This window comes from Arthrobacter cheniae, from assembly GCF_003602275.1.
Lineage (GTDB): Bacteria > Actinomycetota > Actinomycetes > Actinomycetales > Micrococcaceae > Arthrobacter_D > Arthrobacter_D cheniae.
In genome coordinates, this window is the sequence record NZ_QZVT01000002.1 from 400,037 (window position 1) to 457,707 (window position 57,671).

The 57,671-nt window shown below is 67.7% G+C and carries 53 protein-coding genes and 1 tRNA gene (2 of these 54 running past the window's edge); 18 read left to right on the plus strand and 36 right to left on the minus strand.

Annotation, left to right across the window (positions count from 1 at the left end):
* A protein-coding gene (locus D6T63_RS05135; protein ID WP_268878005.1) for a nicotinate phosphoribosyltransferase crosses the window boundary here: on the plus strand, positions 1-1,070 show its 3' portion. 244 nt of this gene lie to the left of the window's left edge; 1,070 of the gene's 1,314 nt are visible here — the last part of the coding sequence; its start codon lies beyond the left edge, outside the window; its stop codon occupies positions 1,068-1,070.
* Entirely contained in the window at positions 1,067-1,690 is a 624-nt protein-coding gene (locus tag D6T63_RS05140; protein ID WP_120147936.1) for an isochorismatase family protein, read from the plus strand. The genes D6T63_RS05135 and D6T63_RS05140 overlap by 4 nt, the downstream gene beginning before the upstream one ends.
* Positions 1,691-1,755: 65 nt before the next feature.
* Here the strand turns inward: D6T63_RS05140 and D6T63_RS05145 are convergent, their stop codons facing one another.
* From D6T63_RS05145 to D6T63_RS05155, 3 genes are all read right to left on the minus strand, one after another.
* Complete coding sequence (locus D6T63_RS05145; protein ID WP_120147937.1) at positions 1,756-3,534, minus strand: DEAD/DEAH box helicase; 1,779 nt, start codon at positions 3,532-3,534, stop codon at positions 1,756-1,758.
* Entirely contained in the window at positions 3,531-4,988 is a 1,458-nt protein-coding gene (locus D6T63_RS05150; RefSeq protein WP_182976875.1) for an MFS transporter, read from the minus strand. The genes D6T63_RS05145 and D6T63_RS05150 overlap by 4 nt, the downstream gene beginning before the upstream one ends.
* Positions 4,989-5,259: 271 nt before the next feature.
* Positions 5,260-5,562, minus strand: a complete 303-nt coding sequence (locus tag D6T63_RS05155) for a DUF3039 domain-containing protein (RefSeq protein WP_120147939.1) — start codon at positions 5,560-5,562, stop codon at positions 5,260-5,262.
* Between the two features lie 211 nt (positions 5,563-5,773).
* Here D6T63_RS05155 and D6T63_RS05160 point away from each other — a divergent pair, with 211 nt between their 5' ends.
* A complete protein-coding gene (locus D6T63_RS05160; RefSeq protein WP_120147940.1) occupies positions 5,774-7,150 on the plus strand; it encodes an HNH endonuclease in 1,377 nt (458 codons plus the stop codon).
* A gap of 147 nt (positions 7,151-7,297) precedes the next feature.
* Here the strand turns inward: D6T63_RS05160 and D6T63_RS05165 are convergent, their stop codons facing one another.
* The 7 genes from D6T63_RS05165 to D6T63_RS05195 form a co-directional block, all read right to left on the minus strand.
* Positions 7,298-7,789 (minus strand): PKD domain-containing protein, encoded by a 492-nt coding sequence (locus D6T63_RS05165; RefSeq protein ID WP_120147941.1) that lies wholly within the window; start codon positions 7,787-7,789, stop codon positions 7,298-7,300.
* Between the two features lie 482 nt (positions 7,790-8,271).
* Positions 8,272-8,700 carry a DUF6318 family protein gene (locus D6T63_RS19715; RefSeq protein ID WP_120147942.1) on the minus strand — a complete coding sequence of 143 codons (429 nt, stop codon included), beginning with the start codon at positions 8,698-8,700 and terminating at the stop codon, positions 8,272-8,274.
* Between the two features lie 485 nt (positions 8,701-9,185).
* Positions 9,186-10,751 (minus strand): transporter, encoded by a 1,566-nt coding sequence (locus D6T63_RS05175; protein WP_120147943.1) that lies wholly within the window; start codon positions 10,749-10,751, stop codon positions 9,186-9,188.
* A complete protein-coding gene (locus tag D6T63_RS05180) occupies positions 10,733-11,542 on the minus strand; it encodes an ABC transporter ATP-binding protein (RefSeq protein ID WP_235830562.1) in 810 nt (269 codons plus the stop codon). Before D6T63_RS05180 ends, D6T63_RS05175 begins: the two co-directional genes overlap by 19 nt.
* A 91-nt stretch (positions 11,543-11,633) precedes the next feature.
* The gene (locus D6T63_RS05185) at positions 11,634-12,746 is read right to left on the minus strand and encodes an NADH:flavin oxidoreductase/NADH oxidase (protein WP_120147945.1); all 1,113 of its coding nucleotides are present in this window, start codon (positions 12,744-12,746) and stop codon (positions 11,634-11,636) included.
* Positions 12,747-12,784: 38 nt separating this feature from the next.
* A complete protein-coding gene (locus tag D6T63_RS05190) occupies positions 12,785-13,741 on the minus strand; it encodes a tetratricopeptide repeat protein (RefSeq protein WP_120147946.1) in 957 nt (318 codons plus the stop codon).
* Positions 13,742-13,803: 62 nt separating this feature from the next.
* On the minus strand, positions 13,804-15,576 hold the full coding sequence (locus D6T63_RS05195; RefSeq protein WP_120147947.1) for a hypothetical protein: 1,773 nt from the start codon (positions 15,574-15,576) through the stop codon (positions 13,804-13,806).
* Between the two features lie 279 nt (positions 15,577-15,855).
* Between D6T63_RS05195 and D6T63_RS05200 the strand changes: the two genes are divergently transcribed.
* Positions 15,856-17,172 (plus strand): AI-2E family transporter, encoded by a 1,317-nt coding sequence (locus D6T63_RS05200; protein WP_407923707.1) that lies wholly within the window; start codon positions 15,856-15,858, stop codon positions 17,170-17,172.
* Between the two features lie 31 nt (positions 17,173-17,203).
* Here D6T63_RS05200 and D6T63_RS05205 read toward each other — a convergent pair whose 3' ends face one another.
* From D6T63_RS05205 to D6T63_RS05215, 3 genes are all read right to left on the minus strand, one after another.
* The gene (locus D6T63_RS05205) at positions 17,204-18,001 is read right to left on the minus strand and encodes an alpha/beta hydrolase (protein ID WP_120147948.1); all 798 of its coding nucleotides are present in this window, start codon (positions 17,999-18,001) and stop codon (positions 17,204-17,206) included.
* Positions 18,002-18,063: 62 nt separating this feature from the next.
* Positions 18,064-18,387, minus strand: a complete 324-nt coding sequence (locus D6T63_RS05210; RefSeq protein WP_120148060.1) for a hypothetical protein — start codon at positions 18,385-18,387, stop codon at positions 18,064-18,066.
* Positions 18,388-18,519: 132 nt separating this feature from the next.
* Positions 18,520-19,746, minus strand: coding sequence for a hypothetical protein (locus D6T63_RS05215; RefSeq protein WP_120147949.1), 1,227 nt, complete (start codon positions 19,744-19,746; stop codon positions 18,520-18,522).
* A gap of 383 nt (positions 19,747-20,129) precedes the next feature.
* Between D6T63_RS05215 and nucS the strand changes: the two genes are divergently transcribed.
* Positions 20,130-20,825, plus strand: a complete 696-nt coding sequence (gene nucS, locus D6T63_RS05220; protein WP_120147950.1) for an endonuclease NucS — start codon at positions 20,130-20,132, stop codon at positions 20,823-20,825.
* Positions 20,826-20,877: 52 nt separating this feature from the next.
* Positions 20,878-22,086, plus strand: a complete 1,209-nt coding sequence (locus tag D6T63_RS05225) for an N-acetylglucosamine-6-phosphate deacetylase (protein WP_120147951.1) — start codon at positions 20,878-20,880, stop codon at positions 22,084-22,086.
* A gap of 54 nt (positions 22,087-22,140) precedes the next feature.
* On the opposite strand, the gene D6T63_RS05230 is transcribed toward D6T63_RS05225, so the two are convergent.
* From D6T63_RS05230 to D6T63_RS05290, 13 genes are all read right to left on the minus strand, one after another.
* Positions 22,141-22,572, minus strand: coding sequence for a DUF2550 domain-containing protein (locus D6T63_RS05230; RefSeq protein ID WP_120147952.1), 432 nt, complete (start codon positions 22,570-22,572; stop codon positions 22,141-22,143).
* 10 nt (positions 22,573-22,582) lie between these two features.
* Entirely contained in the window at positions 22,583-22,876 is a 294-nt protein-coding gene (locus D6T63_RS05235; protein ID WP_120147953.1) for a F0F1 ATP synthase subunit epsilon, read from the minus strand.
* Positions 22,877-22,881: 5 nt separating this feature from the next.
* Positions 22,882-24,345, minus strand: a complete 1,464-nt coding sequence (gene atpD, locus D6T63_RS05240; RefSeq protein ID WP_120147954.1) for a F0F1 ATP synthase subunit beta — start codon at positions 24,343-24,345, stop codon at positions 22,882-22,884.
* Between the two features lie 85 nt (positions 24,346-24,430).
* Positions 24,431-25,324 (minus strand): F0F1 ATP synthase subunit gamma, encoded by an 894-nt coding sequence (locus D6T63_RS05245; RefSeq protein ID WP_120147955.1) that lies wholly within the window; start codon positions 25,322-25,324, stop codon positions 24,431-24,433.
* Between the two features lie 90 nt (positions 25,325-25,414).
* Positions 25,415-27,049, minus strand: coding sequence for a F0F1 ATP synthase subunit alpha (atpA, locus tag D6T63_RS05250; protein WP_120147956.1), 1,635 nt, complete (start codon positions 27,047-27,049; stop codon positions 25,415-25,417).
* Positions 27,050-27,145: 96 nt separating this feature from the next.
* Positions 27,146-27,958: a F0F1 ATP synthase subunit delta gene (locus tag D6T63_RS05255; protein ID WP_120147957.1), complete on the minus strand. Its 813-nt coding sequence runs from the start codon at positions 27,956-27,958 to the stop codon at positions 27,146-27,148.
* Entirely contained in the window at positions 27,958-28,509 is a 552-nt protein-coding gene (locus tag D6T63_RS05260; protein ID WP_120147958.1) for a F0F1 ATP synthase subunit B, read from the minus strand. Before D6T63_RS05260 ends, D6T63_RS05255 begins: the two co-directional genes overlap by 1 nt.
* A 50-nt stretch (positions 28,510-28,559) precedes the next feature.
* Positions 28,560-28,775, minus strand: coding sequence for an ATP synthase F0 subunit C (locus D6T63_RS05265; protein WP_019481292.1), 216 nt, complete (start codon positions 28,773-28,775; stop codon positions 28,560-28,562).
* Positions 28,776-28,850: 75 nt separating this feature from the next.
* A complete protein-coding gene (gene atpB, locus D6T63_RS05270; RefSeq protein ID WP_120147959.1) occupies positions 28,851-29,672 on the minus strand; it encodes a F0F1 ATP synthase subunit A in 822 nt (273 codons plus the stop codon).
* An 85-nt stretch (positions 29,673-29,757) separates the two neighbouring features.
* Positions 29,758-30,075 carry a hypothetical protein gene (locus tag D6T63_RS19720; protein ID WP_235830563.1) on the minus strand — a complete coding sequence of 106 codons (318 nt, stop codon included), beginning with the start codon at positions 30,073-30,075 and terminating at the stop codon, positions 29,758-29,760.
* A 1-nt stretch (position 30,076) separates the two neighbouring features.
* The gene (locus D6T63_RS05280; protein ID WP_182976876.1) at positions 30,077-30,601 is read right to left on the minus strand and encodes a hypothetical protein; all 525 of its coding nucleotides are present in this window, start codon (positions 30,599-30,601) and stop codon (positions 30,077-30,079) included.
* 170 nt (positions 30,602-30,771) lie between these two features.
* Complete coding sequence (locus D6T63_RS05285; protein ID WP_120147960.1) at positions 30,772-31,794, minus strand: MraY family glycosyltransferase; 1,023 nt, start codon at positions 31,792-31,794, stop codon at positions 30,772-30,774.
* A complete protein-coding gene (locus D6T63_RS05290; RefSeq protein WP_120147961.1) occupies positions 31,791-33,809 on the minus strand; it encodes a polysaccharide biosynthesis protein in 2,019 nt (672 codons plus the stop codon). The genes D6T63_RS05285 and D6T63_RS05290 overlap by 4 nt, the downstream gene beginning before the upstream one ends.
* 203 nt (positions 33,810-34,012) lie before the next feature.
* Between D6T63_RS05290 and D6T63_RS05295 the strand changes: the two genes are divergently transcribed.
* Both D6T63_RS05295 and D6T63_RS05300 read left to right on the plus strand, forming a co-directional pair.
* Positions 34,013-34,987 (plus strand): glycosyltransferase, encoded by a 975-nt coding sequence (locus D6T63_RS05295; protein WP_182976877.1) that lies wholly within the window; start codon positions 34,013-34,015, stop codon positions 34,985-34,987.
* The gene (locus D6T63_RS05300) at positions 34,984-35,928 is read left to right on the plus strand and encodes an NAD-dependent epimerase/dehydratase family protein (protein ID WP_120147963.1); all 945 of its coding nucleotides are present in this window, start codon (positions 34,984-34,986) and stop codon (positions 35,926-35,928) included. The genes D6T63_RS05295 and D6T63_RS05300 overlap by 4 nt, the downstream gene beginning before the upstream one ends.
* Positions 35,929-35,932: 4 nt before the next feature.
* Here the strand turns inward: D6T63_RS05300 and D6T63_RS05305 are convergent, their stop codons facing one another.
* The 10 genes from D6T63_RS05305 to argS all read right to left on the minus strand — a co-directional run bounded on the left by D6T63_RS05305 (position 35,933) and on the right by argS (position 49,130).
* The gene (locus tag D6T63_RS05305) at positions 35,933-36,715 is read right to left on the minus strand and encodes an L-threonylcarbamoyladenylate synthase (protein ID WP_120147964.1); all 783 of its coding nucleotides are present in this window, start codon (positions 36,713-36,715) and stop codon (positions 35,933-35,935) included.
* 64 nt (positions 36,716-36,779) lie between these two features.
* Positions 36,780-37,703, minus strand: a complete 924-nt coding sequence (locus D6T63_RS05310) for a glycosyltransferase (protein WP_120147965.1) — start codon at positions 37,701-37,703, stop codon at positions 36,780-36,782.
* Positions 37,700-38,581, minus strand: a complete 882-nt coding sequence (gene prmC / locus D6T63_RS05315; RefSeq protein ID WP_120147966.1) for a peptide chain release factor N(5)-glutamine methyltransferase — start codon at positions 38,579-38,581, stop codon at positions 37,700-37,702. The genes D6T63_RS05310 and prmC overlap by 4 nt, the downstream gene beginning before the upstream one ends.
* A 2-nt stretch (positions 38,582-38,583) precedes the next feature.
* A complete protein-coding gene (prfA, locus tag D6T63_RS05320; protein WP_120148061.1) occupies positions 38,584-39,663 on the minus strand; it encodes a peptide chain release factor 1 in 1,080 nt (359 codons plus the stop codon).
* A gap of 231 nt (positions 39,664-39,894) precedes the next feature.
* Positions 39,895-42,132: a transcription termination factor Rho gene (gene rho / locus D6T63_RS05325; protein WP_120147967.1), complete on the minus strand. Its 2,238-nt coding sequence runs from the start codon at positions 42,130-42,132 to the stop codon at positions 39,895-39,897.
* Positions 42,133-42,465: 333 nt separating this feature from the next.
* The gene (gene thrB / locus D6T63_RS05330) at positions 42,466-43,473 is read right to left on the minus strand and encodes a homoserine kinase (RefSeq protein WP_120147968.1); all 1,008 of its coding nucleotides are present in this window, start codon (positions 43,471-43,473) and stop codon (positions 42,466-42,468) included.
* Between the two features lies 1 nt (position 43,474).
* Positions 43,475-44,578 carry a threonine synthase gene (gene thrC, locus D6T63_RS05335; protein ID WP_120147969.1) on the minus strand — a complete coding sequence of 368 codons (1,104 nt, stop codon included), beginning with the start codon at positions 44,576-44,578 and terminating at the stop codon, positions 43,475-43,477.
* Positions 44,579-45,910 carry a homoserine dehydrogenase gene (locus D6T63_RS05340; protein WP_120147970.1) on the minus strand — a complete coding sequence of 444 codons (1,332 nt, stop codon included), beginning with the start codon at positions 45,908-45,910 and terminating at the stop codon, positions 44,579-44,581.
* Positions 45,907-47,478, minus strand: a complete 1,572-nt coding sequence (locus tag D6T63_RS05345; protein ID WP_120147971.1) for a diaminopimelate decarboxylase family protein — start codon at positions 47,476-47,478, stop codon at positions 45,907-45,909. The genes D6T63_RS05340 and D6T63_RS05345 overlap by 4 nt, the downstream gene beginning before the upstream one ends.
* Positions 47,479-47,480: 2 nt before the next feature.
* Complete coding sequence (argS, locus tag D6T63_RS05350; RefSeq protein WP_120147972.1) at positions 47,481-49,130, minus strand: arginine--tRNA ligase; 1,650 nt, start codon at positions 49,128-49,130, stop codon at positions 47,481-47,483.
* Between the two features lie 247 nt (positions 49,131-49,377).
* Between argS and D6T63_RS05355 the strand changes: the two genes are divergently transcribed.
* The 10 genes from D6T63_RS05355 to D6T63_RS05400 all read left to right on the plus strand — a co-directional run.
* Positions 49,378-49,926, plus strand: a complete 549-nt coding sequence (locus tag D6T63_RS05355) for an FMN-binding protein (RefSeq protein WP_235830564.1) — start codon at positions 49,378-49,380, stop codon at positions 49,924-49,926.
* A 12-nt stretch (positions 49,927-49,938) separates the two neighbouring features.
* Entirely contained in the window at positions 49,939-50,799 is an 861-nt protein-coding gene (locus D6T63_RS05360; protein ID WP_120147973.1) for an FAD:protein FMN transferase, read from the plus strand.
* Complete coding sequence (locus D6T63_RS05365; RefSeq protein WP_120147974.1) at positions 50,796-52,307, plus strand: FAD-dependent oxidoreductase; 1,512 nt, start codon at positions 50,796-50,798, stop codon at positions 52,305-52,307. The genes D6T63_RS05360 and D6T63_RS05365 overlap by 4 nt, the downstream gene beginning before the upstream one ends.
* A 92-nt stretch (positions 52,308-52,399) precedes the next feature.
* Positions 52,400-52,475 (plus strand) — tRNA-Arg (locus tag D6T63_RS05370).
* A 116-nt stretch (positions 52,476-52,591) separates the two neighbouring features.
* Positions 52,592-53,329: a DUF4129 domain-containing protein gene (locus D6T63_RS05375; RefSeq protein WP_120147975.1), complete on the plus strand. Its 738-nt coding sequence runs from the start codon at positions 52,592-52,594 to the stop codon at positions 53,327-53,329.
* Complete coding sequence (locus D6T63_RS05380; protein WP_120147976.1) at positions 53,326-53,790, plus strand: hypothetical protein; 465 nt, start codon at positions 53,326-53,328, stop codon at positions 53,788-53,790. Before D6T63_RS05375 ends, D6T63_RS05380 begins: the two co-directional genes overlap by 4 nt.
* The gene (locus tag D6T63_RS05385) at positions 53,787-54,896 is read left to right on the plus strand and encodes an AAA family ATPase (RefSeq protein ID WP_120147977.1); all 1,110 of its coding nucleotides are present in this window, start codon (positions 53,787-53,789) and stop codon (positions 54,894-54,896) included. Before D6T63_RS05380 ends, D6T63_RS05385 begins: the two co-directional genes overlap by 4 nt.
* On the plus strand, positions 54,889-56,232 hold the full coding sequence (locus tag D6T63_RS05390; RefSeq protein ID WP_120147978.1) for a DUF58 domain-containing protein: 1,344 nt from the start codon (positions 54,889-54,891) through the stop codon (positions 56,230-56,232). The genes D6T63_RS05385 and D6T63_RS05390 overlap by 8 nt, the downstream gene beginning before the upstream one ends.
* Positions 56,229-56,765 (plus strand): hypothetical protein, encoded by a 537-nt coding sequence (locus D6T63_RS05395; protein ID WP_120147979.1) that lies wholly within the window; start codon positions 56,229-56,231, stop codon positions 56,763-56,765. The genes D6T63_RS05390 and D6T63_RS05395 overlap by 4 nt, the downstream gene beginning before the upstream one ends.
* Before the next feature lie 122 nt (positions 56,766-56,887).
* Positions 56,888-57,671, plus strand: partial view of a helix-turn-helix transcriptional regulator gene (locus tag D6T63_RS05400; protein WP_120147980.1) — the 5' portion only. The gene runs 209 nt beyond the window's last position; the window shows 784 of its 993 coding nt (coding positions 1-784); the start codon lies at positions 56,888-56,890; its stop codon lies beyond the right edge, outside the window.

Here is a 57,671-nt window from a genome sequence, read left to right on the forward strand (position 1 = left end):
CCCTCGAATGGCTGGCGGGCTTCCGCTTCACGGGCTCCATCTCGGGGTACGCCGAGGGCGAAGCCTACTTCCCCAACTCCCCCATCCTGACGGTCGAGTCGTCCTTCGCAGAGGCGTGCATCCTCGAAACCCTGATCCTGTCGGTCCTGAACCACGACAGCGCCATCGCCTCGGCCGCCTCCCGAATGACCGGCGCTGCGGCCGGGCGGCCGTGCATCGAGATGGGATCCCGTCGCACGCACGAGGAGGCGGCGGTCGCCGCGGCCCGCGCCGCCATCATCGGAGGCTTCGCCAGCACGTCCAACCTCGAGGCCGGTCGCCGGTACGGCCTGCCGACGGTGGGCACCGCAGCCCACTCCTTCACCCTGCTGCACGATTCCGAGCGAGCCGCCTTCGAGGCCCAGGTCGCCTCGCTCGGCCGCGGCACCTCGCTCCTGGTGGACACGTACGACGTCGAACAGGGGGTACGCACCGCCGTGGAGGTGGCGGGTGCTGACCTGGGAGCAGTCCGGCTCGACTCGGGAGATCTCGTCGCCCAGGCGCGCTGGGTGCGCCAGCTCCTCGATGACCTCGGCAACCACACGACAAGGATCGTCGTCACGTCGGACCTCGACGAGTTCGCCATCGGCCTCCTCGCGTCCGCTCCCGTCGACTCCTACGGCGTCGGCACCTCCCTGGTGACCGGCTCCGGAGCACCTACCGCGGGCATGGTCTACAAGCTCGTGAGCAGACAGGACGACGACGGCACCTTCATCTCCGTGGCCAAGGCTGCCAAGAACAAGGCCTCGGTCGGCGGGATCAAGCACGCACTGCGCCGCCTCGACGAGCACGGCACCGCGCAGGTCGAGGTGGTGGGGGTCGGTATCAGTCCCGCCGACGACGGCAACGACCGTCCCCTCATGCAGCAGTTCGTGAAGGAGGGTGTCCTCCTGCCGGGCTGGACCGGACCCGAGGCCGTCACCCGCGCAGCCGAGCGCCACGCACTGTCGATGGCCGAGCTACCCGGAGCAGTCCGCCGCCTGCAGCGCGGCGAACCAGTCATCCCCACCGAATACGAGGAGGCATCATGACGCGCGCACTGGTCATCGTGGACGTGCAGAACGATTTCTGCGAGGGCGGCTCGCTCGCCGTCCAGGGCGGTGCACAGGTCGCGGCCGACATCAGCGACCACATCGACGAGCAGGCAGGTTCGTACGACTACATCGTGGCCACGCAGGACTGGCACATCGACCCGGGTGCGCACTTCTCCGAGACACCGGACTTCATCGACTCGTGGCCCGTCCACTGCGTCGCCGGCACCAAGGGCTCGGACTTCCACCGGGACCTCGACACGGAGAGCATCGACGCCGTGTTCCGCAAGGGTCAGTTCGAGGCGGCCTACTCCGGCTTCGAGGGAGTCAAGGCGCCCGACGACGAGGTGCCCACCGGCGAGCAGAAGCTGGGCGGAGGGTCGGTGGAGAACAGCGAGGACCCGATGACGCTGGACGACTGGCTGCGCGAGCACGAGGTCGACGACGTGGTCATCGCGGGTCTGGCAGCGGACTACTGCGTCCGGTCCACGGCGCTCGATGCGCTGCAGGCCGGCTACTCCGTCACGCTGCTGACGGATCTCACGCGCGGAGTGCATGAAGACAACACCGAGGACGTCCTCGAGGAGCTGGCGGCGGCCGGCGTGGAGCTGGAGCGCTGAATTCCTACCACGGACACGGCCGGGCTGGTTCATTCAGCCCGGCCTGTCGTGTCCCTGGGCCCGTCCTACTTCTTGCCGATGAACCAGTCCTGAAGCTTCTGTAGCCGGCGCTGGAGCTGGTCCTCGTTGGCCTGGGCCACGGCGGGTCCGCCGCACTCGCGCCGCAGCTCCGTATGCACCTGACCGTGCGGCATACCCGTTCGCGCAGCCCACGCAGAGACATTCTTGGCGAGCTGGCCCCGCAGCTCCGTGAGCTGGCGGTGGTCCACGACGAGCGGATCCGCTGCCGGCGCCGCCGAACCCCTCGCCTTCCGGCGGGACTGCTGCTCGTGCTGGCGCTGGCGCAGCAGCTGGCCCACCTGATCGGCGTCGAGCAGTCCCGGGATGCCGAGGAAATCGAGCTCGTCCTCGCTCCCCATCTCGCCGCCGGTACCGAACTCGCCGCCGTCGAACAGGACGCGATCGAAGGATGCCTGCGACTCCAGCGCCTCGAACTTCTGCTTGGTCAGGGAGTCCGACGCCTTGTCCTCGCGGTTCGCCGCTTCCATCAGTCCATCGTCGAGACCGAAGCCCTCGTCGTCCTTCTCGGGCCGGTCGAGCGCGTGGTCGCGTTCGAGCTCGAGCTGGTTGGCCAGCGCCATGAGGATGGGCACTGACGGCAGGAAGATCGACGCCGTCTCCCCGCGCCGTCGGGCACGCACGTAGCGGCCCACGGCCTGCGCGAAATACAGCGGCGTGGCGGTCGAGGTCGCATAGACGCCGACGGCGAGGCGCGGAACGTCCACACCCTCGGAGACCATCCGGACGGCGACCATCCATCGCTTGTCGCTGTCGGAGAACTCCTCGATCTTCGAGGAGGCCTTGGCGTCGTCGGACAGGATGACCGTCGGGGACTCCCCCGTAATCCTCTTCAGCTGGCCGGCGTAGGCGCGGGCATCGTCGTGATCCGTCGCAATGACCAGGCCACCGGCGTCGTGCACGGTGCGGCGCACCTCGGTGAGGCGCTTGTCCGCGGCGGCGAGGACGGCGGGAATCCACTCCCCGGCAGGGTTCAGGGCGGTACGCCAGGCCTGCGCTGTGATGTCCTTGGTCACGGCGGCTTCGCCGAGGGACGCTGCCATCTCCTCGCCTGCACTGGTGCGCCAGCGCATCTGGCCCGAGTAGGCCATGAACATGACCGGACGGACCACGTGGTCACGGAGCGCCTGCCCGTAGCCGTAGGTGTAGTCGGCGCGCGACCGGCGGATGCCGTCCCGGTCCTCGACGTACTCGACGAACGGGATCGCGGCGGTGTCGGAGCGGAAGGGCGTTCCGGTGAGGGCGAGACGCCTGGCTGCGGGCTCGAACGCCTCCCGAATGCCGTCACCCCAGGAAAGGGCGTCCCCACCGTGGTGGATCTCGTCGAGGATGACCAGGGTGCGGGCAGCTTCCGTCTTCGCCCTGTGCAGCATCGGCTTGCTCGCGACCTGCGCATACGTCACAGCCACGCCGATGAAGGCGCCTCCGTGGCGACCGTCGGCGTTCTTGAAGTTCGGGTCGATGGCGAGGCCTACCCGCGCAGCGGCGTCAGCCCACTGGCGCTTAAGGTGGTCGGTCGGGGCGACGATGGTGATCCGGTTGACGATTCCGCGCTCCACGAGCTCGGTCGCGACGCGGAGGGCGAACGTCGTCTTGCCTGCACCAGGGGTTGCGACCGCGAGGAAGTCACTGGGTGATTCGTCGAAGTACTTCTTCAGGGCCTCGCTCTGCCACTGGCGTAGCTTGGGAGCCGTGCCCCAGGCCGCGCGCTCCGGGTATGCGGGGGGCAGGGCTCCGCCGGCACCGAACAGGGTGTCACTACTCACGCCAGGACAGTACCTTCCATTGACTTGCTGGGGGTCGAGCTTGGCCCGGCGTCCGAAGACCCGGCCCCTCTCAGACCCGAAACTATACCTGCTGCCGTGGACACCCACAGAGCCAGCCAGATGGCAACGAACGTGGGGACGTGTCCCGGATTGCCGTCGTCGTGCAGGAGTGCGAACAGCGCTCCGGCGCCGGCCGTTCCGACCACGCCGCCGAGCTGGTCGGAGATCTGCAGGGCCGCGGAATTGCGTCCCTGCTCGCTCTGCGCCGAGAGCTTCAGGACGAGGACCGACGTGCTGGAGAGCGTCATGCCCATGGCGAAGCCGGACAGTCCCCAGACGACGGCGAGCACCCAGAGCGGTGCCTCGAGGGCGGTTGCGAGGGCGAAGAGACCGAGGGACATGGACAGGATGGACGAGCCCGCGACGAGCAGCCATTGGCGGGCGAAGGTCACCCGTGCCTGGACGAACGATCCGGCGCTCCACCCGAGAGCGCCGGCGCTCAGGGTGAGCCCGGCGGTCCCCGGACTCAGGTCGCGGGAGCTCACCAGCATGAGCGGGATGAAGGCTTCGGTACCGAAGAACGCGATGTTCACGAGGCCGCGCGTTGCGATGATGCTCGGTAGACCGCGCGCGAGGACGAGGGTGCCCTTCGGCAGGAGCGCGGGCAATACCAGGAGGACGACGACGACGCCGGCTGCCGCGAGCAGTGTCAGGCCGGTGACGGTACCGGCGTCGGGTTTCTCCGTATCGGCGAGCCGGACGACAGCCCACTGCGCTGCGAAGACACCACCAGCGAGGGCGAACCCGCGCAGCGTGCGTGTCCGGGCCGAGCCAGTCTCGACCGACGCGATGGGTCCGAGCTTGCTGGTCTTCGGCCACACGATGAGAACTGCGGCGAGCACCACCGGAGCCACGCCGAGGAACACCCAGCGCCACCCGAACTGCTCGGTCACGAACCCCGCGACCACCGGCCCGATGAGCGCCGGCAGAACCCACGCCGCCGCGAGCCAGCCGAAGACGACGGGTTGCGCCCGCTGCGGAAAGGAACGGCCGATCACGACGTACACCGCCACGATCATGAACCCCCCGCCGAGCCCCGACACGGCCCGGCCGACTGTCACCAGCCAGAAATCCGGCGCGGCTCCTGCGGCGAGCAGTCCGAGGATCATGAGGGCCATCCCGACCGCGAGGGCCGGGCGGGGCCCCTTGCGGTCGCACCAGGAGCCGGCGACGACCGTGCCGAGCAGGGAGGCAGTCAGGTACATCGAGAACGCGAGGCCGTAGCTCGACTCCCCGGACAGCTCGCGCGCCACGGACGGCATCGCGGTAACCACGGCCATGGCCTCGAAGGCGGCACAGGTGATGATGGCCAGGATGCCGATGGTGAGCGGCCGCAACTCAGGAGACATCGCTCCGACGAGCGTATCGGACGTTCTACGTGTGGCCTTGCTCATGTCACCTGTTCTGCTGAGGGCGGGGCTGGGTGTTTGCGGGGCTGCGGCGTTGCGGACTGCTGAAGCCCCGCGTTGCTGAACCCGCGGCATTACGGACCGCTGAAGCGCCGGTGTTGCGAGCTGTGGCCTTGCCGGAGCCGCGGAAAAGTCGGCGGTGCCGCGCTGCTCCGCCCTTCGACGCGTCGGGCGGTGCGTCTTCTCCTGGTTAGCGCCCGGCCCGACGGCCGCTCGAGCTATCCAAGTCGCTCAGAATCCACCAGGGGGCGGGGTCCTAGTCCTTCGGCTTGTCGTCGCCACCTGGGCGAAGCCCGTTGTAAATTTCCTTGCACTCCGGGCACACAGGAAACTTTTCCGGGTCACGGCCCGGAGTCCATACCTTGCCGCAGAGGGCGATCACCGGTTCGCCGGTGAAGGCGGACTCCATGATCTTTTCCTTGCGAACATAGTGCGAGAAGCGTTCTGCGTCGCCGGGCTCGACCTCCTGACGGAGTTCCTCACGTTCGATGGTCGCCGTCGAGCGGCCAGTACCGGCATCGAGTGGATCGTTTGCGAAGGGATCAGGAGGCATAGTCATGGGCTCAGTCTATCGCTCGAGGCTGCGCTGGTCAGGTGGTGCTTGGAAGCGCTCCGATATGTTCTTCGGCACGACGGATATTGGTCTCTTCCCGGCGACTGATATTCGTCGAAACTCTCTTCCTAGATTTCGGTGATGATTACCTACCGCACAATTGAATGCACGTCGGCTAGTGGCCAGAATTGTCGGTGGCAGGGGAGATAATTGCGGTATGGCTACGAATTCGGAGGACTTGAAGAACCTCGAGCACATAACTGCTCGGATTACTTCCCTGAGCGCCGAAAAAGCACATATCGATGCAGAACTGGCGATCGCCACCGAACATATGCGGGTGCTCTTCGAGCATCGACTCCTGACCCACCTGTCCCAACCCACCACTCGATCCCCTTCGGGCCCTGTCATCAAGCGGCCCAGGACGAACCTCGCGGACACCACGACCGCCACGGAACTCGCCTGCCTGCTCCGGGTCTCCGAACGCACCGCCCACCGCCTCGTGCAACACGCGATGCTCCTGATCAACCATCACCAACCAACCCTCGTCGCCCTGCGTGCAGGAACCATCACGTGGGACCACACCACTGCACTGCTCCACGAATACGCGGGCCTGCCCCACACCACCGCGACACGTATGGAAGAAGCGCTCCTACCCGTCGCCCAGGTGACCACCGTGTCCCGCCTGTCGTACCGGGCCCGTCGCCTGCGCACCCGACTACACCCGACCGCACTTCAAGACCGCGCCCGCAGCGCCACCGAGAACCGGCGCATCGACGTCGAACCAGCCGACGACGCTATGGCCTGGCTTCACGCCTACCTCCCCGCCACCGACGCCGCAGCCATCGACGCCCGACTGACCCACACCGCCAGAGCCCTCCAAACGCCCCGCGAGCGACGAACCCTCCCCCAACTGCGCACCGACATCCTCACAGACCTCCTGCTCGAAGACCGCCCTTACCCCAGCGACGAGCAAGACCACCAACTATTGGACGGTCGCCTCGAGGCGAACCGCGCCTCATCACAGTCGGCAGCATCACGGTCGACGGCCCCGCCTGCCTCTTCAAGTTCCGGTAATTCTGGTGGTTCCTGTGGATCAACTGGCTCTGGTGGTCAGCGTGTGCGAGCCCATATCAACGTCACCGTGCCCGTCCTGACGCTGCTCGGCGTCGACGACGAACCCGCCGACCTCGAAGGCTACGGGCCCATTCCCGCCGACATCGCCCGACGCCTCGCCGCCCACGCCCCCTCCTTCACACGCATTCTCACCCACCCGGAAACCGGGACGGTCCTCAGCGTCGGCCGCACCTCCTACGCCGTTCCTGCCGACCTGAAGAAATGGTTACGCGTCCGCGACCAAACCTGCCGACACCCCGGCTGCACCACCCCGGCTTCACGCTGCGAACTCGACCACACCAGGCCCTGGTCCCACCACGGCACCACTTCCCACAACAACCTCGCCCACCTCTGCCGCAAACACCACATGCTCAAAAGCGAAGGCATTTGGCACTACGACCAACAATCCAACGGCACCCTTCAAGCACGCTCTCCCGCCGGCAACACCTACTACGACACCCCCAACCCCCTGAGCACCTGAACGCCGGCTCGCCGGATCGCCAAGCATTCAGCACCCACCAACGGCACAGCTGGCATCATGCGGATATGGGCATCAACCTTGGCGTGCACGGAAGGCAATACTCGAGGCGGTATGACCTGGTGGGACCAGTCCTGCGGGTGAGCGATATCAGCGGGTGGGGGCTTCGCAACCGATGCCGGTCGGGTTCTCGATGCAGTTCTCACTCACGCTGTGACCCTTGGTCCGCCAGATACTCATCAGGTGAGGCTCCGATATCACTGAGGCCTCACCGGCCACCGGCTGAAACGGACCTCCGTCAACCGAATAATCCCCCGCGAAGAACGTCGTCAATGTCAACGTGAAGTCACCCGTCTGCACATACTGATGACTGGTTGAAGTCTGCGTACTGAACGCAACCCCGTCTACCGGGCCGCCCGGCGTCGACGTCGTCGCAGTCGTACTATCCCCGTAGGACCATTCGTAGGACACCGGTCGTGCTTTGAGCACGATCATCGCGTCCTGAAACTCAAAGGTGAAATTCTGCTCTACGGCCTCGGCATAGATATTGGAATGCGCGTTCCTCAGGCCGAAATTCAGCGGCTGCGACACGACCGCCGCCGCCAGGACGGGCTGCTTCTGAAACTCCTCGATCGTGATCACAACCGGAGCCTCCGCCACGGCTGGAGTTGCCCCCTCAACAGGAGGCTCTGGTGGCAGACCGGGGTACATACACGACGACCGTCCGGTGGGAGTCTGAGACGCCGGCTGTACATTGCTATTCACTTCGATCCAATTCACCAAGACACCACCATCTTGAGCGTCACATTGCGCATTCATGGTGGGACAAGTAGCCGGCCTTAGTGCCTCACCAGTGCCAGCCGTGCAAGCACGCTCAAAGATGTAATCAACTTTGCTACTTTGCAGCAACTGTTCAGATGACACCGGCAATGAGACAGATGCGGGATCATCCTCCGACCCTTCTTTCGGTGCGGTCTCATCGAAGAATGTCGTGTCCTTCACCTTCGCGGTCGCCGTATCTCCATCAAATCTAATCGCGCTTTCGTCTGCGTGGGCCGGTGAAGTGGGGATCATGATAAGTAGGAGTAATACCGAAGAAAAAGAAATGAATCTGAATAAGGCCATCATTCAGTTCCCTCTGGGGCGCCAAAGTCGAGCATCACCCATCTACCCTCAAGATGCGCCGAAAAAATTGCCTTGAACGCGGGGGGTCCCTTCGCGACTTGCTCCGCAATCTGCCCACCCTTGAGGTAAATAGTTGACTCTCCCTGACCAACTTCCACGTTAGAGCCGATCGATCCTTGTGTATTCACGCGGAAATCAGTGACAAAATCTCCGACCTCGGAATCGGCCCCCGATACCCAACCATTCTCTGAGTAGATTTCTTTGACAGCAGTCGTCACGTTTGCGCAGGCCTCACACCGCGGATCGGTGACAGCCTCGAAAGGCACCCAATCATTCGTCTCGTAGCCATACGAGAAAAGCTCGAACCAGTACTTCGTAAACGCTTCCAGCCCCTCGGCCGAATTCTCGTCAGCGAGCGCTGGCTTCACAGGAACTGGAAGGTTGGCGGCGGGACCGGCTGAAGACGCAGGCGACGGCTCGGAACTGGCAGGGGCGGACGCGGAGGCTGACGCCGACGCGTCAGGGCCCGCCGGAGATGAGGACGACGACGGCTGACCAGCGGTTTGGATGGCGGCAGGATCAGGGTCACCCTGGCAGCCACTCAGGAGCACCATTGCAACTGCCGCACCTGCCACTACCGGAGTCACTCGTCCAAGACCAACCGATCGCATGAAGTACATGCAATTCCCCCATCACACTTGCCCGACACCCGGAACGGCCCAGCATAGCCGGGAGGTCGGATAGCGCTACGGGTTATGCACAGCGAAATTGCCATCAGATGGGAGGCTCGGCATTCGGGATACCACGAGCGTTCCGGAGTGGTCGGGAGCACCCTGTCGTTTCCAACTGGCACTCCACGCCGCTCGTCGCGGCTCCATGCGCACAAACGCGCGGGGCCCAACCAGCAGCCGGATCAACGGTTGGCCGAGACCGCGAGCAGCAACTCGGGCGCCCTTCGGTCGTACCAGCGACCACCCATCCGAATGCCGACCACGAGCAGGATTGCTCCCAGCGCCACCCCGACCAGCAACGCGAGCCAACCGAACAGCATGTTTCCTGTCACCAGATAGGCGATGGCGAGGACGATCTCGGGCAAGGCAAGGAGCAGCATCACCAACCACCCGATGAACTGCACGGCGAACATCGTGAAGTTCGTGCCCGGAGGAGTCTTGAAGGCACTCTCCCCTGGCAGTGGAACGTTATAGGTATAGCGGGCCGAGACGACGCTCGAGAGCCCGGCGCCAGTCAGCAGGAGTCCCAAGGACAGCCCCAGCATGGCCGGGGCATCTCCGATGCGGCCGGCGACCACCAGCGGCACCAGGGTGAACACCAGGGTGATCGGCAACGCGAACACCAGCAGCGCCGCGGCACGTCCGGACCGGTCGTCGCGCCCGCTCACTCCGGTGGACACGTGCAGGCTGAAGGCGGTGTTGTCGTAGGAGATGTCGGCGGAGATGGACCACGCCATGAGGAATGCCGTGATCGGGCCGAGGAAGGCGAACGCCCCTCCTGACGCGCCCCCGGAGAAGAACAACAGGACGGCGACGAACGGGATGATCACCAGCGAGGCGGAGTACCGCGGATCCCTGAACCAGTAGGTCAGGGCCCTGGCCGTCACGGCTCCTGCAGGCGTCGCCGGGAAGCGGCCCAGGAACCCGAGATTTCCACCCGCGCGCTTGGTGACCGCGTTGTAGGGCGGAGTGACGAGTGCATGGCTGAGGCTCCGGCTCCACAGCACGAGGAACAGCGCCAACGTCGCCACCCCTATCAGGAATCGGGCGACGGCGAGCCCGGCCTCGCCCGCTGCAACGTCGGCCGGAGCTGCCCAGAGGGCTCCGAGCGGAGTCCAGGCGAGGACGTCGGCCAACGAAGATGCGAAACCCGGCGAGTTCTGGAAACCCGCCGTCACTCCCCCGATGGTGGGGCCGAGGAAGATCAGGGGGATGAAGGCGATGATCCCGTTGACGTCCTTGAACCGCCGGGAACCGGTCATGGAGGACACCGCCGTCGTCACGAGCCTGGAGGCTACGACGCACAGCAGCACCGCGACCAGCCCGCACACGAGCGCCGTGAGCGCTGCCGCCGGATAGCGGATCCAGGTGAGCACCTGCGCCAGGCTCGCGATCAGGGTGACCACCCCGGGGATGCCGACCAGTCCGCCGAGCACCAGCCCTGCGAGAAGCTGGCGCATCGGGATGGCGAACGTCACGAAGCGCGCCGGGTCGAGCGTCATATCGATGCCGGTCGCCGCGATGGGGATGACGAGCCACCCGAGGACTGCCGCGGAGCCACCGATCACGAGGACCGTCCGGATGAACTCCACGTCGGCCGAGCCGAGCAGCACGAGACCGACGACGAGCAGGGAGAGGATTCCGAGGCCGTACAAACCGCCGAGGATCACGCCGACGAGTTGCGCGGTACTGCGCTTGAGCGAGTTACGCAGGAGGAGGAGCTTCAGTCTCAGGAGGTTCGCAACCACGACAGCCCGTCCGACGTATTGCGGCCACCGACAAGCTCCACGAAGCGGTCCTCCAGCGTCGCGTCACCCCGGACCTCGTCGACCGTCCCTGCGGCGAGCACAGTACCCGCGGCAATGACGGCGACGTGGTCGCACATGCGCTGGACGAGGTCCATCACGTGACTGGAGACGATCACCGACCCTCCGGACTGCACGTAATTCGCCAGGATGTCCCGGATGTTCGCTGCCGACACGGGATCCACGGATTCGAAGGGCTCATCGAGGACCAGCAGTTTCGGAGCGTGGATCAGGGCCGATGCGAGGGCGATCTTCTTCGTCATCCCGGCGGAGTAGTCGACCACCAGTGTGCCGGCGTCGTTCGTGAGGTCGAAAGCCCGCAGCAGGTCGCCGGTCCGCTCTGCGACCGTCTCACGGTCCATTCCGCGCAACAGCCCGGCGTACGTGACGAGTTGCTCGCCCGTGAGGCGATCGAACAGTCGGACGCCGTCGGGCAGGATGCCCATCAGCTTCTTCGCCTCGAGGGGCCGCGCCCACACATCGACGCCGTGCACGAGAGCCTGGCCGAAGTCCGGTCGAAGGAGGCCGGTCGCCATCGACAGTGTCGTGGTCTTGCCTGCGCCGTTGGGTCCCACCAGCCCGTAGAACGAACCCTGCGGAACCTCGAGGGTGACGCCGTTCACCGCGATCTTCTCGCCGAAACGCTTGGCGAGCCCACGGATGCTCAGCGCCGCGCTACCGGCCCTTGCTTCGGGGTTGTTCTCGTCGGACGGTAGTGGCACCGGAGAGCTCATGCGCCCACGCTAGCAACGGGCACGCGGGCTGCTCGTCATCCCAAAGGAGGAAAAGCCACCCGTAGGAGGAGAACGAGGAGGCGGATCCCGGTCAGAAACCGCCGGCGCGCTCGTACTGGGGTACAGGGACGAATTCATGTCCGAGCTCGTGGGCTGCCCGCATCCACCAGTGCGGGTCCCGAAGCGCGGCCCGGGCGATCAGCACGACGTCGGCACTCTCGTTCCGGATCACGGCGTCCGCCTGGTGCGGGTCGCTGATGAGCCCGACGGCGCCGGTCGGAACGCCCGAGGTCCGCACTTCCTCGGCCAGCGCGACCTGATAGCCCGGGCCGACCGGGATCGGAGCGGCCGGGACAGCGCCACCGGAGGAGACATCGACGAAGTCGACGCCCTCTTCCGCCGCGCACTTCGCGAGCCGCGCGGAGACCGCGCCGTCGATCCCGCCCTCCGTCCAGTCGGAGGCCGAGATCCTCAACAGGAGTGGCATTGTCTCCGGGATGACGCGCCGGACCTCGCGGATCACCTCGAGCGTCAGGCGGAAGCGGGATTCCTCCGAGCCGCCCCAGCCGTCCGTACGGGTGTTGACCAGCGGCGAGAGGAACTGGTGGAGCAGGTATCCATGGGCCGCATGGATCTCCATGGCGTCGAATCCGGCGTCGACGGCCAGTGCCGCAGCACGACCGAAATCGCGGATGACCCCGGCGATGTCCTCCTCGGTCATCGCCCGGGGTGCCACGTACTTGCCGAAGGCCTCCTCCGTCGGACCGAGGGTCTCCCAACCACCGTCCGAAGCGGGCACGGAGTTGTGCCGGCCGCTGAAGGGCCAGTAGGTCGACGCCTTCCGGCCGGCGTGGGCGAGCTGCACTGCCGTCTTCGTCCCGACGGCGCTGTGCTCGTGGACGAAGTCGTTGATGCGGCGCCACGCGTCGGCCTGTTCCTGCGTGTAGATGCCGGCGTCGAGGGGGCTGATCATCCCTTCGTGGCTGACGGCCGCCGCCTCGGTGATGATGAGCGCCGCGCCGCCGGTGGCGAACTGGCCGAGGTGCACGAGGTGCCAGTCGGTGGGCACACCCGCGGCCACGTCCGGGTCGCAGGAGTACTGGCACATGGCTGCCACCCATCCCCTGTGCGGGAGCTCGAGCGAACGGAGCGTGATCGGGTCGAAGAGACCGGGATTACCGGTCCGGGTGACTGCGGAGGTCATGTCGTCCTTCGATGGTGTCGGGCGGGGATGGACGTGGTCTAGAACAGGGCGCGGGCGAGCGCGCTCCTCGCCTTCGTCACGCGGGGGTCGGTGACGCCGACGACGTCGAACAGGTCGAGCAGTCGCCTGCGCGCCGCTTCCTTGTCCTCGCCGGCGGTGCGCCCGATGAACGCGATGATGCGGTTGAAGGCGTCCTCGACATGCCCGCCCGTGAGGTCGAGGTCGGCGACCATGAGCTGGGCGTCCAAGGCGTCGGGCTCGTCGGCTGCGCGCTGCCGCACGTCGTCGGCCCGGAGGTTCTGGACCCGCTCCAACAGTTCGACCTGCGCCAGACCTGCCTTCGCCTCAGCATCCGCGGGTTGCTCCATGAGCGCACGCCGATACGCGGCTGCGGCGGCTGCGTAGTCGCTCTTCTCGATGGCGTCGAAAGCCTCCTGGTGCAACGGCGGCAGAGGCGGCTCCTCCGCCTCTGCGGCGTCGGGCTGCGACCCGTCGTTGAGGCTGCCCGTGACGCCGTTGGCCTCGGCGACCTTCATGAGCTCGTCGAGATAGCCCAGGATCTGCTGCTCCGGAAGGACGCCCTCGAACAGCGGTACCGGCTGTCCTTTCACGACCGCGACGACGGTCGGTGCGCCCTGCGCCTGAAAGGCCTGCGCGATCTGAGGCTGTGCCTGGAGATCGACGTTCGCGAGCAGCATCCTGCCATCGGACGCCACGGTAGCGGCCTCGAGGACGGCCGTCACCTGGTTGGACTGCTCACTCCACGGGGCGCGGAGGTTCACGATGACGGGCACCTGGGACGAAAGCTGCACCAGCTGCGGGAAGGTCTGCTCCGTCACCTCGACGATGTAGGGGCTCTGTGCAGCAGGCGCCTGCCGTGCCGCTGCCGGTCGGGCAGCCGCTTCCGCGCGCGCCTTCAGAGCGGAGAGGTCCACCGCTCCCCGCAGGTTCATGCTCGACGGCGGGATACCGCCCCGTTGTGCTGGTGTGGACAATGCTCTGCCTTTCTCTGGCTGCTGCTGGTGGGTTGCCGGCCGACGGCGGCATGAAGCCTTGTTCAGCGCAGTGTGGCCGACAACAACTGCTGTGCGGCGCCGATGACCCGGATCTTATCGTCGCTCCCCGCGGGTGGTACATACATCATCACGGCTTCGCCGTAATTGACGTCGATGCCCTTCTCGCTGACATCCTTGCCCGTCAGGGACTGGTACACCGTCCCTTTCAGGTCGATGGTGTCCCCCGGGGACTTGGGCAGGCTGGTGTACGTGTGGGTGAGGTATCCGAAGACCATGGCGCCGCCGTCACCCGAGAGGAGGGCTTGTGTGCGGTCCTCCTCGGCTGCGTGGCTGAAGGTGATGGTGGCGGCCTCGTTGCCCTGGTTGGCGACGACGCCGGCCTGGAACTCGGTGATCGCCTCGGCGAAGGAATTCTCCTCGAACGTCTCCTTGTTGGCACCGGAGGGCTTGGTGAGGAAATCCGCGATGGAGGCCACGGCCGCCTGCGGGGCAGTGGCGAGCGTTCCGGCTTCCTCGAGCGGCACCGGGCCGGTAGCGCCGGGCGCTGGAGCGGACGGGAAGGTGCTTCCCGGCAGCATCTGCACCGCTGACGTCAGCCTGTAGTTGTCGCGGGGCGTCTCCTGGACCAGCAGGAGCGCCTGCGGTACGGGGTTCTGCTCGCCCTGTGTCAGCGCCACGATGGTTCGCGGCCATTCCGGACCGGTCGGGACCATCTCCAGCATCAAGGGTGCATCGGCAACCGGCGCGGGCGCGGCTGCCTTCGCGTCCTTCGCACCGACGGCGTAGGACCCCGAGCGGAGATCGAGCGCGGCGCCGGCGACCCGAGGTGCCAGGCGCTTGGCATCGGAGGCGGCGTCGGCGTCGGCAACGGTCGAGGCGACGGACCCGAGGATGCGCTCGAGCTGGCTCTCGAGGACGACTGGCGGGCCACTCGCCTCACTGCCTGCGGACGGCGCGCCGGTGGCGGCCGAGGTCGGCGTCGCGGTGGAAGAGGAAGATGGGGATGCCGTGGACGAGACGGAGGGCGACGGCGACGTCGTCGCCATTCCCGGTGCAATCCCTAGCAGGGATCCGGCACCGATCAGTCCGGTCACCACGACGACGGCGGTGGGCGTGGCGATGGAGGACGCAGCCCCCGTCCCGCCGTCCTGCGCCTGCCTGCGTGCATAGGCGCGGGTTCCCTGGGCAGGTTCGTCCCGGCTACCGGGACTGCCACTGTTCCCCCGGGCGCGGGGGGTGATGAACAGGAGTGCGATTCCGAGCACCACGACGAGGGCGCCACCGATGATGAGGGGCAGCGCGAAGGGGGTTGACTGGTCGTTCGGGCGCGTCACGGACACGTCGGTCGGAGCCGGCGCCTTCCCGTCCGCCGCCAGCAGGATGGACCAGTCCCCCTCGACGGGCTCGCTCCACCGGTAGGTGAGCGTGCCGTCCCCCGGCTCCTCGCTGACCCAGAGATCACTTCCGCTGGGGTCGGGCACGGAGTCCTCACCGTCGACGCGCTCGCTGGACAACGCGTCCTCGCTGATACCGGTCACGCTGAGATGCGCGGCATCCCCCACCCATGCCTCGACGTCGGAAGCCCGTCCGACGGCGAGGGTGAAGGGCCCTTCGGCAGTCACCGTCACCTCGACCGAGCCGCCCTCGGAACCACGGGCACCCGGCTCGATCACCGTGAGGGGCGCGGACTGCGCACCCTGCGCAACACTCGCCGTCACCGTTTCCGCCGGCGCCCAGATGGTCCGCTGCCCGATGCCGAGAAGCATCAGCAGGAGCCCTGCCACGATGATCGGTACTGCTGTCTTAACGCGCACTGATTGCCTATCGTCGTCCGTTTACGGCGGACCGCGTGGCCCCTTCCGCTCTGGTGGTCCGGCATGCCGCTCGGAAGTCCACGCAGGAATAGTCACTCAATGGTAACGAAGTTCCTACCGTTCGATCGGCCCTGAGCGGCGCCCGCCCGCACCACCGTCGGCCGGTCCTGCCGGGGCGCGGAACGCCCCGCGTCAAGAACCTCGCCCGCATGCCCTGACTGTTAGGGTTTCGCTAGACCCGCGGTAGACGCACCGCTCACGTGAAAGCAGAGCTCTTCGTTGACAGACCACCAGGACCTCCCGCTCGATCAGCCGCTTCCTCGGCCTGACGGGGCCGGAACCAGCGACAACGGCCTGTCCGCAGCTGATCGGTCCGTCATCGTGACACCGCCGCCGTCGACACTCCGGAGCCTTTTCTCGCTCGCCCGCAGGTCGCTCCCCTCGGCACAGCCACGGCCGCGCTTCGAGTTCCCGGAGCTGGAGCCCCTTCCCATCGCCGTCGACCCTGGCGTCTCCCTGTCGGACGAACGCCTCAAGTTCGGTGGAGTCAGAGCGCCCAGTATGCAAACCCACCCCATACATTTCGGCTTCATGATGAGCGTCGGCGTCGGCCTTGCGCTGCTCGCCTTCTTTATCATCACCAACGTCGGTCAACTCCTGGTCTGGATCGGTGCCGCACTCTTCATCGCCCTCGGCCTCGACCCGATCGTCCGGTGGCTCGAGACCAAGCGCGTACCGCGCCCTGCAGGAATCGCGGTCTCCCTGCTGGTGCTCGTGGGCATCGTCGTCGGCTTCTTCGCGCTGCTGATCCCGACCATCGTCAGCCAGACGTCCCAGATCATCGACCGTGCACCGGAATATGCCGACGACTTCCTGAACTCCGAGTTCTTCACGACCGTGGACCAGCAGTTCCAGGTCCGGGAGCGCGTGAGCAGCGAGATCGACGGATTCCTTGCCAACAGCTCGGCCGTCGGCGGTATCTTCGGAGGGGTACTTGGCGTCGGGACGGTCATCGTCAACGGACTCTTCGGGGCCCTGGTGATCCTGGTGCTGGCGCTCTACTTCCTCGCGTCGCTGCCGTCCATGAAGAAGTGGGCTTACCGGCTCGCCCCGCGATCACGCCGCCCGCGCGTCGAGGTCCTGTCCGAGGAGATCACCCGCAGCGTCGGCATGTACGTCATCGGGCAGGCCTGCGTCGCCCTGTTGAACGGCACCTTCGCCTTCATCGTGATGTCGTTCGCCGACGTACCGTTCTCCGTGCTGCTGGCGTTCGTGGTCGCCCTGCTGGCCTTCATCCCGCTGGTCGGCGGAACCATCGCCGCAGTCCTGGTCACCCTGATCTCCCTCACCGTGGGATGGCACACGGCTCTGCTGTTCGCCATTCCGTACATCGCATACCTGCAGTTCGAGGCGTACTTCATCTCGCCCCGCATCATGCAGCGGGCCGTAGCGGTCCCCGGAGCGGTAGCGGTCATCGCCGTGATCGCGGGCGGAAGCCTCCTGGGCGTCCTCGGCGCACTGATCGCCATCCCGACGGCGGCAGCCGTGATGCTGCTGCTCAAGGAAGTCTTCATCGCGCGTCAGGACAGCCAGTAGGCCGCGTTCAAGCTGTCGGCGGCATTTCCGCCTACGGGGCTGTAGCCGCCGGACCCTCCCACATGGTGGGCAGTGGTGACACCGGGGTGGGCAGCACGACGTCGGCGATCTCGTTGAGGGCGCGCGCGGCGTACTTCTCCCCCACCCAGAGGTGCTTCGCACCCTCCACGGGAACGACCTCCGCCTGCGGCACGGCCGCGAAGCGCTCAGATGCTTCCGGGGGCTTCAGGTAGTCGTCGTGTTCAGGAACGAGGACCTTCAACGGCAGGCCCGCTGCCGCCCAGGCGGCGAGGTCGTCATCCCCCGCCCGGTGCAGTGGCGGCGAGAGCAGGATGGCCCCCTCGATGAACTCCGCCACCGGGTCCCGCGCACCGTACTTGAGGCACAGCTCGGTGCCGAAGGACCAGCCCACGAGCCAGATGTTGTGCAGCCCCTGCGCCACGGCCCAGTCCACTGCGGCCTGCAGGTCCAGTCGCTCGCCGTCGCCGCCGTCGAAGGCACCCTCGCTGCAGCCCCGCGGCGAGCAGGTGCCGCGCGTGTTGAACCGCAGGACGGCGATGTCGGCGAGGGCCGGGAGCCGGAAGGAGGCCTTCCTGTACACGTGGGAGTCCATGAATCCGCCGTGCGTCGGCAGGGGATGAAGCGTCACGAGCGTGGCCTGCGGTGCCCGACCGCCCGCGGGTGCGGCGAACTCTCCCACCAGCGTCAGCCCGTCCGCCGTGTGCAGCTCGATGTTCCGACGATCCGCGGGAAGCACCGTCGACGCGCGGATCTCGACTGCCTCGTGGCTGGTCCTGAAGGTGTACTCGGGGGTGTCGCGGCTGGCCATCCGACCAGTCTAGGTGGGTCTGCCGGCCTCCGAGGCGGCCCCTCGGGCTTGCGGGAAGAGGCTCAGTAACGGAAGCTCCGCGTCTGCCAGCACCGCACATGCCAGTGCCTCCGGTCAGCCAGCGCTGCCTCGGGACCGAACAGCGAGTCCTCGCGCCACACCACCAGGTGCGCGATCCCGGGCAGGATGAACGAGTTGCAGCCGGGGCACGTATACGTCTTCGCCGCGTTCCGCTCGGTGATGCGCCTGACGGACCACTCGCCGTCGGGCGCGGTCTCCCGCAGGGGCAGCCCTACACGGGACCGCTCGAGGTCCTCCCCTGGCGGCGCAGCCCACTTGGGCCGTGAGGAACCGCGGGGACGGTTCGGGCGGTTGGAACGGGGCACCGTCACAGTCTGCCCGACCGGGGGCTGTCCGTGGAAACGGGTCGGGGCCTCCGTCGGAACGTGCTGCCACGCAGAAGGCCTCCCCCGGTACGAACCCGCACCGGCGGAGGCCAGTTTCGTGCTGTCTGCCTGCTAGCAGCGGCTGGCCCGCTGCTCTGCGGTGGCGGGGTTGTTGTAGCAGGTGTCACCGGTTCCGCGGGCACTCGTCGTCACGATCGGATCCCCGGGCGCCCTGGTTGGGATCACGACCGGGTCCAAGGTTTCACGGGTCACGGTGACCTCGGGATTAGCCGGGGTCGTTACATTCTGCACGTCGTCCGGGGCGGCAGCTTCCGTGACGGTTACCTCAGGGTCGGCGGGTGCGCAGAGCGTATCCACCAGGTCCTCACCGGGGAACGTTTCGTTGGTGATCACCGGCTCGCCGGCCTCTTGGAAGGTCGTCACCAACGGGGCAAGGGCCGTGTCATTGACGACTATCCGCGGGTTGGCGGCAATGGGGAATACCACCAGCACCAGCGGGGCTGTCGTGTTGAGCTCGTACCGGTATGTGGTCACCGTGGTCGTCGCGGTCCTCGTCCGCGGAACGGTCACCGTGCGCGTCTGTGTCGTCGCCTGCGTCGTGGTCCTGGTGAACGAAGTGGGCTGCGTGGTCGTCACGCAGGATTCCTGCTGCTGGCTGGAGGTGGACACCTCGGTCACCGGCGTGGTCGTCGTAGTGACGGTCTCCCGCGGCTGAGTCGTCGTGGTGACGCGCTCCTGCGGGGTGGTGACGGTGGTGATCACGGTCGTCGGCGTCGTGGTGGTCGTCACGACGGTCCGCTCACACCGCTCGACGGGCTTGGCACCCTTGTCATTGTTGACACGTTGGCAGTTCCGCGTGCCGGGTGCATCGGTGCTGGTCGGTGTCCCGCGCTCGGTGCGGGTGGTCGTCACGGGCGTGCCGGCAACGACCACCGGGACCGCCGTGGACTCCCCGGCATCAATCTCTTCGGAGCTGACCGAGGGGGTACCAGGACGCTCGGTCTCCACCACGACAGGATCTCCGACATCACGGGTCTCCGTCTCCGTCGTCGCATCAACCAATGGTGCGGGCGACTCGACGACTATCGGAGAGCCGAAAGGCACCGCATCGCTGTACGTCGTCTCGGGTACGCCGGCCACGGTGACCGGTAAAGTCCTCGTGGTGACGACGCACCGGTCCCCGCCCTGTGTAGCCGCTTCCGTATAGACACCGCCGGCCGCGAGGCACGTGTGCGCCCGGGTGTGGGTGGCGTTCGCTGCCGGAGCGAGCGGTCCGACCGCACCGCCGACGAGCAGCCCGACGGCGGCGAGACTTGTGATGTACCTGCGTGATTTCATGGGGGGATTCCTGCCTCGCAACGCTGCGGGTAGTCGAATCTGCGTATGGAAGTGGCCGTGCGGGGTTGGGTTTGGGGGGAGGGCAATCTGTTGACACTGTAGGGATTGCCGCCGGGAGGCATGTCTGGGGTGGCCCAATATTGTTTGCCTTGGTCAAGTGTCGGTGCGTACTTCAGGCTCGGCAACACTCGTGTTTTCCAAAGCCGACCAAGTAGTGGCTGCTCCGGCAGACCCCGAACCGCCCGCTGTCGAGATCCTGAGGACCCCGCAGGAGTCCGGACCCGGCCCAGCGGGCCCCTAGAATGGACAGGTCCGACCGCCGGCGGATCGACCATCCGTGACCGCGGCCGGGCATCCACCCGCAGTAGATCCGAAGGTTGATTGTGCGTCTTGTCATAGCCCGCTGCTCCGTCGACTACATCGGCCGCCTCCGCGCGCATCTCCCCCTTGCCACCCGGCTGCTCATGGTGAAGTCCGATGGTTCCGTCCTGGTGCACTCCGACGGCGGCTCCTACAAGCCCCTGAACTGGATGAGTCCGCCCGCCACACTGCGCCTGACCCCGCCCGACGACGCCGACCGCGCCGAGGGCATCACCGAGGTCTGGACGGTGCAGCACGGCAAGAGCGACGACAAGCTCGTCATCAACATCCGCGAGCAGTTCCATGATTCCTCGCACGATCTCGGGGTCGACCCAGGGCTCGTCAAGGACGGCGTCGAAGCAGATCTGCAGCGCCTCCTCGCCGAGCAGATCGAGCTCCTCGGGGCCGGTTACACCCTCATCCGCCGTGAGTACATGACGGCCATCGGGCCCGTGGACATCCTCGCCCGTGATGCCGAGGGGCGGACGGTGGCCATCGAGCTGAAGCGCCGCGGCGACATCGACGGCGTCGAGCAGCTCACCCGTTACCTCGAGCTGCTCAACCGCGACCCGATCATGTCGCCGGTGCGGGGGGTCTTCGCGGCGCAGCAGATCAAGCCGCAGGCACGCGTGCTGGCCATCGATCGGGGCATCGACTGCCTGACCCTGGACTACGACGCGATGCGCGGGGTCGACGACAGCGCCTCCCGCCTCTTCTAGCGGTCCCGTCCTCCGCCGGAGGGCCGGAACCACGACGGCCTAGAATCGGACCATGGCCCTCTCCAGCGGAACGCCCACTGCCCTGTCCGGACGACTGGTGACCGACGCCGGCATCATCGAGGACGGCGTGCTGCACTGGGACGGCACCCGCATCACCGCGGCCGGCCCGGACACCGGGGACATCGTCGGAGGGAACCTGCCCGAGGGCTACCTCATCCTCCCCGGGCTCATCGACCTCCACTGCCACGGTGCGGGAGGGGGCGACTTCACCTCGGGTTCAGCCACCGATATCGAGACGGCTGCGGCACACCTCCACCGGAGCGGCTCGACGACGGTCCTGGCCAGTACCTGCTCGGCACCCCTCGAGGACCTCGAGGCCGCCTTCGGCCGCCTGTCCGAGGCCGCAGAAGCCGGACTGGTGGCAGGCATCCACGCGGAGGGTCCCTTCCTGTCGAAGGATCGCAACGGAGCCCATGACCCCGCTTTCCTGCTCCTGCCGACGCAGGAGGACGTCGCGCGGCTCGTAGCCGCCGGGCGCGGGCACCTGGCCTCGATGACGTATGCCCCCGAACTCCCCGGGAGCGACGTCCTCGTGTACGAGCTGGTGATGCACGGTGTCATCCCGTCGATAGGCCATACGGACAGCTCCACGGAGGGAACGGCAGCCGCCCTGGACCTCATCAACGAGGAGCTGGCGTCCACCGGGTTCGCCGGCTTCAGCGGCAGGCCCACGGCGACCCACCTCTTCAACGCGATGCCCGTGATCCACCACCGCTCGCCCGGGCCGGTGCCGTTGCTGCTGCAGCGCGCCCGCGCCGGCGAGATCGCCGTCGAACTCATCGCGGACAACGTGCACCTCCACCCGGAGACGGTGCGGATGGCGTTCACGATCGCAGGGTCGGAGAACATCTGCCTGGTCAGCGATTCGACGTCGGCGACGGGCTGCACCTCCGGGACCTACCGGTTGGGACGCAGCGAGGTGACCGTCGTCGGCGACTCGGCCGTACTCATGGCGACCGGAGCCCTGGCCGGCGGTGCGGGCAGCCTCCTCGACGTCGTCCGGTGCTCGGTCCAGGCCGGTGTGGGCATCGTCGACGCCGTTCGCTCCGCCACATCGGTCCCGGCGAGCGTCCTGGGACTCGCGGACGAAGTGGGGAGCCTGCGCAGCGGCCTCCGGGCCGATGCGCTGGTGGTGTCCGAGGACCTCGAGCTGAAAGGCGTCCTCCGCAGTGGAACCTGGATCCGGCCCCTGGAGCTCTGACATCCCCTGGCTTTTCAGCACAACGGTAGAGGAATCAGCGCCACGGTAGAGGAATCAGCGCCACGTCCCGATGCCGATGACCGGACCCGCCTCGATCCATGAGGAGAGGCCCGCGTAGACGTCGTACTTCATCGCCAGATCGAAGGGCTCGCCCTCATAGGCCAACTGCACGACGATGGCTCCGGGCTGGATGCGGACACGCTCCGCCTCCGTGGGAGACCGCCAACCCTCGACCTCGAGGGAACTGCGCAGGAAACGGAATCTGGGGATGGGGCTCAAGGACAGGAGACTGAGCCATTCCAGGTTCTTGTCCGTATAACGACAAACCCCCACCCGCCATCCCTTCGGAGGGAGGCGGATGGAGGCGTCGAAGGTGCCGAGGGCACGGTTCAGCTGATACCGGCGGAGGAGGAATGCGCCGATCACGAGCACGAGTAGTCCGAAGATGACCGCGAGGCTGATGAACGTCACACCCAGTACCTCCATGCTCAGGACCCTAGGCGGATTCCGGGGTCACCGAGCCGCCGACCTTGGCGTTGTCCGCCACGATCACCACGCGGTTGGAATCGACCGAGAAGAATCCTCCGTCCACGCCCACGACCAGGCGCTCGCCGCTGACCGGCACCACCGAGAGCTCACCGGCTTCGAGGATCGCAAGGATCGGCGCGTGGCCGGGAAGGATCCCGATCTGGCCGTTGGCGGTCCGAGCATTGACCACGCGCGCCGCGCCCGACCACACGAAGTGGTCGGCCGCGACGATTTCGACTTGGAGTTCGCCCTGTGTCGCCATCGGCGCTACTTACCGGTCTGCTCTTGGATCTTGGCCCACTGGCGCTCGACGTCGTCGAGGCCGCCGATGTTGAAGAACGCCTGCTCCGCGATGTGGTCGAGGTCGCCGTTGCAGATCGCCGAGAAGCCCTCGATGGTGTCCTTGATGGAGACCGTCGACCCTTCGACGCCGGTGAACTGCTTGGCGGTGTAGGTGTTCTGCGAGAGGAACTGCTGGATACGGCGCGCACGCGCGACGATGACCTTGTCCTCTTCGCTGAGCTCGTCGATGCCGAGGATGGCGATGATGTCCTGCAGTTCCTTGTTCTTCTGCAGGATCTGCTTCACGCGGACGGCCGTGTTGTAGTGATCGTTGCCGATGTACTGGGGGGCCAGGATGCGCGAGGTCGAGGCGAGCGGGTCCACGGCCGGGTACAGGCCACGGGACGCGATCTCGCGTGAGAGCTCGGTGGTCGCATCGAGGTGCGCGAAGGTGGTTGCCGGAGCCGGATCGGTGTAGTCGTCAGCAGGCACGTAGATGGCCTGCATGGACGTGATCGAGTGGCCCTTCGTCGAGGTGATGCGCTCCTGGAGGAGGCCCATCTCGTCGGCGAGGTTCGGCTGGTAGCCCACGGCGGACGGCATGCGGCCCAGCAGGGTCGACACCTCGGAACCCGCCTGGGTGAAACGGAAGATGTTGTCGATGAAGAGCAGGACGTCCTGGTTCTGCACATCGCGGAAGTACTCCGCCATGGTCAGGGCCGAGAGCGCCACGCGAAGACGCGTTCCTGGCGGCTCGTCCATTTGGCCGAACACGAGGGCCGTGTCCTTGAGAACGCCGGCCTCCTCCATCTCGACCCAGAGGTCGTTGCCCTCACGGGTACGCTCACCGACACCGGCGAACACCGAGGTGCCGCCGAAGTTACGGGCGACACGCGTGATCATTTCCTGGATGAGGACGGTCTTGCCGACACCGGCGCCACCGAACAGACCGATCTTCCCACCCTTGATGTAGGGGGTCAGCAGGTCGATGACCTTGATGCCGGTTTCGAGCATCTCCGTGGAGCCCTCGAGGGAGGCGAAGCTGGGGGCCTTGCGGTGGATGGGCCACCGCTCGGTGATCTGTAGCTCGGACTCGTCGACGTCGAGCGGCTTGCCGAGGACGTTGAAGATGTGGCCCTTGACCCCGTCACCGACGGGGACGGAGATGGCCGATCCGGTGTCCTGCACCACGGTGCCGCGGACGAGACCGTCCGTGGCCTGCAGCGAGATCGCCCGTACGAGGTTGTCGCCCAGGTGCTGCGAGGTCTCGAAGGTGATCAGGCGGGTTACACCGTTGAGGGTGACCTCGGTGGTGAGGGCGTTGTACATTGCGGGGATTGCGTCGGCCGGGAACTCGACGTCGACAACCGGGCCGATGACACGTGCAATACGGCCGGTGGCGCCGGGGGCAACTGAGTCCGTACCGTGTTCAACAGTCTGGGCAGTCATCTCTCTCACTTCATTTACGTAGATGGCGTGGAAACAAGTCTAGCTGTGCACCCGGCGCCCGCGAGGACCCGGATGAGGGAGGACATCAGGAGGCGTTCAGCGCATCCGCGCCGGCGACGATCTCCGAGAGCTCCTGGGTGATCTCCGCCTGGCGGGCGGTGTTGCGCAGGCGTGTGTACTTCTTGATGAGCTCCGTCGCGTTGTCACCTGCGGACTTCATCGCCCGCTGGCGGGCAGCGAGCTCGCTCGCCGCTGCCTGCAGCATGGCGGCGAAGATACGCGCTTCGATGTACCTCGGAAGGAGCGCGTCCAGAACCTGCTCGGGCTCCGGCTCGTACTCGTAGAGAGGGAGGAGTTCGCCGTCCTGCGGCTCGTCCTCGTCCACGACCTCGAGCGGGAGCAGGCGCATGATGGACGGTTCCTGCACGACCATCGACCTGAACTTCGTGTAGACGACATGGATCTCCTCCACGCCACCGTCCTCGAAGTCCTTCAGGAAGGTGGACAGGAGCGCCTCACCGACCTCGCGGGCGGTGCTGAACTCGGGAGCATCGGTGCCTCCGGTCCAGACCTTCTCGTAACCGCGGCTGCGGAAGTCGAAGTAGACCTGGGCTTTCCGGCCGATGAGGTATGCCTGGATCTCCTTGCCCTCGGAGCGGAGCGTCTCGAAGAGTCCCTCCGCCTGCTTGAGGGCACTGGCCGAGTACGAGCCGGCGAGGCCTCGGTCGGATGCCATCACCAGTACGGCTGCGCGCCGCACCTGACCGCGCTCGGTGGTCAGGGGGTGGTCGATCTCCGTCTGCGACGAGACGGCCGAGACGGCACGTGTAATCGCGTTCGCGTACGGCAGCGCCGCGGCGACACGCGTACGTGCCTTGCCGATGCGAGAAGTCGCGATCAGTTCCATCGCCTTGAAGATTTTCCGCGTCGATGTGGTCGAGGCGATCTTCTGGCGGTAGACCCGGATCTGGGCTCCCATTGTTGTCCTTTCCTTCGCTTCCGCTAGGAGAAGCGATCAGGCCAGGGTGCTGCACGCCGGGAGGGTTGGTCCCTCCCGGCAGCAGATCCTCTAGCGCTTGTGCCTGACGATCTTTTCCTGCTCGACCGAATCGGCGTCGATCGCTTCGTGCTCCTCGTGACCGGGGTGGACACCGTCCCCACCGGTACCGAAGAAGCCCTGCTTGAAGTTCGTGATCTGCGTCTTCAGCTCCTCGATCGTCGAGTCCTCGAGCTTGCCCGTCTGTGCAAGGGTGGTGAGGATCGGCGACGTGTGGCCGAGGTGTTCCAGGAACTCCGTCTCGAAGCGGTTGATGTCCTCGACGGGTACTTCGTCGAGGTGCCCGTTCGTTCCTGCCCAGATGGAGACAACCTGCTGCTCCACCGGCATCGGTGAGTACTGGCCCTGCTTCAGCAGTTCCATCAGGCGCGCACCACGGGTCAGCTGCTGACGTGATGCCGCGTCCAGGTCGGAGGCGAACATGGCGAACGCCTGCATGTCGCGGTACTGGGCGAGGTCGAGCTTCAACGTGCCCGAGACCTTCTTCATCGACTTCACCTGGGCGGCACCGCCGACGCGGGACACCGAGACGCCGACGTCCACGGCGGGACGCTGGTTGGCGTTGAAGAGGTCCGACTGCAGGAAGATCTGGCCGTCGGTGATGGAGATGACGTTGGTCGGGATGTAGGCCGACACGTCATTCGCCTTCGTCTCGACGAGCGGCAGGCCCGTCATCGAGCCGGCGCCGAGCTCGTCGGAGAGCTTCGCACAGCGCTCAAGGAGACGGGAGTGCAAGTAGAACACGTCGCCCGGGTAGGCCTCGCGTCCCGGCGGCCGGCGGAGCAGGAGGGATACCGCGCGGTAGGCCTCTGCCTGCTTCGAAAGGTCGTCGAACACGATCAGGACGTGCTTGCCGCCGTACATCCAGTGCTGCCCGATGGCGGAACCGGCGTAGGGGGCGAGGTACTTGAAGCCCGCGGGGTCGGAGGCGGGAGACGCGACGATGGTCGTGTACTCCAGGGCACCCTTGTCCTCGAGGGTCTGGCGGACCGCAGCGATGGTCGATGCCTTCTGGCCGATTGCCACGTAGATGCAGCGGACCTGCTTGTTCACGTCGCCGGAAGCCCAGTTGGCCTTCTGGTTGATGATCGTGTCCACTGCGATGGCGGTCTTGCCGGTCTGGCGGTCGCCGATGATCAGCTGGCGCTGTCCGCGGCCGATGGGAATCATCGCGTCGATGGCCTTGAGGCCGGTCTGCATCGGCTCGTGAACCGACTTGCGCTGCGTGACGCCGGGAGCCTGGGTCTCGAGCGCTCGGCGGCCCTCGGCGACGATCTCGCCCAGGTCGTCGATGGGCTGGCCCAGGGGGTCCACGACACGACCGAGGAATGCGTCGCCGACGGGAACCGAGAGGATCTCGCCCGTGCGGTGCACTTCCTGGCCTTCTTCGATGCCGTTGTAGTCACCGAGGACGACGACACCGATTTCACGGGTGTCGAGGTTCTGGGCGAGTCCGAGCGTGCCGTCCTCGAACCGCAGCAGCTCATTGGCCATGACCGAGGGGAGTCCCTCGACACGGGCAATGCCGTCGCTGGCGGTGGTCACGCGGCCGACTTCGACGCGCTCCGCGTTTCCGGGCTCGTAGGACGCCGCAAAGTCGTTCAACGCACTACGAACGTCTTCGGCGTTGATGGTCAATTCGGCCATCTCAGTCCCTGCTCTCCTGTGTTGTGATCACCATGGGATGCGTGGCGACCGGGGTGTGATTCAGTTGATGACATGGAAGGAACAAGGCGCGAACGCCTATCCCGCCAGCTTGCGACGGAGTTCGGACAGGCGGGTGACGACGGTCGAATCGACCATTTCGTCCCCTACGCTGACGCGCACTCCACCGATGAGTGAGGGGTCTACCTTCACGTTGACCTTCAGCTGCCGGCCGTACATCGCGTTCAGACCGGTCGCCAGGCGTTCCTGCTGGCTTGCCGTCAGCGGACGGGTGACGCTGACGTTGGCGATCCAGCGCTGCTGGCGTGCTGCAACCAGTTCGAGGAACCGCCCGACGAGCGCTGCGGGCTTCATGCCCCGCGGGGCCCGAACGGCCTGGCTGATCAGCAGCCGTGCTGCCGGCCCGGCCTGCGGCACGAGCTTCAGGCCGAGGGCCACCTTCGACTCCGGGGTGGCCTGCGCTTCCGACAGCGCCCTCTGCAGGGCGTGGTTGGACGCGACCACCTGGACGAAGGAGTACAGCTCGTTCTCGAGCTCTTCCAAGCCCTCCACACCGCTGCCCTGCTCGGCCACCGAGATGACCACGGTGGCCGCGAGGGTCTCCAGGGCGTCACCGATGTCGCGAGCATTGCCCCAGCGCTCACCGACGAGGTCGCGGACGATACTCGCCGCTTCGGGCGAGACACGACCGGCGATCAGCTGATCGACGAGCACCGCTTTGTCGCTGCCGGTGCGTGAGGGATCCGTCAGCGCACGGCGGAGGCCTGCATTGCTGTCCAGGATCACCAGGACACCGAACAGGTCCTCGGCCAGTGCCAGGTCGGCGCCGGGCAGTCGCGGCTCCAGTCCTTGACGGACCTTCGCCAGGGAGAGGCTCGATACTCCTGCCATTACTTCGCTGCACCTGCGCTCGACGACGTCTCGAGGTCTGCGAGGAAGCGGTCGACGACACGCGACGAGCGTGCGTCGTCGGCGAGGGACTCCCCGACGATCCGGCTTGCCAGGTCGGTCGCGAGCGTTCCGACCTCGGCCCGGAGCGAGACCACGGCGGCCTGGCGCTCGGCTTCGATCTGGACGTGGGCCTGCTCGGTGATGCGTGCCGACTCGGCCGCAGCCTTCTCCTTCAGGTCCGCGAGGATCTGGGCACCCTCGGCGCGCGCCTCCTCACGGATGCGGTTCGCCTCGGTCCGTGCCTCGACAAGCTGCTGCTTGTACTGGTCGAGGGCCGCGTTGGCCTCGGCCTGAGCGGCCTCGGCTTTCGCGATGCCGCCTTCGATCGCCTCGGTTCGCTCGGCGAATGTCTTTTCGAATGCCGGCATGACGAACTTGCGAACGATGTACATCAGGACGACGAAGCCGACAACGGTCACCAGCAGTTCCCATACGTTCGGGATCAGAGGATTCGATCCCTCTTCCGCCGCCATAATCGCTGCATCAAGCATTTTTCACCCGTCTTTCTTCAACTGGTCTTCGGTCGGTCGGAGCGGCTGTGTCAGGCGCCGATGACGAAGGCGAAGACGAGACCCAGGATCGCGAGGGCTTCGGTCAACGCCAGTCCGAGGAAGGCGATGGGCTGGAGGACACGCTGTGCCTCAGGCTGGCGAGCTACACCATTGATGTAGGCCGCGAAGACGAGACCCACGCCGATACCACCGCCGATTGCGGAGAGACCGTATCCAACGAGGTTGAGGCTACCCTGTACTTCCATTGTGTTCCTTTCAAGATGCCGCCTTGATGCGACAGGTTGTTTGGGATCATCCCCGACGGGGAAGACGTGTGTGAATCAGTGGGCGTCGGCGTGCAGGGCGCCTTCGATGTAGATCGCGGCGAGCAACGTGAACACGTAGGCCTGCAGGACCATGATCAGCGCCTCGAGCATGTACATCGCGATCGAGCCGACGAGGACGAGGACGCTGGTCCCCTGGAGGAAGATGTTGCCCGTCATGACCATGTACTCGATGGCCGAGCCGGCCAGGGTCACGATGAGGTGGCCGGCGAGCATCGTGGCGAAGAGTCGGAGCGAGTGGGTGACCGGCCGGACGATGAAGTTCGAGATGATCTCGATCGGCACCACGATGAGCAGGATGTACCACGGGACGCCCGACGGGACGACGGCCAGCTTGAAGTAGCGGATGCCGTGCTTCTTGAGGCCGATACCGACCCAGAGGAAGAAGAAGAGGGCTGCGATACCGTAGGCGCTGCCCGGGTGGGAGAACGTCGGCAGCTGCAGGAACGGAATGGCCCCGAAGATGTTGTTCACCAGCACGAAGAAGAAGGCGGTGAAGAGCCAGGGGACATAGCGGAGGAAGTCGTTCCCGCCGATGATGTCCTTGCCGATGGAGTTGCGGACGAAGCCGTAGGCCGATTCTCCCAGGAACTGGAGTTTGCCGGGCACCATCTGCCGACGTCGTGAGGCGATGAGGAAGAAGGCGGCAATAAGGACGACCGAGAGGATGGTCAGCAGCATCTGCTTACCGAATCCGGCCTCCAGCAGGACGCCGTACTCGCCACCCCACGGGAGGATGTCCCTGTAGTGGGTGTCCTCGATCGTCGGGGCTACGAATCCCTCTTCGGTAGTTGCGGCCGGGAGCGCAAGCGCGATCAACGCGTTTCCTCTCTGCAGTGTCCATCATTGGGCAAGATCTGTTCGGCCGAAGCGTGACTGGTCCGACTCGTTAAGTTAAGGGGAATCACTCGGGTCCTACCTCGGCACCGGGCGTCGTCCGGAGTCCGCTTCGCGGATTCGGCGTGTGGTCCCGAGTGAGGTTGTGCATGTGGGAGAGGTAGAAACCCCCCGCTGCACCTAAGAACGCTCCCGCCAGCACCAACCAGCGCGTGTCGAGGAGGTTATCCAGGCCCCAGCCTATCAAACTCCACACCAGGATCCCGCCAATGATGTAGCTGAAGACCGCCATACCGGCGTTGTAACCGCCGTTCGAAAAGCGCGCGTCGACCTGCTCGGACGGAGGAGCCGGATCGTTGTCCGGAGCGGGGGTGGAGCCTTGCATGTCAGTGTCCTTCCGTTCGATGGACAGGAGGGGCGGCATCCGAGGCAGGGGTGGCTTCCGGGCTCGGGGCGGCTTCGCCGGCGTCCTCGGCGTCGTCGTAAAGAGGTGTCCTCAACCGCGAGAAGGCGAAGACCTCGGCGACCTGCCAGGCGATGACGGTGGCGAGAGCACCCGTGAAGAACCAGGTGCGGTCGAGCCAGCCCGGCGTTCCCAGGAAGAAGAGGACGGCGGCGAAGCCGACCACCTTGATCGCATAGGTCACGGCGAAGAGCCCGAGGGCTCCGGACGGGTTCGTCCGTCCTGTGTAGTGCCCGATGAGGAGGCTGATGCCGAAGAAGGCGATCACGAGGGCGGCGCCGAAGAGCACGCTCAGGCCGGCAGCAGGCGCTGTCGCAAGGGTTGCCGCAACCGCCAGCACGACGGCGACGGTTCCGCCTGCGGCGGCACTGCGCGACAGGATCCCCAGCCAGGGCGATTCGATGGCGCCCGATACCGGTACGAGGTTCGGGCGATCGGGTCCGTTCACCGGATGATCCGGTCGTGGCACGTTCTGTCCGCTCTGTCTGCTGCGCCGTCCGGCGCCCTGCTGCTCCTCCGCCGACGGCGTCGGGAGGTCTGATGCCGGATCAGCGGAACTGGTCGTCGTCGCGCCCGGCGCCTGAAATTCTACCGCACGCGGGGACGGGCCTCCGGGAGTCAGGCTTCCGCCGTCGCCCGGCGCCGGGCTACCGCGCGGAAGATCCGCGGCGAATAGAGGTAGAGCGCGACGACGACGGCCGCGAACAGCGAAACGGACACCGCGAGGGGCGCGGGGGCAGTAGCGAGCACGAAGCCGGCGGCAGCGGTCAGCGCAGAGAGGATGCTGACGAAGATCGACACCTGGACGTGGTTGAGGCCGGCGTCCGTCAGCCGCTGGTAGACGTGCTGGCGGTGCGCAGTCGAGAGCCGCTCACCGCGTCTGGCCCGCCGGAGGAACGTGGTGAACGTGTCCGCGAGGTAGATCAGCACCGGCGAGAGGAGATATTCGAGGTAGACCCCGGCGAGTAGTCCGGTCACGGCGATGGCGGCGATGGAAGCGCCGAGCAGATAGCTGCCCACGTCTCCGAGGAACACGAAGCCCCTCCCCAGATTCCACGGCAGGAATCCCGTGAAGGCAGCGGCGACCACGAGGCCCGCGACCGTCAGCCACACCTGGTCGCTCAGCACGCCCGCCCACGAATAGAACAGGCCGACGACCAACCCGTGCATGCCCGAGATCCCATTGATACCGTCCATGAAGTTGGTGGCATTGATGTAGGTGGCGAAGGCGACGGCTCCGACCGGGACCCACCAGTAGCTGCTGTCGTCGATCGACGTCGCGAGCGCGGCAGTGCCGATCGCCCCGATGACGAGTTGCGCCGACAGGCGGACCCTGACGGACAGGCCGCGGAAGTCCTCGACCCAGCCGAGGGTGGAGGCTGCTGCCACCAGGACGACGATGACGAGGATCAGCGAGCGGTCGACCGCGACCAGACCCGTGACGAGCGAAAGGATCAGCGCTGCCAGGATCGCCACCGCCACGGCCAGTCCCATCCCGCGGATGACGACGGTGCTGTGGGAGGACCTGTCATTGGGGATGTCGATGACCCCCAGCCGCCGGAGCAGGGGCTTCACGACAACCGGCAGTGCAAGCGAGAGGACGAGCGCGACAAGCCCGACGACGACCAGGAGGACGCTCACGACGCACCGCCGCCGGCACCGGAGGTGGAGGGCGTGGACGGCCGCGACGCCGAGGTGGGGCTGCTATGGCGGACGGTGCCTGCCGCGTCGTTCTTCTCGTACGCCGATCCGCCGTCGGGAGTGGCACCGGGCGTGGCACCGGGCTCGATGGCACCGAGCTCCGTGGCTGCATCGAGCGATGCGATGCTCCGCTGGTCGTGTCCGAAGCCGCCCTCGGCTTTCCATTCCTGCAGGCTGAGCTGCTGCGGGTCGAGCGGCACCACCGAGGTGTGCGAGATCTTCGGGTGGAGTGGACGGGAGTCCTCCTCCCCCACGCCCATCAGGTCCTCGTGCATCTTCTCGCCGGGCCGCAGTCCCGTGAAGACGATATCGATGTCCTTGCCGGACATCGCGATCATGCGCTGCGCGACGTCGAGGATCTTCACGGGTTCCCCCATGTCGAGGATCAGCACCTCGCCTCCCCTGCCGATCGCACCGGCCTGCACCACGAGCTGGCATGCCTCGGGAATGGTCATGAAGAACCGGGTGACGTCGGGGTCGGTCACGGTGATCGGACCGCCGTTTCGGATCTGCTCCGTGAACAGCGGGAGCATGGAGCCGCGACTGCCGATGACATTGCCGAAGCGGACGGACACGAAGCGCTGCCCCGTGCGCTCCGCGTGCCAGGACGTGAGCTTCTCCGCGACGCGCTTGGAGTGACCGAGGACGCTCGTCGGATCGGCTGCCTTGTCCGTCGAGATGTTGACGAAGTTGGTGACGCCTACCGCCGCGGATGCCTGCAGGACATTGAGCGATCCCTGGACGTTGGTCTTCCAGGCCTCCTCGGGATACTGCTCCAGCAGGGACACGTGCTTGAGGGCTGCCGCGTGGAACACGACCTGCGGCCTGCGGTCCTCGAAGATGTCGAGCAGGGCGTCGGCGTCGCGGATGTCCGCCAGCACGGTATCCCTGCCGGTCAGGAGGCCGCGTCCGGTGAGGGATATCTGCGTGGACTGCAGGCCGGTCTCGTCGCGGTCCAGCATGATGAGCTCGGCCGGGGCGAAGGCCGAGAGCTGCCGGCACAGCTCCGAGCCGATCGAGCCACCGGCACCTGTCACCAGCACTCGCTTGCCGGTGATGTAGCCGGCCACGTCGTCGGGGTGGATGTCCACCGGGCGCCGCCCGATGAGGTCCTCGACGGCGACCTCGCGGAAATCGGCGATCGCCGGGCCCGTGGCCCCGAGCATGTCCCGCAGCGGGGGCAGGACCAGCACCTTGATCCCGAGGCCCGCCACGAGGTCGGAGACCCGGCGCACCTGCGCCGCCTCGACCTCCGAGAAGGCGATGACGAGGATCGATGCCTGGGTCCTCGTAGCCACCTCACGCAGGTCGTCGATGCGGCCCAGGACGGGCACGGCGGAGAGTCGGAGGTGCTTCTTGGCGGGATCGTCGTCGATCAGCCCGACGGGGAAGTAGGGCGATTCCGGATCCTGCATCATCCGGTTGACGAGGGAGTTGCCGAGGAACCCGGCTCCGTAGATCAGCGTGCGCTGGGCGTCCTCGCCCGGCTTCGCCTTGCTCTCGACGTACATCCTCTTGAGGTACCGCGTGGCCGCGAGGAACATGCAGGCGAACGGGAAGGCGATGATGCCGATGCTCCGCGGCACCTCGATCACGGTGAAGAACGCGACGCTGACCAGGACGAGGATCACCCCGACGAGCACCGCGACGATGACCAGGAGCTTCGCCTCGTGGAAGCTGCCGAAGCTGTACCTGCCGCGATAGAGCGCGAAACTCAGGCCCACCACCAGCTGCGCGACCACGGCGACCGCACAGAATGCTGCGATGCCCGGGACGTTGACTTCCTTGACGAGGAGTTCGTAGCGCAGGATCAGCGCAAGGAGGATGGCGACGATCCAGGCCGCCGCATCCAGCAGGTACTGCGACCACAACCAGATGGCCGGTTTGTCGCCGGTCGAGGCTGCGGCGGTGGAGCCGGGTGTCCGGGCGGTAGCCCGGCCTTCGTTGAGTCCCATGATTCCTAACGGTGTCATGCAGGCCGACACCGCCTTCCACACTTCACGTGCTGCCGCCGGGAGACCCGGCACCGGTAGTGCCGGGACGGGACCGGCAGGGGCTGGAACGCGGTGTAATAGACTGCTACTACCCGAGAATACTAACTGCCCCGCCTGTGCCAGGCCTGTTGCGCACTGCCTTGGCGCGGCCTGGAAGGAACAGGTTGCCCGCCCCTGACGCCGGCTCTCCCCGCGTATTCATCGTCATCACCACCTTCAATCGGGCAACCCACCTGCAGGAACTCCTCGGTTCCATCGCGTCCCTCGATCCTGCACCCGCGGGCGTCATCGTCGTCGACAACGCCAGCACCGACGGCACCGCCGGGGTACTCGCGGCGGTCGATCTTCCCGTGCCGGTCATCGTGCACCGGCTCCCGAGCAATGTCGGAGGTTCGGGCGGCTTCGCGGCCGGGGTGACGGCCGGACTCGAGGAGGGCGCCGACTGGCTATGGCTGATGGACGACGACGTCGTCGTCCTCCCCGACGCCCTCGCCTCCTTCGCTCCCTGGATGGGCCGCTACTCCTGCATCCACGGGCGCCGCCTCGACCACGCCGGGAACCCCTTCTTCTGGCAGCACATCCTCAACGAGTCCCTCGGCGTCCATCTACCGGTCCGCGGCGATGTCTTCGCGTCGTCTCCGGTCTTCCACACCAACGTCGGCTGCTTCGAGGGGATGCTCGTCTCCGCCGACGTCGTGCGGGAGACGGGTCTGCCGGATGCGCGCTTCTTCCTCAACGGTGACGACACCACCTACGGCTGGCTCATCTCGCAGCAGCACCCCGTGGCCTACGTCGACGCGTTCGTGCTCCGAAAGACCCGCCCCCAACGGCAGATCGACCTTGGCGTACGCCACCTGAACGATTCGAGCGACCTGTCACGGTTCTGCGGCATGCGCAACCGCGGGTACCTCGCACGCTACCTCCAGGTCCACGGCTGCTACTCCCGCGTGGGCTTCGGCCTCGGGACTTTCCTCTCGGCGGGCAAGGAGGTCGTACGGCTGGTCGCCGTCGAGCGATCCCTGTCAGGGGTATCCGCCCTGTGGCGGGGTTGGCGAGCCGCGCGCGTCATCCTGCGGGATCGGGACTGGCGGCCTGAGCCCCCGCTGGCGGACCCGGCCGTGCAGGCGGAACGCCGGTGAGCTGGCTCGTCCTCGGCGGGTCCGGCTTCGTCGGGTCCGCGATACTCCGGGCACTCGAATCAGCAGGCGTCGAAGCCCGGACCGCTCCTGCGCCACGGCTCAGGACCGCGGCGGACACACCGGAGGCGCTGGCCGAGGCCGCCGTCCGTGCTGACATCACGAAGCTGGTGGCACTCATGGAGGGGCACGATGTCGTCGTCAACGCGGCGGGACTGGCCACGCCGTCCGCGTCCGCCGGCGCCGACCTGCTCGGCGCGAACGCTCTGCTTCCCGTCGTCCTCGCCCGCGCGGCCGGCGAGGCACGCGTCCGGCGCTTTCTCCACCTGAGCAGCGCGGCTGTGCAGGGGAGAACGGCCACTCTGGACGAGACGGATGCCGTACGGCCGTTCTCGGCCTACTCGCGCAGCAAGGCCCTCGGCGAACAGGGCCTCGCTGCGCTGCGGCTCCCCGACCTGTCCGTGGTGACGGTGCGCGCCACGTCGGTCCAGGGCACGGGACGCCCGACGACGACGGCTATCGCGCGGCTCGCCCGCTCACCGCTGGCCTCGGTGGCTTCACCGGGCAGCGCGAAGTCCCCCATCACCTCGGTCGAGGCGCTGGCCGACCTGGTGGTCGCGGCGGGGCGCCACGAAGACGCCGTGCCCCGGATCGTCCTGCAGCCATGGGAGGGACTCACGGCCCGCTCGGTCCTCGAGGCGGCGGGCGGGCGGCCCCGTGCGCTGCCGGCGGCCCTGTGCAGGGTAGCCGTGGCAGGAGGCTACGCGGCGTCGATGCTGATGGGCAGACGCCTGGACGGACACGTGCGCCGCGTGGAACTGATGTGGTTCGGGCAGGATCAGGTGCCCGGCTGGGCTGTGCAGGCAGGTATCGTCCCGACGGCCCGGGTGCGGGACGTCCTCGCCGCTGCCGGCGCTGCAACCGGGGGCACCGTCTGGAGGTAAACCGTCAGGAGGTGAAGGGGCCGGAGCCGCCGGACACCGCCGGCGCGTCGTCCACCGACTCTGCCGGTGTTCCGCTGCCAGGCTCTGCCGGTGCAACCTTCCCCGACTCCGCCGGAGTCCCGCCGCCCGGGTCGCCGTCGATCCCGACGATTCCCGGCACGACCTCGCGCAGCCGTTCCAGCGAAAGAGTGCCCTGGCGGACGACCCGCAGGGTCTCCCCCGTCGCATCGACGATCGTCGAGCCTGTGCCGCCTCCCGCTGTCCGTGGGCCTGCGTCCAGGTACACGGCCACGGATTCCGCCAATTGTCCTGCTGCCTCGGCGGCCGTCGTCGCGGCCGGCTGACCCGTCCTGTTCGCCGAGGAGACGGCCAGCGGCCCCGTGAGGGTCAGGAGCTCGAGGGCTACCTCGTCGTCGGGCATCCGGAGGGCAACGGTACCGAGTGCGTCACCCAGGTCCCAGGTGAGGGACGGCTGGGAATGGCAGATCAGTGTGAGGCCACCGGGCCAGAACGCCTCGGCCAACCTGCGCGCGTCGGGAAGGACATCCGTCGCGAGGCCGTCGAGCGTCTGGACCCGTGGGATGAGGACCGGCGGCGGCATGTTCCGGCCGCGCCCCTTGGAGGCCAGCAGGGTCGCGACGGCCTGGGGTGAGAAGGCGTCGGCTCCGATGCCGTACACGGTGTCCGTCGGCAGCACGACGACCTGCTTGAGCGAGACGGCCCGCTGGGCTGCGGTCAATCCCTCGCGTCGCTGAAGGGGGTCGGAGCAGTCGTAGCTAGTGGTCACCGGATCATCTTTCCATCAGGGGGGACACGCCTGCGCGCGTCAGGCGGGTGGGTCAGGGGCGGACTCAGGCCGAGGGCGGCGGGCCGAAGCCCGTGCCGCGGAAGCCTGCCGAATATGCTGCGAACCAGGCCCGCAGGCCCCTCAGGTCGCGCTGTGTGAGGAAGTAGTAGGGGAAACCGATGACGTCCGCACCGAACCATCGAAGGTTCCGGTACTTGCGGGCGAGGTAGGCCCGGTTGCGGAAGTAGGAGAACCGCTTGAAGTCGCCCTCGGGGATCACGGGGATGATGAAGCCGCCGAAGATTGGCTTCATCTCCGTCCAGGTGGCCGGGTGGCGGACGGCCACGGTGGCCAGGGTCCCGTACTTCAGACCGGCCTTCCGCACGCGTGCGAGGAAGTCCACCTCGTCCCCGCGGATGAAGAACTTCATGTCCGGCAGCCCGATCTTCGAGAACACCTCGGCGCGGATCAGCGCCCCGTTGAAGAAGTGCACCATGTCGGGCAGGAAACCCATCGGCTCCAGCGTCGCGCGGTCGTTGGTCAGCAGTCCGTTGATCCGGAAGTTGAAGGACAGGCGAGAGGGATCGGAGGTCGCCGCGACCAGTGGACTCACGATGTCGAGCTCGTGCTCGTGCGCGGCGCGGAGCAGTTCGGTGAGGCAGCGCTCGTCCTCGGGATGGCCGTCGTCGTCCATGAGCCAGATCCACTGGGCCCCGCTGGCGATCGCCGCGAGGATCGCGAAGGCGAAACCACCCGCACCGCCGAGGTTCGCCTCCGAGCGCAGGTAGTGGATGGTGCCCTCGGCGGCTGCTACGACATCACCGGCCGGCTTCGTGCCGGAGTCCACGAGCGCCACCGTCACGATCGGTGCTGTCTGGGCGGCGAGCGAGCGCAGGAGCTGGGCCAGCTCCCCGGGGCGGTCGTAGGTCACCGCGGCCACGGCCACGGTGTCGCCGGTCGATGGTGCCTGGGTCGGCTGCTCCGTCATTGTGATGCCTGTCCTGTCGTCGCTGTCGATCCTGTCGATGCCTCGTCGTCCCTGAGCACGGCGCTCGTTGCTCGGTCTCGTCCGCCGAGGTCCTGGTGCGTCGTCACCGAGGACCAGACGCCGGCCTGCACGAGGAAGGCGGCGACCCAGGGCGCCTGTACCTCGGCGTGCTCCATGACGAAGCTGCCGCCGGGCCTGAGGAGCCGCGCAGCAGAGGCTGCGGCGGCCCGCGGCAACTGCAGGCCGTCCGCTCCCCCGCCGTACAGGGCCATCTGCGGATCGTGCTCCGCCACCTCGGGCTCGTTCGGCACGGCTTCCGCGGGGATGTACGGCGGATTGGAGACCACGATGTCGAAGGAGCCGTTGTGCTCGGGAAGGGCCGTCGCGAGGTCGGCCTGGATCAGGCGCACCCCGAATGGCGCGAGGTTCGCTGCCGCCCAGGCGAGTGCCAAATCGCTGAGCTCGACGGCGTACACCTCCGCGCCCGGCACCTCGTCCGCTATCGCCGCGGCGATCGCCCCCGATCCGGTGCCGAGGTCGACGATCTTCGGGCCGACCATACCCGTGGCCAGGTCGATCACGAGCTGCGCCACCGTCTCGGTCTCGGGCCGTGGGATGAAGACGCCGGGCCCGACCGACAGGTCGAGGCGCCGGAAGGACGCCGTTCCCGTCAGGTGCTGCAGGGGCACCCGCCGGGCACGCTCGTCGATCAGGGCGTGGAAGCCCTCGGGGATGTCCGCTCCGGTGAGGGCGAGGGCACGCAGGCGTCCCCTTGAGACCCCGAGGAGGTGGGCGGCCAGAAGTTCGGCGTCGACCCTGGGACTCGGGACGCCTGCCTCGCGGAGCCGACGCTCCGCTGCCCGCAGGGCTTCCTCCACGCCTACTCGTCCGAGCCGATGGCGTCCAGGCGGGCCTGCTCGTCCATCTCGATGGCCGACTGCACCACGGGCTCCAGCTCGCCGTTCATGACGGCGTCGAGGTTGTAGGCCTTGTACCCCGTGCGGTGGTCCGCGATCCGGTTCTCCGGGTAGTTGTAGGTGCGGATGCGCTCCGAACGGTCCATGGTGCGGATCTGCGACTTCCTGATGTCGGAGTTCACCGCATCGATCTTCTCCTGCTCGTGCGCCAGGATGCGTGAGCGCAGCACACGCATCGCGGCCTCACGGTTCTGCAGCTGCGACTTCTCGTTCTGCATGGCCACCACGATGCCCGTGGGAAGGTGCGTGATCCGCACAGCGGAGTCGGTCGTGTTGACGGACTGCCCGCCGGGCCCGGACGAGCGGTACACATCGATCTTGAGGTCGTTCTGGCTGATCTGCACTTCCTCGGGCTCGTCGACCTCGGGCAGGACCAGGACCCCCGCGGCGGACGTGTGGATGCGGCCCTGGGACTCCGTGACGGGTACCCGCTGGACACGATGCACCCCGCCCTCGAACTTGAGTCGCGCGTAGACGCCCTCGGCGGGATCGTTCGATGATCCCTTGATGGCCATCTGGACGTCCTTGTAGCCTCCGAGATCGGACTCGTTCGCCGAGAGGAGCTCGGTCTTCCAGCCCCGGGACTCGGCATAGCGGGCGTACATCCGGAGCAGGTCCCCGGCGAAGAGCGCAGCTTCGTCGCCACCCTCGCCGCCCTTGACCTCGATGATGACGTTGCGGCTGTCGTTCGGGTCGCGCGGGATCAGCAGTCGTCGCAGGCGCTCCTGGGCGACGGCGAGCTGCTCCTCGAGGACGGGCACCTCGGCGGCGAACTCCGGGTCTTCGGAGGCCATCCCGCGGGCGGCCTCGAGGTCGTCGTCAAGGGCGGCCCACCGGTTGTGCGCATCGACGATGCGGCCGAGTTCGGCGTACCTGCGGCCGAGCTTCCGCGCCAACGCCTGGTCGGCGTGGACAGCGGGATCGGCGAGCTGGTCCTGCAGCTCGGAGTGTTCATCGAGCAGTCCCTGGATGGACTCAAACATCGGGTATACCTCTTTCGGCGTGTACGGCCAGTCTACGAAGAACATCGGGGCGGAGTGGACGTCACCCCTCGGGTGGTCGTGCATGCCGTCCTCGCACCGGACGCCGGTCCCGGCGTGCGGGCTTAACCCGAAAACCGCCCTGGAACGGGACCACGGGTTCCAGGCGTCCGGCAGGCTGTTCGCCTGCCGGACTCCCTGCGTCGTGGCCCCGTTCCGGGCGGTTCCGTGGTGCTAGTCGGAGTCCTTGGAGCCCAGCGTGGTCTTCTGGACCTGCATCAGGAACTCGACGTTGGACTGCGTCTCCCGGATCTTGTTGGTGAGCAGCTCGAGTGCCTGCTGGGTCTCCAGACCCGACAGCACGCGGCGCAGCTTCCACATGATCTTGACCTCGTCCGGCGAGAGGAGGTTCTCCTCGCGCCGTGTGCCGGACGCGTTGACGTCCACCGCGGGGAAGATGCGCTTGTCCGCGAGATTGCGTGACAGGCGGAGCTCCATGTTGCCGGTGCCCTTGAACTCCTCGAAGATGACCTCGTCCATCTTGGAGCCGGTCTCCACCAGCGCGGTCGCGAGGATGGTGAGCGAGCCACCGTTCTCGATGTTGCGCGCGGCACCGAAGAAGCGCTTCGGCGGGTACAGCGCTGCCGAGTCGACACCACCGGACAGGATGCGGCCCGACGCCGGAGCAGCGAGGTTGTAGGCACGGCCCAGGCGGGTCATGGAGTCCAGCAGGACCACCACGTCCTGGCCCATCTCCACGAGGCGCTTGGCACGCTCGATGGACAGCTCGGCGACCGTCGTGTGGTCATCGGCCGGGCGGTCGAAGGTCGAGGCGATGACCTCGCCCTTCACGGTCCGCTGCATGTCGGTGACTTCTTCGGGACGCTCGTCGACGAGCACCATCATGAGGTGGACCTCAGGATTGTTGATCGTGATGGCGTTGGCGATCGCCTGCAGGATCAGCGTCTTGCCCGCCTTGGGCGGCGAGACGATCAGCCCGCGCTGGCCCTTGCCGATCGGAGCCACGAGGTCGATGACGCGCGGACCGATCTTCTTGGGATCCGTCTCGAGCCGCAGGCGGTCCGAGGGGTACAGCGGTACGAGCTTCGCGAACTCGACGCGGTCCTTCAGGTCCTCTGCCGGCTGGCCGTTGACCGTGGTGATCCGGACCAGGGCGTTGAACTTCTGGCGTGCGCTGGCCTGGGTCTCGCCATCACGGGGTGCGCGGATGGCGCCGACGACGGCGTCGCCCTTGCGCAGGTTGTGCTTCTTGACCTGGGCGAGGGATACGTAGACGTCGTTGGGGCCCGGCAGGTAGCCGGAGGTGCGGACGAAGGCGTAGTTCTCGAGGACGTCGAGGATGCCCGCTACGGGCAGCAGGACGTCGTCCTCGGTGACCTCGACGTCGTCGACCTCGGGGTTCTGGGTGCGTCCACGGCGGCGGTCGTTGCGGTCGTTGCGGTCGCGGAAACGGCTGCTGCGGTCCTCGACGACGGGACCGCCGGTGCGGTTCGCGCGGTTGCGTCGGTTACGTCCGCGACCCTCGTCGTCGTTGGCGCCGTTGTTCCGGTTGTCGCTGCGCTCGCTGCCGTTGCGGCCGCCGTCGTTCTGGCTGTCGCTATTGCCGGTGTTGTTCCCGCCGCTGTTCGAGCCGTTCGTGAACGTTCCGTTCGCACCGTTGCCGGATCCGTTGTTCGAGCGGTCCTCGTCGCGGCCGTTGCGTGAGCGGTTGCGTCGCTCGTTGCGATCGGCACGGCCCTCGCCCTGCTGACCGGACTGGGTCTCGGCCTGCGTGTCGTTCTGTGCGATTGCCTGCGTCTCGCCCTGCGGGGCACTGGTGGATTCGTTCTGACCCGACTGCGCGTCTGAACGGTCCTCGCCGCGGCGGTTGCGGCGGTTGCGCTGGTTGCGGCCTCCGCTCTCGCGGTCACCGCGATCCTGCTGCTCGCCGGCCGGTGAGTCCTCCGAGCCCTCGCGGGAAGGAGCCTCGACCTGCTCGCTGGTGACGACGGCGGCATCCGATGCAGGTGCGGAGACGACTCCGTCACTCCCTGCACGACGGTTCCGGTTGCGGGTGCGGGGCTGGCGCTCGGCTGCCGGCGCCTGCTCGTCCGCGGTGCGCTCCTCGGAAGCAGGGGCCGGAGCATCTGCGGTCGAGGGTCCTGCGGTCGAGGATCCTGCAGTCGCGGTGTCGGCCGGAGCGGTGCGCTCTGCGTCGGCGGTGCGCTCGCTCCGGACGGAGGGAGCCTTCTGCCGATCGGCGACGGCGCCGCCGCGCTGGTGGTCCGAGATCGCGGACACGAGGTCGCTCTTGCGCATCCTCGATCCGCCGGTGATCCCGAGCTGTCCGGCAAGAGCCTGCAGCTGGGCGAGCTTCAGGCCGGCAAGGCCGCTGCTCTTGGAAGTTGTTGCGCCGATTGCTTCGGCGTCTTGGGTGGCCACACCTGGTAACAGGTCAGTGGTGTCAGTCACGAAGGATCCTTCCCCCTCGTCGGGCGGCCACCTGATCAGTGGTCCGCGGTGGTTTGCCCCGTGCCGCATATGAAGCAGGCGGGGTTCAGCTGGACCGAAGGCTATCCGGCGTCGGCTGGGTGTGCTGTGAGCCTGAGGATGTCTTCGTGCGTCAGATCTGGCCCGAACGCACGAAGATAAGGTCGGAGGCTACACCGGAGGATGTGCTACTGCTCAAGGAACCTGCAGTTTTCGTGGCGGCCCTGAGAAAAGGACGGCCGACTCAACAGAAGCACACGATGTCTTGAGAGACACAATGATTCGCGAGGCGCACAGCGTACGCCGGAACGATCATTACCCTTGGTGCACTCCCACTTTAGCACCTACATGCTCGATCGCGAGCCGGAGGATGCGCCATGAGCCGGGCGTGTCCACCTGCCCGACCAGCTGCCGCACGGCCTCCTCCGCCGCAGCGGCACCCGCCTCCCCGACGGCGAGCGTCATGATGCTCGGTCCCGCCCCGGAGATGGTGCTGGCGAATCCCTCCGAACGCAGCCCGCGCATCAGAGTGGCACTCGGCAGCATGGCCTGGGCGCGGAAATCCTGGTGCAGGGAGTCCTGCGTCGCAGGGAACAGCAGTGACGGATCGGCCCCGAGGGCGTGGACGAGCAGTGCTGCGCGGCCCGCATTGGCTGCGGCACTGCGATGGGACACCGACGGCGGCAGGAGGGCCCGGGCACTGTCCGTGGACAGCGCGAGCTCCGGGATGGCGACGACGGGGATGATGTCCGGATGCACCTCGACGCGCGTGCTGTGGAACGAGTAGCCGCTCTCCCAGGAGATGGCGAGCGCGCCCAGAAGGGCCGGCGCGACGTTGTCGGGGTGGCCCTCGATCGAGGCGGCCCACTGGAGGAGATGCGCGGCGTCGAGCCGACGATCGACGGGCAGCAGCGCGTTGGCCGCGAGCACTCCGGCGACGATCGCGGCTGCGGAGGAACCGAGGCCCCTGCCGTGCGGGATCACGTTCGTGGTGTCCAGCTCGAGCCCCGATGCCCGGAAGCCCCCGCGGCTCAGCGTGCTGATCAGTGAACGCGCGACGAGGTGCGTCTCGTCGGTGGGCAGGCCGGCAGCGCCCTCCCCTGTTGCGCGCACCGTCGTCGTGCCCGACGTCGTGGTGCGGACCCGGACGGTGTCATGCAGCGCCAGCGCGAGTCCGAGGGTGTCGAAACCCGGTCCGAGGTTGGCACTGGTGGCGGGTACCCGGACCACCACGTCCTGGCCCGACTCGACGGAGGGGAGGTCGGCGACGCCGCCTCCTGCCTCGACCGACGCCGGCACAGGCACTGCAGGCAGGCCTGCCATCTCAGTCCTCGAGCCCGAGTGCGGCGGCGACGCTGACGACGTCGAATTCCACCTTGATGGGTTCGATGTCCGAACCGTCCGCGGTGCGCAGCGCCCACTGCGGGTCCTTGAGGCCGTGACCCGTGACGGTGATGACGATGGTCTTGCCCGTGGGCACGAGTCCCTCGGCGTGCTTCTTGATCAGCCCTGCCACGCCGGCGGCCGACGCCGGCTCCACGAAGACGCCCTCACGGGCGGACAGCCAGCGGTGGGCATCGAGGATCTCCTCATCCGTTACAGCCTCGATGAGACCGCCGGATTCGTCCCGGGCGGCGACGGCAAAATCCCAGGACGCCGGGTTGCCGATGCGGATGGCGGTGGCGATGGTGTCGGGTTCCGTGATCGGGTGGCCCTTGACGAGCGGCGACGCACCCTCGGCCTGGAAGCCCCACATGATGGGAGTGCGGGTGGCGACGGCGGGAAGTTCGCCGTGGTGCATGGACGCGTACGGCGCCGCGTACTCCTTGTAGCCCTTCCAGTACGCGCTGATGTTGCCCGCGTTGCCGACCGGCATGAGGTGGTAGTCGGGAGCGTCACCGAGGGTGTCGACGACCTCGAAGGCGGCCGTCTTCTGTCCCTCGAGCCGTGCCGGGTTCACCGAATTCACGAGGAACACGGGATAGGCCTCGGCGAGCTTGCGGGCGACGTCGAGGCAGTTGTCGAAGTTGCCGTTGACCTGCAGGAGCTGCGCGCCGTGGGCGATCGCCTGGCTGAGCTTCCCCATGGAGATCTTGCCGTCCGGCACGAGGACCGCACACGTGATCCCCGCCTGCGTGGCATAGGCTGCGGCGGACGCCGAGGTGTTGCCGGTCGACGCACAGACGACGGCCTTCGCGCCGGCCGCTACGGCCGCCGTCATGGCCATGGTCATGCCGCGGTCCTTGAAGGATCCCGTGGGGTTCATGCCCTCGACCTTGAGATAGACGGTGGATCCCGTCAGCTCGGACAGGTGGCGGGCGTGCACGAGCGGCGTTCCGCCCTCACCGAGGGTGACTACCTCGGTGGCGTCCGTGACGGGTAGGCGTTCGGCATATTCGCGGATGACTCCGCGCCACTGGTGGGCCACTTAGATTCCCTCTACTCGGAGTACGGATGAGACGGCGGTGATGACATCGAGCACTGCGACCTGCTTCACGGTGGCCGCGAGGGAGGCCTCGGGCGCGCGGTGCGTGACGATGCGCAGTTCGGCGGTGGTGCCGCCGTCGGACCCTCCCTGGTGGATGCGCTGGCGCATCGTCTCGATCGAGACGCCGTTCTCGGCGAAGATCTGCGCGATGCGCGCCAGGACACCGGGCTGGTCCGCGACCTGCAGGCCGATGCAGTAGCTCGTGCGCACCGTGTCGATACTCAGCGGCGGGACGTGGCCGGTGGTGGTCTCCGTCCTGCCGGGACCACCGAGCACCATGCGTCGCGCTGCACTGACGACGTCGCCCAGGACGGCCGAGGCGGTCGGCGTACCGCCGGCACCCTGGCCGTAGAACATCAGCTCGCCGGCGTTCTCGGCTTCGACGAAGACGGCGTTGAAGGCCCCCCGCACCGCGGCGAGCGGGTGGGAACGCGGCAGGAGGGTGGGGTGGACGCGCACGCCGACACCCGCGGCTCCCGCCTCATCGGTGAGTATCTCGGCGATGGCGAGAAGCTTGATGACGTAGCCGTCCTCGGCCGCGGCTGCGATGTCGTCGGCCGTCACGGAAGTGATGCCCTCGCAGTAGACGTTCTCCAGCGCGAAGCGTGTGTGGAAGGACAGGGAGGCGAGGATGGCTGCCTTCGCGGCGGCGTCGTGGCCCTCCACATCAGCCGTCGGATCCGCTTCCGCGTAGCCCAGGTCCTGGGCGGCCTTCAGCGCGTCCGCGAACTGGGCACCCGTGGAGTCCATCTGGTCGAGGATGTAGTTGGTGGTGCCATTGACGATGCCCAGTACGCGCGTGATGCGGTCTCCGGACAGGCTGTCCCGGATGGGCCGCAGGATCGGCACGGCGCCGGCGACGGCGGCCTCGTAGGACAGCTGGACACCGGCGGCGTCGGCCTGCTCGTACAGTTCGGGGCCGTCCTGCGCGAGGAGCGCCTTGTTGCCGCTAACCACGGCTGCTCCGTGCCGGATGGCGCGGAGGATCAGTGATTTCGCCGGCTCGATGCCGCCCATGAGCTCTATGACGATGTCCGCCTGCTCCACGAGCGATTCCGCGTCGGTGGTGAGGAGCCCTGTCGGGAGCTCGACGTCGCGCCGCGCGTCGAGCGAGCGGACCGCGACGCCGATGAGTTCGAGCGGAGCCCCGGCACGGCGGCCGAGGTTCTCGGCGTCGTCGAGGAGGATGCGGGCTACCTGGGAGCCCACGTTGCCGCAACCGAGAAGGGCTACGCGCAGGGGCTGTGCGGGGGGCGTTGCAGATGAGTTCATACTGTCCGTGGGGCTCCTGGATCCGTTGCGGGCACTGCTCTTGCGGGCGAGGCCGGCTCGCGCTGGACGTCCCTGCGGAACAGGTCCTCCTCCGTCTCGCCGCGCACGATCAGCCGTGCGATACCGTCGGCCACCGCCACGACGGGCGGGCGGGTCAGGTAGTTGTAGTTGCTCGAGAGCACCCAGCAGTAAGCTCCGGTGCCCGGAACGGCGAGGAGGTCACCTGCTCCCGTGTCGTCGGGAAGGTAGACGTCCCGCACCACAATGTCACCGCTCTCGCAGTGTTTTCCAACCACGCGGGAGAGCACGGGGTCGGCATCCGGCGTGCGTGAGGCCAGGACGGCCGAGTAATCCGCGCCGTAGAGCACCGGACGGGCGTTGTCGCTCATGCCGCCGTCGACCGACACATAACGTCGCGGATGCGTCACGGAGGTGTCCTGCACCACCTCGGATCCGTTCGCGGCGGCGTCGACCCGCACCGTCTTGGTGGTGCCTGCGGTGTAGAGCGTGAAGGTGGTCGGTCCCACGATCGCACGGCCCGGCTCGATCGAGATCCGGGGCACCCGCAGTCCCAGCCTCGTGCAGGTGGACCCGACGACGGCGGCCATTGCCCGCGCGATCTCCGCCGCGGGACGGGGCTCGTCGGCCTCGGTGTAGGCGATGCCGTAGCCGCCGCCGAGATCGAGCTCCGGGAGTTCGACGCCGTGCCGGTCACGCACTCTCGCCAGGAAACCGAGCAGCCGCTGCGCCGCGAGCTCGAAGCCCTCCGATTCGAAGATCTGCGAGCCGATGTGGCAGTGCACGCCGAGCAGGTTGATGCCCGGGTGTGCCAGCGCGTCCGCGACCGCTCGGGCCGCGGGCGAGGAGGCGCCGTCGGCCTCGGCTCCGCCTGCACCATCCGTCCCACTCCCGGCCGTCTGACCCGGTCCCTGCTCGGTGGTCAGCGAGAGACCGAACTTCTGGTCCTCGTGCGCCGTGGCGATGAACTCGTGGGTGTGCGCATGGACGCCGGGGGTGAGCCGCAGCATGACGTTGGCCGTGCGTCCGCGCTGCACGGCGAGATCACCGACGAGCGCCACCTCCTGGAGGCTGTCGACGACGATCCGCCCCAGGTCGGCATCGATCGCACGCGTGATCTCCGCCGCGGACTTGTTGTTCCCGTGAAGGCCCAACCGGTGGCCGGGCATGCCGGCGCGGAGGGCTACGGCGAGCTCGCCTCCCGAGCAGGTGTCGAGCCCGAGCCCTTCCTCGCGCACCCAGTGGACGACCTCCGTGCACAGGAAGGACTTGCCCGCATAGAAGACATCCACTCCCCCGCAAAGATCCTGGAAGGCTTCGTCGAAGGCGTTCCGGAAGGTCGCGGCACGCGCGCGGAAATCACGCTCGGACATCACGAACAGCGGGGTGCCGAACTCCTGGGCCAGATCGGCGACCGGCACGCCGTCGATCCGCAGGGCGCCGTCCGTCCCGCGCTCGACGTCCTCGGCCCACAGTTTGGCATCGAGCCGGGCCTGGTCCGTCGGTAGGGACAGCCAGCCCGGGGCGAGCGGTGATGCTTCGGCGACCACTGCTACATCCTTTCCGGCGCGGAGACGCCGAGGAGGTCGAGACCGTTCGCGAGGACCTGCTGCGTCGCGTTGTTCAGCCACAGGCGCGACCGGTGCACGTCCTCCACCGGCGCGTCACGGAGCGGTGCGACACGACAGGCGTCGTACCACCGGTGGTACGTTCCCGCGATGACCTCGAGGTGGCGGGCCACCCGGTGCGGCTCACGGAAGACTGCGGACTGCGCGACGATTCCCGGGAACTGGCCGAGGGCGGCCAGCAGCTCACCCTCCGTGGGATGGTTCAGCGACGCCGCGTCGAAGGCGGTGGTGTCCACTCCCGCCGAGACGGCGTTGCGCGCGACGGCGTGGGTCCTCGCGTGGGCGTACTGCACGTAGAACACGGGATTCTCGTTGGTCCGCCTGGTCAGGAGGTCGAGGTCGATGTCGATGTTCGAATCCGCGGAGAACCGGGCAAGGGTGTACCGCGCGGCGTCCACGCCCACGGCGTCGACGAGATCCTCGAGGGTCACGACCGTCCCGGCACGCTTCGACATGCGGACGGGCGCGCCGTTCTGCACGAGGTTCACCATCTGCCCGATGAGGACCTCGACCGTATCGGGATCGTCACCGAGGGCCGCCGCAGCAGCCTTCAGGCGTGCGACATACCCGTGATGGTCGGCACCGAGCATGATGATGTTGAGGTCGAATCCGCGCCGGCGCTTGTTGACGAAGTAGCCGATGTCGCCTGCGATGTAGGCCGGGGCGCCATCCGATTTGATGACGACGCGGTCGCGGTCGTCACCGAAGTCCGTCGATCTGAGCCACCAGGCTCCGTCCTCGTAGAAAAGATTGCCCGAGCCCTTCAGCTGCTCGAGGAGGCCCCCGACGAAGTCGTTCTCGAACAGCGAGTGCTCGTGGAAATAGACATCGAACTCCACCCCGAAGTCCCGGAGCGACTTCTTGATGTCGGTGAACATGAGATCGACGCCGACCGCACGGAAACGCTCGACGGCGTCAGCTTCGCCGAGACCGAGGACATCCGGCTCGGCGGCGAGCACGCGCTGCGCGATGTCCTCGATGTACTGACCGCCGTAGCCGTCCTCCGGAGCGGTCCGGCCGGCCGCGCTCGCGTAGAGGGAGCGCGCGAACCGTTCGATCTGCGCGCCGTGGTCGTTGAAGTAGTACTCCCTCACCACGGACGCGCCCTGGGACTGGAGCACACGTGCGAGTGCGTCTCCCACCGCAGCCCAACGGGTCCCGCCGATGTGGATGGGACCGGTGGGATTCGCCGAGACGAACTCGAGGTTGATCTTCTGGCCGGCGAGCGCAGCGCTCGTGCCGTACGCGGGTCCCGCCTCGACGATGGTCCGCGCCAGCTCGCCCGCGGCTCCGGCGTCGAGGGTGATGTTGAGGAAACCGGGACCGGCGATGTCGACGCTCTTGACGCCATCGATGCCGGCGAGGCGGTCGCTGAGGAGCTGTGCGAACTGCCGCGGATTCATTCCGGCCTTCTTGCCCAGCTGCAGGGCGATGTTCGTGGCCCAATCCCCGTGCTCCCGGTTCTTGGGTCGCTCCACCCGAACCTCCGAGGGGAGGTCGATACTTAGGTCACCCGCTTCGACGGCAGCCTTCAGGCAGGCGGAAATAGCGGCAGAGAGTTCTTCGGGAGTCACCCGTCCAGCATAGCGGCGCCGCTCCGGACACCCTGATTTCCGTGACAGCGGTAACGTTCTGCGACAGGACGACGCAGCGGACACGACATCGGGGACGTGCGCGTGCAGTCCGGAAGGGCAGAAGAAACGAATCGAGATATAGAACGTTGGAACAGACCAGTACGTTACTTTAAGATTCAATGACCCTCGGCGCGGAGCCTCTCCGCCCGTTCCCGGTACGGCGACCCACCAGGAGCATCCAGTGACCATGACAGGGCGAACCGACGAACCCTCGACCGAACAGACCGGCCGGCCCGGGTTCCCCCTCCACAAGCGTGTGCTGACCGCACTCGCCGCCGTCTCCATCCTCGGTGCCGCAGGCTGCGCCGGAGCGGAGGCACAGGCGCCCACGGACGGAACCCCCGCATCGGAGGCGCCTGCGTCGGACGCTCCTGCTGCCACCGGGGAGTCCGCACCGGCGGGTGCACCGGCAACAGCGGAAGCCGCTGCAGGCAGCCAGACCTACGAGGACGGTTCCTACACCGAGACCGGGTCCTACCAGTCCCCGGCCGGGCCCGAGGAAGTGGGCGTGACCATCACGCTCGAGGCCGACGTAGTCACCGCCGTCGAGGTCGAGCCGATGCCGGACAACCCGACCACCACCATGTACCAGGAGCGCTTCGCCGGAGGCATCTCCGACGCCATCGTCGGCAAGAAGCTCGATGAGCTCGCCGTCGACAAGGTGGCCGGTTCCTCCCTGACCAGTGGGGGCTTCAACGAAGCTACCGACAAGATCAAGAGCGAAGCGCAGCTCTAGGTCGTATCGGGCATGTCGCGCACCTTCTGCTTCGAGGCGATCGGTACCAGTTGGCGCGTGGACAGCAGCGAGCCACTGGCGCCGACCCATCGGGCCGAACTCCTGCGGATCGCGGAGGACTACGACGCGCTGTACTCCCGCTTCCGCGCGGACTCGGGGGTGACGGCACTCGCGGCCTCCGGAGGTTTCCTTCCGCTCCCGCTTCATGGAGCAGCGCTGGGACGCCTTCTGCGGACGCTGCATGACCTGACGGGCGGTGGCCTGTCTCCCCTGATCGGCGAGCGCCTCGCCGACCAGGGGTACGACGCCGGCTACAGCTTCGTGCCCACGGCGCCCCCCGCACCCGCACGGGCCTGGGACGACCTGCTCGCGTGGACGGGGGACGGTATCACCCTGAGCGGACCGGCGCTGCTGGACGTCGGCGCCGCAGGCAAGGGCCAGCTCGTCGACCTGATGCTCGAGCGCCTCGTCACTGCCGGGCACGAGAACGTGATCGTGGACGCCAGCGGGGACATGAGGCGGGCGGGGAGCGGCTCGATCACGGTGGCCCTCGAGCACCCCTACGACTCGTCGTCCGCCATCGGGACGGTCAGCCTCGGGTCCGGAGCTCTGTGCGCGTCCGCGTCCAATCGCCGTGTATGGGGCGACGGCCTGCACCATGTCCTGGATGCCCGGACGGGACGGAGCGTCGACACCGTCGTCGCCACGTGGGTCCTCGCCGAGGACGCCATGACCGCCGACGGGCTGTGCACCGCCCTCTTCCTCGCGGACCCCGACGACCTCGCCGGCTCCTTCGCCTTCGATTTCGTCCTGATGTATTCCGACGGACGGGCCCGCTACTCAGCCCCACTAGCAGGAGCACTGTTCTCATGACCGCAGCACTCGACGGCCTGCTGGGCCGCATGACCATGTACCGCCTCACGCTCACCCTGCTCCTGGTGCTGACCGTCGAGGCACTCGTGCTCTCGTTGACGGGCCTGCTCGCCTACACACCGGCGGAGATCACGGGGACGCTGGTCGCCGCGGTGGGAGGGACGGTCATCGGCACGAGGGTGATGGCCCTGATCCTGCGGTTGCGGCCGCACGGGGACTCGTCGCTCATCACGGGCCTGATCGTGTTCCTCATCATGTTCCCGTCCAGCACCGCCGCCGGGCTCGGCAGCATCCTCGTCGCGGGTGCGGCGGCGGGAGCATCGAAGTTCCTGCTCGCCTTCCGCGGTCGGCACATCTTCAATCCCGCCGCGACCGGCGCCGTCGTCGCCACCCTGCTCGGTGTCGGGGCAGCCGCCTGGTGGGTCGCCAACGCCTACATGCTCCCCGTCGTCGCCGTCGGCGCGGCACTGCTCCTCTACCGGACGCGGAAGCTCTCCATGGGTGCGGTGTTCCTCGTGGTCGCGATCGGCATCCTGCTGTTCAACCTGGTGCAGGGCGGCATGACCGTCGGCGCCGGCCTCCAGCTCGTCCTGACCTCCTACCCGGTGCTGTTCCTCCTCGGTTTCATGATGACCGAACCACTCACCCTCCCGCCCCTGCGCCGGCAGCAATGGCTTTTCGCCGCCATCGTCGCCGTCGTCCTCGCCCTGCAGACCTCCATCGGTCCGGTGTTCCTCGGCCCGGAGTTCGCCCTCGTCATCGGTAACGCCGTGGCGTTCCTCCTGGGACAGCGGCGGGGTGTCCGGCTGTCCTTCGCGGGATCCCGGCACCTCACGCCGACCAGCACGGAGCTCGTGTTCGAGCCGACGCGGCCGGTCCGCTTCAAGGCCGGCCAGTACATGGAGCTGAGCCTGCCCCACAGTGGCGCGGACAGCCGCGGCAGCCGAAGGGTCTTCAGCATCACCTCCGCACCCCAGCGGGCCGACGCCGTCACCTTCGGCCTGAGGACGACGGATTCGGGAAGCTCCTTCAAGAAGGCCCTTCTCGACCTCCCGAAGGACGCGCAGATCACCGGCACGCTCGTCGGAGGCGACTTCCACCTGCCCCGCGATCCGTCGATCCCCCTCCTGCTCGCCGCCGGAGGGATCGGCGTCACCCCGTTCATCAGCCAGCTCAGGGACATCGACGCGCGGGGCGAGGAGCGCGACGTCGTCCTCGTCTATGTGGTGCGGAGCGAGGAGGAGATCGCCTTCCGGGACGAGCTGACCGGACTCGGGACGCGGGTGGTGCTCTTCGTGCCCTCGGGCGCCGGCACCCCTTCCCTTCCGGGCAACTGGACCTATGCGGGCGAGGAACCGTCCGCGGAGGAGCTCCTTGCTGCGGTTCCGGACCTCAAGCAGCGCAGGGTGCTCGTGTCGGGTTCGCCGAGATTCATCGGGGACCTCCGCGCGGTGGTGCGCGCCGCGGGCGTGCCGAGGGTGAAGACGGACGCCTTCCTGGGCTACTGAGGATGGGGACGAGGCTCCTCCCGCGTTTTCCGACGCAAGCGGTACCTGATAAGCTCGATGAGTCCCTTACCGGTACGGGAGTTCCCGTACCTGCCTTCGTAGCTCAGGGGATAGAGCGTCTGCCTCCGGAGCAGAAGGTCGTAGGTTCGAATCCTATCGAGGGCACCAAGGCTCATGCAGAGTCCACCGCCGTCGGCCACCAGGCCGGCGGCGGTTCTGCTTTTGGTAGGCTCCACTGGACGCGGCCCTGCGGGATCGCTCCAGCACCTACCGGCGGGGGAATCGTGGGGACGAAAGGCACGCCGCGGCACGCGAAAGCGGCACCGGGCGTCCCGGCCCTGCTCACCGTCCTCGTCCTCGTCCTCACCGTGGTCGCGGCAGGCTTCATCGGACGGTTCACAGCCCAACCGGTGGTGGATCCTCCCGTCGACGTCGTGGGCCAGGAGAGCACCGCGACTCCCTCCGCCACCGTCATGACCGAACCGCCGGCCGACGGCGAACCCCTGGTGATCAGCGGCGATACGGCCGTCGCCGCATTGCTCATCCTCGCCATGGCCGGTCTCGCCCTCCTGGTGCGTTTCCTCCTGAGGTTCCGTCGGCGGCACATCGCCGGGAGCGGTTTCCTCGAGCAGGCGGACCTGCAGCAGCCGGGCACCCTCGCGCTCGTGAACGATGCGCTACCGGCCTGGACCGAAGCCACGCGTACCGCCCTGGCCGGCGACGCCGACACCTCCGACGCCGTCATCCGGTGCTGGCTCGACTTCGAGCACCTGTGCGCCGTAGCGGGCGCCGGACGAACGCCCGCCCAGACGACGTCGGACTTCGCCACCGCCGTCGCGGCCGGCCTCGATCTTCCCGCTGAGCCCCTCACCAGCCTCAACCGCCTGTACCAGCGCGCCAGGTTCGGGCGAACGGACGACGACGCCCCGCAGCGCCTCGGCCACGACGACCGCGAGCTCGCGCTCTCCAGCGTCATCGAGCTGTCCATTGCCCTCGCAGCACACCGCAGGATCGCCGGATGAAGAGATCGGCGTGGGCCATCACCGTCGTGCTCGTCCTCCTCGCCCTCGTCGCGGGGTGGTTCTTCGGGCTCGACGCCCGCCATGCCGTGGCCCTCGCCGGTGCCGCGTTCGCCGCAGGAATAGCCAACGGACTCCTGGAGGCCGTCGATGTTCCTCGCGCGACCCTGGCGCCGCTGCCCGAACCGGTCCGCGGCCTGTCGGACCTCCAGGCCCTGGAGTTCTCCCTGTCATCGACGGAACCCGGTACACGCGCTGTTCGGGAAGTCCACGCACTCGCTCTCGCCGTCACCACTGCGCACCCCGGTGCGGCGAGGAGCCCGGCGCTCGAAGCCCTCATCGCGAAGGCGCAGTCCCCGGAGCTCAGCCATCACGAGCTGGGCACCATCGCCGATGAGCTGGAGCGGATCGTCCTCCTCCAGCCGGTGGCGCCACCCCGCCACACCCCGCCAGGAGACCCATGACAGCCCCGGACCGCATCCATCCCGCCGGCGGAGTGCCGACCGAAGTGCCGACCGAAGTGCCGACCGAAGTGCCGACCGAAGTACCTACCGAAGTACCTACCGGAGCGCCGCCCGATATCGGCGAGGCCGCGCGGATCGGCCGAGAAGTCCTCCACCGCACCGGGACCGTGATCGTGGGAGCCGAGGGGGCTCTCCGCCTTGCGCTCGCGGCGGTGCTTGCAGGCGGCCACGTCCTGTTCGAGGATCTGCCCGGGCTCGGCAAGACACTTGCAGCCAAGACACTCGCCCAGTCACTCGGCCTCGACTTCCGGCGCCTGCAGTTCACTCCCGACCTCCTCCCGTCCGACGTGACCGGTTCGTCGATCTTCAACCCGGCCACCCGCGAGTTCGATTTCAAGCCGGGACCGATTTTCGCCGGGCTGTTCCTCGCCGACGAGATCAACCGGACCTCCCCCAAGACGCAGTCCGCGCTGCTGGAGGCGATGGCGGAGGCACAGGTGTCGGCCGAGGGCACGACCCTGCCCCTGACGCGTCCCTTCCACGTCTTTGCCACCTCGAACCCGATCGAGTTCGAGGGCACCTATCCATTGCCCGAGGCCCAGCTGGACCGCTTCATGGTCCGGCTGCGATTCGGCTATCCCGGCCCCGGTGGCGAACAGGACATCATCGCGAGGCGGCTCTCACGTCGTCAGGACGAAACCACGGTGGCGCGGGTGACCACGGCCGAGGGCCTGCTGCGCCTGCAGGCGGTCGTCGAGTCGGTGGGCGTCGACGACGACGTCATCGACTACGCGGTCCGCCTCACCGCCGCGACCCGCAGCCACCCGGCGGTGGAGGTCGGGGCGTCACCCCGCGGCTCGCAGGCGCTGGTGCTGCTGGGCCGCGCACTCGCCGTCCTCGACGCGCGCTCCTTCGTCCTGCCCGAGGATGTGAAGGAGGGCGCTGTGGCCGTCCTCGCGCACAGGATCACGCTGACGCCGTCGTCCTGGGCCCAGGGTGTGGCGACGGAGAAGGTGGTGCGGGACGTGCTGGGCGAGGTACCGACGCCGCCGACGGTGCACCGGAGCGAGCACCGGACCGAGCACAGGACCGAGCACCATGGCTAGGCGCTCCGTCACCCACTCCCCCGTGTGGGCCCTCGCGGTGATCATCGCCCTGGTCTGCGTCGGCGCCGGCCTCGTCTCCGGCAGGCCCGACACCGTGGCACTCGCCGCACCGTTCGCCCTCCTCGCGCTCGCAGGTCGAACCACCGCGAGCCGCGAGGACACCGTCATCGGCATCACCGGGGACAGACGGGCGCAGGGAACGGGACGACGCCTGCGCCTGCTGCTCGCGCCGCCCCGGACCGACGGCGTTGCGACGGTTGCGGTGCCGCCCGGGCTCGTCGCCACGATCATGGCCACCCCCGGGTGCCCGCCCGAAGCCCTCGTCCTCAGGTCCGACGAGGAATGCCCGGTACTCGTGGACGGCCCCCTGTCGGGCGAGGCCGACGTGCTCTCGTACGGCTCCATCGGATTCAGCCCGGACCTCACGGCCGCCTCTGCATTTCGGCCCACTCCTCCCGTACGCGTCAGCATCCTCGCGCCGGTCGGCCCGATGCTCGCCCGTCCGGTGTCCCGCCGACTCGCAGGGATGGCAGGCACGCACGGGTCGAAGCGGCCGGGTGAGGGCGGCGAGCTGAGGTCCATCGCCCCCTTGCAGCCCGGTGACCAGCGTCGAAGGATCGACTGGCGTGCCACCGCGCGCCGCTCGACGGATCAGGATCGCCTGATGGTCCGGCGGACCTTCGCCGATGCCGAGGCATCGGTCTTCCTGGTCGTCGATCAGGGGCAGGACCTGCCCCGGTCCACGTCCGACTGGTTCGAAGCCGGCTCGTCGCGGCTCGTTCCGGGGTCCCTGCACGTGGCGCGGGTGGCCGCGACGAGGGTCGCCGCGTCCTACCTGTCCGTCGGTGACCGCGTGGGACTCGATGACCTGTCCGGCACCCGGAGGGCCCTGCGCTCTGCGGCGGGAGCGCGGCACCTCGAACAGATCCGCACCAGGCTCGCTGCGACGTCGGTGATCCCGCGACGACGCCGGCGTCGTGATCCCGTTCCACCGGAAGGCGCCGTCGTCGTGGTGTTCTCCGCCTTCCTCGATCCCGAGCCCGCGCGCCTGCTGCGTCTGTGGCACGCGCAGGGACTCGTGGTCGCCGGTGTCGACTGCGTGCCTTCCCTCGATCGCACGGAGGTGACGACGACGCAGGCACGTGCCGTGCAGCTCACCCTCCTGCGGCGCCGCCTCCTCCTCGACGACCTGTGGCGGGACGGCATTCCGGTCCTGAGCGGATTGAGCGGGGAGATCGGCTCCGGAACCGACGATTCCCTGGAGACCGGCTTCCGCCTCCTCGAGCGCCGAGCCCACAGGCGGGTGGGCCAGGGGTCGGGACCGGGTGCGCGGTGAGACGCGGCGGCACCCCTGCAGTTCCCGATCGGAGTGGACTCGTCCCCCTGTGGGCGCTGCGCTGCGCGACCGCGCTGATCGCCGTCCTGCTCGGGGCCGTCGTCTGGAACGGGAGTGCCTGGATCATCCTGCCCGTCGTGGCGGCGGCGGCCGCTGCGGTTCTTCCGTCGATCGGTCTCGCAGCGCTCACCCTGCTCCTGCTGGTCGTGGCCTACGCCGTCAACATGCCGGCCGGGTCGCCATGGCTCCTCGTCTTCGTCGCCGGACTCCACACCGTGTTCATCCTGTACCTCCTGCTCCTGCACCTCCCCCTCCGCGGCTGGATCAGCGGCGCGGCGCTGCGGGAGCTCGGCGGGTCGCTCCTGCGCATCCAGGCGGTCGCCCAACCGGTGGCCGTCCTCGCACTCCTGGTCGACGACGCCGGCTCCAGCCTCCCGGCGGTCGTCGCGGGCGTGGCGGCTCTCGTCGGCTGGTGCCTGTGGCTCGTCGGTCGGCGGGATCCTGACCCGAAGACCCCGGGTCAGCACTCCTGACGACGCCCTGCAGGGGCACCGGATCCCACCGCTCCCGGACCTGCAGCCGCCATCGGCAGGGCGTGCAGGAGGACGATCCATTGCGGACAGGTCCTGACCGCGCGACGTCGTACCGTTGAAGCATGATCGAGACCTCGGCACGCCTGCTGCAGCTCCTCTCGCTCCTGCAGCTGCGGCGCGAATGGACCGGCCCGGCCCTGGCCCAGCGCATGGACGTCACCGAGCGGACCGTCCGCCGCGACATCGGCAAGTTGCGCACCCTCGGCTACCCCATCAACGCCTCGCCGGGAGTCGCCGGCGGCTACCAGCTCGGAGCGGGTGCACAGCTACCGCCCCTCCTGCTCGACGACGACGAGGCGCTGGCCGTCGCCATCGGCCTGACCGCGGTCACGGCGAGTCCCGTCTCGGGAGTCGGTGAGGCGTCCGTCCGGGCCCTCACGAAGCTCGAGCAGGTCCTTCCGCCACGGCTCAGACCGCGCTTCTCGGGGCTGCGCTCCGCGGTGACCCGCATGGCCGCCATCAGCACGCCGGTGAGCCCCGAGGTGCTCACCGCCCTCTCCGCCGCGATCACGGAGCGTCGCTGCGTCGCCTTCCGCTATGACCGCCACGACGGCGAGTCCTCCCGCCGCATCGTCGAGCCGTATCGCCTCGTGGACACGGGGAGGCGCTGGTACCTCGTGGCCTTCGACCGCTCCCGCGAGGACTGGAGGACCTTCCGCGTGGACCGGTGCCAGAGCGTACCGGTGGCGAGGGACCGCTTCGTCGCGCGCCCCCTGCCCGCCGCCGACCTCGCTGCGTACGTGCAGGAGTCCATCACGCGCTCGCCCTACTCCTACGATGCCGTCATCCGCTTCCACGCACCGCTGAGCGAGCTGGAGGCGCGCGTCCCGTCGAACACGGGCACGC

Excerpts from the sequence above, each read along its gene's own strand:
- D6T63_RS05140 (WP_120147936.1), top strand. The coding sequence starts at position 1,067 with ATGACGCGCGCACTGGTCATCGTGGACGTGCAGAACGATTTCTGCGAG.
- D6T63_RS05150 (WP_182976875.1), bottom strand. The coding sequence starts at position 4,988 with ATGAGCAAGGCCACACGTAGAACGTCCGATACGCTCGTCGGAGCGATG.
- D6T63_RS05155 (WP_120147939.1), bottom strand. The coding sequence starts at position 5,562 with ATGACTATGCCTCCTGATCCCTTCGCAAACGATCCACTCGATGCCGGT.
- D6T63_RS05160 (WP_120147940.1), top strand. The coding sequence starts at position 5,774 with ATGGCTACGAATTCGGAGGACTTGAAGAACCTCGAGCACATAACTGCT.
- D6T63_RS05180 (WP_235830562.1), bottom strand. The coding sequence starts at position 11,542 with ATGAGCTCTCCGGTGCCACTACCGTCCGACGAGAACAACCCCGAAGCA.
- D6T63_RS05185 (WP_120147945.1), bottom strand. The coding sequence starts at position 12,746 with ATGACCTCCGCAGTCACCCGGACCGGTAATCCCGGTCTCTTCGACCCG.
- D6T63_RS05205 (WP_120147948.1), bottom strand. The coding sequence starts at position 18,001 with ATGGCCAGCCGCGACACCCCCGAGTACACCTTCAGGACCAGCCACGAG.
- D6T63_RS05215 (WP_120147949.1), bottom strand. The coding sequence starts at position 19,746 with ATGAAATCACGCAGGTACATCACAAGTCTCGCCGCCGTCGGGCTGCTC.
- D6T63_RS05225 (WP_120147951.1), top strand. The coding sequence starts at position 20,878 with ATGGCCCTCTCCAGCGGAACGCCCACTGCCCTGTCCGGACGACTGGTG.
- D6T63_RS05230 (WP_120147952.1), bottom strand. The coding sequence starts at position 22,572 with ATGGAGGTACTGGGTGTGACGTTCATCAGCCTCGCGGTCATCTTCGGA.
- D6T63_RS05235 (WP_120147953.1), bottom strand. The coding sequence starts at position 22,876 with ATGGCGACACAGGGCGAACTCCAAGTCGAAATCGTCGCGGCCGACCAC.
- atpD (WP_120147954.1), bottom strand. The coding sequence starts at position 24,345 with ATGACTGCCCAGACTGTTGAACACGGTACGGACTCAGTTGCCCCCGGC.
- D6T63_RS05245 (WP_120147955.1), bottom strand. The coding sequence starts at position 25,324 with ATGGGAGCCCAGATCCGGGTCTACCGCCAGAAGATCGCCTCGACCACA.
- atpA (WP_120147956.1), bottom strand. The coding sequence starts at position 27,049 with ATGGCCGAATTGACCATCAACGCCGAAGACGTTCGTAGTGCGTTGAAC.
- D6T63_RS05255 (WP_120147957.1), bottom strand. The coding sequence starts at position 27,958 with ATGGCAGGAGTATCGAGCCTCTCCCTGGCGAAGGTCCGTCAAGGACTG.
- D6T63_RS05260 (WP_120147958.1), bottom strand. The coding sequence starts at position 28,509 with ATGCTTGATGCAGCGATTATGGCGGCGGAAGAGGGATCGAATCCTCTG.
- D6T63_RS05265 (WP_019481292.1), bottom strand. The coding sequence starts at position 28,775 with ATGGAAGTACAGGGTAGCCTCAACCTCGTTGGATACGGTCTCTCCGCA.
- D6T63_RS19720 (WP_235830563.1), bottom strand. The coding sequence starts at position 30,075 with ATGCAAGGCTCCACCCCCGCTCCGGACAACGATCCGGCTCCTCCGTCC.
- D6T63_RS05290 (WP_120147961.1), bottom strand. The coding sequence starts at position 33,809 with ATGGGACTCAACGAAGGCCGGGCTACCGCCCGGACACCCGGCTCCACC.
- D6T63_RS05310 (WP_120147965.1), bottom strand. The coding sequence starts at position 37,703 with ATGACGGAGCAGCCGACCCAGGCACCATCGACCGGCGACACCGTGGCC.
- prfA (WP_120148061.1), bottom strand. The coding sequence starts at position 39,663 with ATGTTTGAGTCCATCCAGGGACTGCTCGATGAACACTCCGAGCTGCAG.
- thrB (WP_120147968.1), bottom strand. The coding sequence starts at position 43,473 with ATGGCAGGCCTGCCTGCAGTGCCTGTGCCGGCGTCGGTCGAGGCAGGA.
- D6T63_RS05340 (WP_120147970.1), bottom strand. The coding sequence starts at position 45,910 with ATGAACTCATCTGCAACGCCCCCCGCACAGCCCCTGCGCGTAGCCCTT.
- D6T63_RS05355 (WP_235830564.1), top strand. The coding sequence starts at position 49,378 with ATGACAGGGCGAACCGACGAACCCTCGACCGAACAGACCGGCCGGCCC.
- D6T63_RS05360 (WP_120147973.1), top strand. The coding sequence starts at position 49,939 with ATGTCGCGCACCTTCTGCTTCGAGGCGATCGGTACCAGTTGGCGCGTG.
- D6T63_RS05365 (WP_120147974.1), top strand. The coding sequence starts at position 50,796 with ATGACCGCAGCACTCGACGGCCTGCTGGGCCGCATGACCATGTACCGC.
- D6T63_RS05380 (WP_120147976.1), top strand. The coding sequence starts at position 53,326 with ATGAAGAGATCGGCGTGGGCCATCACCGTCGTGCTCGTCCTCCTCGCC.
- D6T63_RS05385 (WP_120147977.1), top strand. The coding sequence starts at position 53,787 with ATGACAGCCCCGGACCGCATCCATCCCGCCGGCGGAGTGCCGACCGAA.
- D6T63_RS05390 (WP_120147978.1), top strand. The coding sequence starts at position 54,889 with ATGGCTAGGCGCTCCGTCACCCACTCCCCCGTGTGGGCCCTCGCGGTG.